At 53.9% G+C, this 57,671-nt stretch carries 56 protein-coding genes and 2 tRNA genes (2 of these 58 cut by a window edge); 16 read left to right on the top strand and 42 right to left on the bottom strand.

The annotated features are described in order from the left end of the window. The 12 genes from folK to NTU47_07380 form a co-directional block, all read right to left on the bottom strand. A protein-coding gene (gene folK, locus NTU47_07435; GenBank protein MCX6133628.1) for a 2-amino-4-hydroxy-6-hydroxymethyldihydropteridine diphosphokinase crosses the window boundary here: on the bottom strand, nt 1-221 show its beginning. 295 nt of this gene lie to the left of the window's left edge; 221 of the gene's 516 nt are visible here — the first part of the coding sequence; it begins with the start codon at nt 219-221; its stop codon lies off the left edge, out of view. After that, nucleotides 221-607 (bottom strand): dihydroneopterin aldolase, encoded by a 387-nt coding sequence (gene folB / locus NTU47_07430; protein ID MCX6133627.1) that lies wholly within the window; start codon nt 605-607, stop codon nt 221-223. Before folB ends, folK begins: the two co-directional genes overlap by 1 nt. Before the next feature lie 90 nt (nt 608-697). Beyond that, the gene (locus tag NTU47_07425; GenBank protein ID MCX6133626.1) at nt 698-2,398 is read right to left on the bottom strand and encodes a glutamine--tRNA ligase/YqeY domain fusion protein; all 1,701 of its coding nucleotides are present in this window, start codon (nt 2,396-2,398) and stop codon (nt 698-700) included. Nucleotides 2,399-2,502: 104 nt separating this feature from the next. Then, nucleotides 2,503-3,954 carry a glutamate--tRNA ligase gene (gltX, locus tag NTU47_07420; GenBank protein MCX6133625.1) on the bottom strand — a complete coding sequence of 484 codons (1,452 nt, stop codon included), beginning with the start codon at nt 3,952-3,954 and terminating at the stop codon, nt 2,503-2,505. Between the two features lie 192 nt (nt 3,955-4,146). After that, a complete protein-coding gene (locus NTU47_07415) occupies nt 4,147-5,697 on the bottom strand; it encodes an alpha-N-arabinofuranosidase (GenBank protein ID MCX6133624.1) in 1,551 nt (516 codons plus the stop codon). 65 nt (nt 5,698-5,762) lie between these two features. After that, nucleotides 5,763-6,818: a radical SAM protein gene (locus NTU47_07410; GenBank protein MCX6133623.1), complete on the bottom strand. Its 1,056-nt coding sequence runs from the start codon at nt 6,816-6,818 to the stop codon at nt 5,763-5,765. Between the two features lie 166 nt (nt 6,819-6,984). Next, entirely contained in the window at nt 6,985-8,046 is a 1,062-nt protein-coding gene (locus NTU47_07405) for a hypothetical protein (protein MCX6133622.1), read from the bottom strand. Between the two features lie 174 nt (nt 8,047-8,220). Next, nucleotides 8,221-8,303, bottom strand: a tRNA-Ser gene (locus NTU47_07400). 532 nt (nt 8,304-8,835) lie between these two features. Then, nucleotides 8,836-10,734, bottom strand: coding sequence for a hypothetical protein (locus NTU47_07395; protein MCX6133621.1), 1,899 nt, complete (start codon nt 10,732-10,734; stop codon nt 8,836-8,838). 765 nt (nt 10,735-11,499) lie between these two features. Next, nucleotides 11,500-11,588: transfer RNA gene (locus NTU47_07390), tRNA-Ser, on the bottom strand. Between the two features lie 184 nt (nt 11,589-11,772). Next, nucleotides 11,773-12,123: a hypothetical protein gene (locus NTU47_07385; GenBank protein MCX6133620.1), complete on the bottom strand. Its 351-nt coding sequence runs from the start codon at nt 12,121-12,123 to the stop codon at nt 11,773-11,775. Between the two features lie 107 nt (nt 12,124-12,230). Then, nucleotides 12,231-13,100 carry an EamA family transporter gene (locus NTU47_07380; GenBank protein ID MCX6133619.1) on the bottom strand — a complete coding sequence of 290 codons (870 nt, stop codon included), beginning with the start codon at nt 13,098-13,100 and terminating at the stop codon, nt 12,231-12,233. Between the two features lie 214 nt (nt 13,101-13,314). On the opposite strand from NTU47_07380, the gene polA reads away from it, so the two are divergent. Beyond that, nucleotides 13,315-16,110, top strand: coding sequence for a DNA polymerase I (gene polA / locus NTU47_07375; GenBank protein MCX6133618.1), 2,796 nt, complete (start codon nt 13,315-13,317; stop codon nt 16,108-16,110). Nucleotides 16,111-16,194: 84 nt separating this feature from the next. Here polA and NTU47_07370 read toward each other — a convergent pair whose 3' ends face one another. From NTU47_07370 to lpdA, 12 genes are all read right to left on the bottom strand, one after another. Next, entirely contained in the window at nt 16,195-18,291 is a 2,097-nt protein-coding gene (locus NTU47_07370; protein MCX6133617.1) for a M28 family peptidase, read from the bottom strand. Between the two features lie 173 nt (nt 18,292-18,464). Further along, nucleotides 18,465-19,022 carry a ribosome recycling factor gene (gene frr / locus NTU47_07365; GenBank protein ID MCX6133616.1) on the bottom strand — a complete coding sequence of 186 codons (558 nt, stop codon included), beginning with the start codon at nt 19,020-19,022 and terminating at the stop codon, nt 18,465-18,467. 56 nt (nt 19,023-19,078) lie between these two features. Next, nucleotides 19,079-19,801: a UMP kinase gene (gene pyrH, locus NTU47_07360; GenBank protein ID MCX6133615.1), complete on the bottom strand. Its 723-nt coding sequence runs from the start codon at nt 19,799-19,801 to the stop codon at nt 19,079-19,081. Between the two features lie 53 nt (nt 19,802-19,854). Further along, nucleotides 19,855-20,460, bottom strand: a complete 606-nt coding sequence (gene tsf / locus NTU47_07355) for a translation elongation factor Ts (GenBank protein ID MCX6133614.1) — start codon at nt 20,458-20,460, stop codon at nt 19,855-19,857. An 18-nt stretch (nt 20,461-20,478) separates the two neighbouring features. Continuing rightward, nucleotides 20,479-21,252: a 30S ribosomal protein S2 gene (gene rpsB, locus NTU47_07350; GenBank protein MCX6133613.1), complete on the bottom strand. Its 774-nt coding sequence runs from the start codon at nt 21,250-21,252 to the stop codon at nt 20,479-20,481. A 121-nt stretch (nt 21,253-21,373) separates the two neighbouring features. After that, nucleotides 21,374-21,760, bottom strand: coding sequence for a 30S ribosomal protein S9 (rpsI, locus tag NTU47_07345; GenBank protein MCX6133612.1), 387 nt, complete (start codon nt 21,758-21,760; stop codon nt 21,374-21,376). Nucleotides 21,761-21,786: 26 nt separating this feature from the next. Further along, on the bottom strand, nt 21,787-22,221 hold the full coding sequence (gene rplM / locus NTU47_07340) for a 50S ribosomal protein L13 (protein ID MCX6133611.1): 435 nt from the start codon (nt 22,219-22,221) through the stop codon (nt 21,787-21,789). 168 nt (nt 22,222-22,389) lie between these two features. Next, the gene (lipA, locus tag NTU47_07335; GenBank protein ID MCX6133610.1) at nt 22,390-23,277 is read right to left on the bottom strand and encodes a lipoyl synthase; all 888 of its coding nucleotides are present in this window, start codon (nt 23,275-23,277) and stop codon (nt 22,390-22,392) included. Beyond that, entirely contained in the window at nt 23,278-24,570 is a 1,293-nt protein-coding gene (locus NTU47_07330) for a dihydrolipoamide acetyltransferase family protein (GenBank protein ID MCX6133609.1), read from the bottom strand. 12 nt (nt 24,571-24,582) lie between these two features. Then, the gene (locus NTU47_07325; protein MCX6133608.1) at nt 24,583-26,586 is read right to left on the bottom strand and encodes a dehydrogenase E1 component subunit alpha/beta; all 2,004 of its coding nucleotides are present in this window, start codon (nt 26,584-26,586) and stop codon (nt 24,583-24,585) included. Between the two features lie 90 nt (nt 26,587-26,676). Continuing rightward, complete coding sequence (gene lipB, locus NTU47_07320; protein ID MCX6133607.1) at nt 26,677-27,381, bottom strand: lipoyl(octanoyl) transferase LipB; 705 nt, start codon at nt 27,379-27,381, stop codon at nt 26,677-26,679. 23 nt (nt 27,382-27,404) lie between these two features. After that, on the bottom strand, nt 27,405-28,799 hold the full coding sequence (lpdA, locus tag NTU47_07315; protein MCX6133606.1) for a dihydrolipoyl dehydrogenase: 1,395 nt from the start codon (nt 28,797-28,799) through the stop codon (nt 27,405-27,407). Nucleotides 28,800-29,056: 257 nt separating this feature from the next. Here lpdA and smpB point away from each other — a divergent pair, with 257 nt between their 5' ends. The 3 genes from smpB (at nt 29,057) to NTU47_07300 (ending at nt 31,443) form a co-directional block, all read left to right on the top strand. Continuing rightward, on the top strand, nt 29,057-29,518 hold the full coding sequence (gene smpB / locus NTU47_07310) for an SsrA-binding protein SmpB (protein MCX6133605.1): 462 nt from the start codon (nt 29,057-29,059) through the stop codon (nt 29,516-29,518). 43 nt (nt 29,519-29,561) lie between these two features. After that, nucleotides 29,562-30,755, top strand: coding sequence for a tyrosine--tRNA ligase (tyrS, locus tag NTU47_07305; GenBank protein MCX6133604.1), 1,194 nt, complete (start codon nt 29,562-29,564; stop codon nt 30,753-30,755). Nucleotides 30,756-30,897: 142 nt separating this feature from the next. Then, a complete protein-coding gene (locus NTU47_07300) occupies nt 30,898-31,443 on the top strand; it encodes an arginine decarboxylase, pyruvoyl-dependent (GenBank protein ID MCX6133603.1) in 546 nt (181 codons plus the stop codon). A 108-nt stretch (nt 31,444-31,551) separates the two neighbouring features. Here the strand turns inward: NTU47_07300 and rsmI are convergent, their stop codons facing one another. The 17 genes from rsmI to tsaD form a co-directional block, all read right to left on the bottom strand. Then, nucleotides 31,552-32,244, bottom strand: a complete 693-nt coding sequence (gene rsmI / locus NTU47_07295) for a 16S rRNA (cytidine(1402)-2'-O)-methyltransferase (GenBank protein MCX6133602.1) — start codon at nt 32,242-32,244, stop codon at nt 31,552-31,554. Nucleotides 32,245-32,250: 6 nt separating this feature from the next. After that, on the bottom strand, nt 32,251-33,561 hold the full coding sequence (locus NTU47_07290; protein ID MCX6133601.1) for an AI-2E family transporter: 1,311 nt from the start codon (nt 33,559-33,561) through the stop codon (nt 32,251-32,253). Continuing rightward, nucleotides 33,558-34,037 (bottom strand): dUTP diphosphatase, encoded by a 480-nt coding sequence (dut, locus tag NTU47_07285; protein ID MCX6133600.1) that lies wholly within the window; start codon nt 34,035-34,037, stop codon nt 33,558-33,560. The genes NTU47_07290 and dut overlap by 4 nt, the downstream gene beginning before the upstream one ends. A 143-nt stretch (nt 34,038-34,180) precedes the next feature. Further along, nucleotides 34,181-35,689, bottom strand: a complete 1,509-nt coding sequence (locus NTU47_07280; protein ID MCX6133599.1) for a hypothetical protein — start codon at nt 35,687-35,689, stop codon at nt 34,181-34,183. 1 nt (nt 35,690) lies between these two features. Next, complete coding sequence (locus NTU47_07275; protein MCX6133598.1) at nt 35,691-36,293, bottom strand: sigma-70 family RNA polymerase sigma factor; 603 nt, start codon at nt 36,291-36,293, stop codon at nt 35,691-35,693. Nucleotides 36,294-36,521: 228 nt separating this feature from the next. Continuing rightward, a complete protein-coding gene (gene nuoF / locus NTU47_07270; GenBank protein ID MCX6133597.1) occupies nt 36,522-37,793 on the bottom strand; it encodes an NADH-quinone oxidoreductase subunit NuoF in 1,272 nt (423 codons plus the stop codon). Nucleotides 37,794-37,799: 6 nt separating this feature from the next. Beyond that, nucleotides 37,800-38,270 carry an NADH-quinone oxidoreductase subunit NuoE gene (nuoE, locus tag NTU47_07265; GenBank protein MCX6133596.1) on the bottom strand — a complete coding sequence of 157 codons (471 nt, stop codon included), beginning with the start codon at nt 38,268-38,270 and terminating at the stop codon, nt 37,800-37,802. 112 nt (nt 38,271-38,382) lie between these two features. Continuing rightward, nucleotides 38,383-39,642: an NADH dehydrogenase (quinone) subunit D gene (nuoD, locus tag NTU47_07260; GenBank protein MCX6133595.1), complete on the bottom strand. Its 1,260-nt coding sequence runs from the start codon at nt 39,640-39,642 to the stop codon at nt 38,383-38,385. After that, a complete protein-coding gene (locus tag NTU47_07255) occupies nt 39,639-40,124 on the bottom strand; it encodes an NADH-quinone oxidoreductase subunit C (protein MCX6133594.1) in 486 nt (161 codons plus the stop codon). Before NTU47_07255 ends, nuoD begins: the two co-directional genes overlap by 4 nt. A gap of 3 nt (nt 40,125-40,127) precedes the next feature. Continuing rightward, a complete protein-coding gene (locus tag NTU47_07250; protein ID MCX6133593.1) occupies nt 40,128-40,667 on the bottom strand; it encodes an NADH-quinone oxidoreductase subunit B in 540 nt (179 codons plus the stop codon). Then, nucleotides 40,658-41,014 (bottom strand): NADH-quinone oxidoreductase subunit A, encoded by a 357-nt coding sequence (ndhC, locus tag NTU47_07245; protein ID MCX6133592.1) that lies wholly within the window; start codon nt 41,012-41,014, stop codon nt 40,658-40,660. The genes NTU47_07250 and ndhC overlap by 10 nt, the downstream gene beginning before the upstream one ends. A gap of 121 nt (nt 41,015-41,135) precedes the next feature. After that, a complete protein-coding gene (locus NTU47_07240; GenBank protein MCX6133591.1) occupies nt 41,136-42,836 on the bottom strand; it encodes an Ig-like domain-containing protein in 1,701 nt (566 codons plus the stop codon). A gap of 190 nt (nt 42,837-43,026) precedes the next feature. Further along, entirely contained in the window at nt 43,027-43,665 is a 639-nt protein-coding gene (locus NTU47_07235) for a transposase (protein MCX6133590.1), read from the bottom strand. Between the two features lie 157 nt (nt 43,666-43,822). Next, nucleotides 43,823-44,830: an endolytic transglycosylase MltG gene (gene mltG, locus NTU47_07230; GenBank protein ID MCX6133589.1), complete on the bottom strand. Its 1,008-nt coding sequence runs from the start codon at nt 44,828-44,830 to the stop codon at nt 43,823-43,825. A gap of 49 nt (nt 44,831-44,879) precedes the next feature. Then, nucleotides 44,880-45,173, bottom strand: coding sequence for a chorismate mutase (locus tag NTU47_07225; GenBank protein ID MCX6133588.1), 294 nt, complete (start codon nt 45,171-45,173; stop codon nt 44,880-44,882). Nucleotides 45,174-45,185: 12 nt separating this feature from the next. Then, nucleotides 45,186-45,980 carry a tryptophan synthase subunit alpha gene (trpA, locus tag NTU47_07220; protein MCX6133587.1) on the bottom strand — a complete coding sequence of 265 codons (795 nt, stop codon included), beginning with the start codon at nt 45,978-45,980 and terminating at the stop codon, nt 45,186-45,188. A 65-nt stretch (nt 45,981-46,045) separates the two neighbouring features. After that, nucleotides 46,046-47,074: a tRNA (adenosine(37)-N6)-threonylcarbamoyltransferase complex transferase subunit TsaD gene (gene tsaD / locus NTU47_07215; protein ID MCX6133586.1), complete on the bottom strand. Its 1,029-nt coding sequence runs from the start codon at nt 47,072-47,074 to the stop codon at nt 46,046-46,048. A gap of 299 nt (nt 47,075-47,373) precedes the next feature. On the opposite strand from tsaD, the gene rpmB reads away from it, so the two are divergent. The 11 genes from rpmB to NTU47_07160 all read left to right on the top strand — a co-directional run bounded on the left by rpmB (nt 47,374) and on the right by NTU47_07160 (nt 55,002). Beyond that, a complete protein-coding gene (gene rpmB / locus NTU47_07210) occupies nt 47,374-47,565 on the top strand; it encodes a 50S ribosomal protein L28 (protein MCX6133585.1) in 192 nt (63 codons plus the stop codon). A 98-nt stretch (nt 47,566-47,663) separates the two neighbouring features. Further along, the gene (pgsA, locus tag NTU47_07205) at nt 47,664-48,290 is read left to right on the top strand and encodes a CDP-diacylglycerol--glycerol-3-phosphate 3-phosphatidyltransferase (GenBank protein MCX6133584.1); all 627 of its coding nucleotides are present in this window, start codon (nt 47,664-47,666) and stop codon (nt 48,288-48,290) included. Continuing rightward, nucleotides 48,256-48,777, top strand: coding sequence for a phosphatidylglycerophosphatase A (locus tag NTU47_07200; GenBank protein ID MCX6133583.1), 522 nt, complete (start codon nt 48,256-48,258; stop codon nt 48,775-48,777). The genes pgsA and NTU47_07200 overlap by 35 nt, the downstream gene beginning before the upstream one ends. 37 nt (nt 48,778-48,814) lie before the next feature. Beyond that, on the top strand, nt 48,815-49,078 hold the full coding sequence (locus tag NTU47_07195) for a molybdopterin-binding protein (protein MCX6133582.1): 264 nt from the start codon (nt 48,815-48,817) through the stop codon (nt 49,076-49,078). Further along, a complete protein-coding gene (locus tag NTU47_07190) occupies nt 49,059-49,868 on the top strand; it encodes a nicotinamide-nucleotide amidohydrolase family protein (GenBank protein MCX6133581.1) in 810 nt (269 codons plus the stop codon). The genes NTU47_07195 and NTU47_07190 overlap by 20 nt, the downstream gene beginning before the upstream one ends. 7 nt (nt 49,869-49,875) lie before the next feature. Further along, a complete protein-coding gene (gene thpR, locus NTU47_07185) occupies nt 49,876-50,439 on the top strand; it encodes an RNA 2',3'-cyclic phosphodiesterase (protein ID MCX6133580.1) in 564 nt (187 codons plus the stop codon). 12 nt (nt 50,440-50,451) lie between these two features. Continuing rightward, nucleotides 50,452-51,528, top strand: coding sequence for a recombinase RecA (gene recA / locus NTU47_07180; GenBank protein ID MCX6133579.1), 1,077 nt, complete (start codon nt 50,452-50,454; stop codon nt 51,526-51,528). A gap of 14 nt (nt 51,529-51,542) precedes the next feature. Next, on the top strand, nt 51,543-52,178 hold the full coding sequence (locus NTU47_07175; GenBank protein ID MCX6133578.1) for a RecX family transcriptional regulator: 636 nt from the start codon (nt 51,543-51,545) through the stop codon (nt 52,176-52,178). An 8-nt stretch (nt 52,179-52,186) separates the two neighbouring features. Further along, complete coding sequence (locus tag NTU47_07170; GenBank protein MCX6133577.1) at nt 52,187-53,230, top strand: AI-2E family transporter; 1,044 nt, start codon at nt 52,187-52,189, stop codon at nt 53,228-53,230. A 50-nt stretch (nt 53,231-53,280) separates the two neighbouring features. Beyond that, nucleotides 53,281-54,324, top strand: coding sequence for an AI-2E family transporter (locus NTU47_07165; GenBank protein ID MCX6133576.1), 1,044 nt, complete (start codon nt 53,281-53,283; stop codon nt 54,322-54,324). Between the two features lie 9 nt (nt 54,325-54,333). Further along, nucleotides 54,334-55,002, top strand: coding sequence for a ribonuclease H-like domain-containing protein (locus tag NTU47_07160; protein ID MCX6133575.1), 669 nt, complete (start codon nt 54,334-54,336; stop codon nt 55,000-55,002). Between the two features lie 115 nt (nt 55,003-55,117). On the opposite strand, the gene NTU47_07155 is transcribed toward NTU47_07160, so the two are convergent. Further along, the gene (locus tag NTU47_07155) at nt 55,118-55,723 is read right to left on the bottom strand and encodes a biotin transporter BioY (protein MCX6133574.1); all 606 of its coding nucleotides are present in this window, start codon (nt 55,721-55,723) and stop codon (nt 55,118-55,120) included. A gap of 129 nt (nt 55,724-55,852) precedes the next feature. Here NTU47_07155 and NTU47_07150 point away from each other — a divergent pair, with 129 nt between their 5' ends. Then, a protein-coding gene (locus NTU47_07150) for a M14 family metallopeptidase (protein MCX6133573.1) crosses the window boundary here: on the top strand, nt 55,853-57,671 show its 5' portion. It continues 794 nt past the right edge of the window; only the first 1,819 of its 2,613 coding nucleotides appear in the window; the start codon lies at nt 55,853-55,855; the stop codon falls past the right edge of the window.

Below are 57,671 nucleotides of genomic sequence, written 5' to 3'. Positions count from 1 at the left end.
CAATTCACCAGGAGGCTGTCCGGAGAAAGCATGCTTTCAATCTCGACCGCGGCATTCAAGAACTGCGGCTGGTCCTTCTTCCCTACCGGTTCCGTTTCGTAGATCGATGAAACGCTGACAATCCTGAACCCTGGCACCTGACCCAGAGCCTCAACCGCTTTCCGGAGAAACCCGATGCGGTCTCCGAGGTTCGAGCCCAGCGAAATGAGCACGCGGCCCATCACTTCCTCGTCCGGGCGATCTCCACTTCCACGTGGTCTATCACACCTTTCACAGGAGCGCTTGGCTTGCGAACGCGCACCACGACCTTTTCCAGTTTCTTGAACTCATCCAGCAGGCCGTCAGCAATCGTCTCCGCCAGCGCTTCGATCAACCTGTATTTCTTGCCAAGGACAAGCTGCTTGATGGAGTCATAGACCCGCTCGTAGTTGACCGTACGCTGCAGATCGTCTGTCCGCGCTCCCCGTGCGAGATCGACATGCAGATCGACGTCCACCTCGAACTTGCCCCCAAGCGTCTGCTCGTCGGAAAGGACACCGTGGTACGCATAGAAGACGGCGTTATGGAGCCGTATGACGTCTTCGGATGATTTCTTGCGTCGGGGCATGAACCGGATGGTATCGAATTATGAATGATCAAGCACAGCGAGTGCCGCAAAATATAGACAACCAAATCTCAAAAAACAATCACCGGCTGTCTACATCTTCGCGATTTTTGCCCACGTGTCGCGCAGCGTGACAGTCCGGTTAAAGACCAGGTTTCCCCTCTTCGAATCATCATCCGCGCAAAAGTATCCCAACCGCTCGAATTGGAAGCGGTCCAGCGGATTGGCCGCAGCGAGGCTCGGCTCCACTTTGCACGCCTTCAGCACTTCAAGAGCATGCGGATTGATGTGATCTCTCCAATCATCTCCTCCGGGATTCTCAACATTGAACAGCCTGTCGTACAGCCGGACTTCTGCATCAAGTGCGTGTGGTGCTGAGACCCAATGGATCGTCCCTTTTACCTTCCGTGCGCTTTGTGGCGAACCGCTCTTCGTCTCCGGATCGTAGGTACAGCGTAGCTCCGTGATCCGGCCCGTCTCGTCCTTCACAACACTCTCGCACTTGATGATGTACGCGTACCGCAGACGCACTTCCGTCCCGGGCGAGAGGCGGAAGAATTTCTTGGGAGGATTCTCCATGAAATCATCCTGCTCGATATACAGGACCTTCGAAAATGGAACTTTGCGGGATCCCGCCGAAGGATCCTCCGGATTATTGACCGCATCCAGCTCTTCAACAAGCCCGTCGGGATAGTTTTCCAGGACGAGCTTCACGGGATGGAGAACGGACATTACCCGCAATGAGCGTCTGTTCAGGTCATCCCTGACACAGTCTTCAAGGAACGCCACGTCCACGGTGCTCTCGCTCTTTGCAACGCCGATCTTGTCTGCGAACATGCGAATTGACTCAGGCGTGTAGCCGCGCCGGCGAAGGCCGGAAATCGTTGGCATGCGGGGATCATCCCATCCGTTGACGCGTTGCTCCTCTACAAGCTGGAGGAGTTTTCGCTTGCTCATGACCGTATAGGTCAGGTTCAACCTTGCAAACTCGATTTGCTGCGGATGATAGATTCCGAGCTGCTCGACGAACCAATCATACAGCGGCCGGTGATCTTCGAATTCGAGCGTGCAAATAGAATGCGTAATTCTCTCGATGGAATCGCTCTGACCGTGCGCCCAGTCATACATCGGATAGATGCACCAGGTATCACCCGTGCGATGGTGCGTGGAACGAAGGATCCGATACATGACCGGATCACGCATATTCAGGTTTGGCGACGCCATGTCGACCTTCGCGCGCAAAGTCCGCGAGCCATCCGGGAATTCCCCTTTTCGCATTCGTTCGAACAGCTCGAGATTCTCCTCGATCGTACGATTCCGGTACGGGCTATCCTTGCCCGGCGCTGTCAGCGTGCCGCGGTGTTCGCGCATCTGATCAGCATTCAGGTCGCAGACGTATGCCTTGCCTTTCCTGATCAATTGGACGGCATACTCATGCAGCTGGCCGAAGTAGTCTGAAGCGTAGAACAGCCGATTCTCCCAATCGAAGCCGAGCCAGCGCACATCGTGCTCGATCGAATCCACGTACTCCTGCTCCTCTTTCGACGGGTTTGTGTCGTCAAAGCGGAGATTGCAGAATCCCTTGTAGTCGCGGGCAAGTCCAAAGTTGAGGCAAATGGACTTCGCGTGTCCGATGTGCAGATAGCCGTTTGGCTCTGGCGGGAACCGCGTATGGACACGTCCTTCGAACTTGTTCGTTCTCAGGTCATCATCGATGATCTCGCGTACGAAGTTTCTCCGGACGGGAAGTTCCGGCGTTGTCTTGTTCTCCTCTGGATTCTTGGTTGTTTCCATTGACGTTGCTCCGATGAAGGGGTTGAATCCCTCGAATTGTCACGATACGTTCAGGTCCTCATAGTCGTCGACATTGCATGTCGACGGAGAATCGGGTCAGCCACCTATTTCAGGTGTTGGATTGCTGTTTGAATTCTACGGATGACTTCATCCTTTCCCAGGATGAACAGAATGTCATACAACCCGGGACCTGCTCCCAGGCCAGACACAGCCAGGCGCAGCGGGTGAATCAGTTCGCTATGCTTCACGATCAATACATCAGCTGTCTGATGCAGCGCAGTTTCGTAATCTTCTTTTGCCGGCGAACTCAAGCCGGCGAAGTTGCTGCCCAGCGCCTGCAACTGAACGGCCGATTCCGGTTTCCATCTCTTCTTCACAACATCCGGATCGTATTGATCGGGAGCCTGATAGAAATAGGGGCATTTCTCGACAAAGTCCTTCACGAACGATGCCCTCTCCCGCATTGCGGCGATCACACTCATAAGGTACGAGTCGCTGAATTGCGTGCCGGCAAACGAGGAGCTCGCGAGGAACTCCTTCACGAGGCCGAGCACCTCCTCATCCGGCTTCTTCCGTAGATGCTGGAAGTTCAGCCAATCGAGTTTTTCGACATTGAACACAGCACCCGATTTTCCAACGCGTTCCAGCGAAAACTCCTTAACCAAATCATCCATCATGAAGAGCTCGCGCTCATCCCCCGGGTTCCAGCCCAAGAAGGCGATGAAGTTGATGATCGCCTCCTTCAGATACCCTTTCGCCTTGTAGTCCTCAACAGCGACGTCTCCCTGCCGCTTGCTGAGCTTGCTCTTGTCCGGATTCAAGAGCAGCGGCAGATGCGCAAACTGGGGGAGTTCCCAGCCGAAAAACTGATAGAGCAGGATGTGCTTCGGTGTGCTCGGGAGCCACTCCTCTCCCCTGATCACGTGGCTGATTTCCATGAGATGATCGTCTACCACAACGGCCAGGTGGTACGTCGGGAACCCGTCCGATTTCAGGAGTACCTGGTCATCCAGAACTTCATACGCTATGGAAACATCGCCTCGGATCAGGTCGTTGAAGGTCAGCGCTCCGCTCAACGGAATCTTCATCCTGATCACATTTCTCTCGCCGGCGCGCAGCCGGCTTTCGACTTCGTCCTTACCCAGATCACGGCATCGCCGGTCGTAGGTGGCTCGTTCCTTCGCGGCAGTTTGGCGTTGACGGACCTCTTCCAACCGTTCGGACGAGCAGAAGCAATGATACGCTTCCCCCTTTTCAACAAGCTCCTTCGCATGACGATTATAGATGTCGAGCCGCTGCGACTGGACATACGGACCACATGGACCCGGACGATCCGGCCCTTCGTCATAGTGGACACCCGCCCATCCCAACGTCGAGATGAGGTTCTCCATTGCTCCCTCCACCCTGCGGGCCTGGTCAGTATCCTCGATGCGAAGAACGAGTTTACCCCCGTTGCGCCGGGCGAAAAGATAGTTGTAGAGGGCAGTCCGCAATCCTCCCACGTGGAGATATCCGGTTGGACTTGGCGCGAACCTGACTCTGATCTGGCTGCTCATACGATGTCGGTCTACTTGGACCATACAAAAAAGGCGTCCGTAGCTGCTCAGGACGCCAGTCACTCGGCATATCACTACGATTCTTCTTCAAAGATAGTGAATGACCGATCAAATTGCAAAAAGGATAGTCTCGTGACACCTTCTGAGTTCAGCCCTCACGTCCGCAGCGAAAAAGCGTGGAGACATCCCGTTTCATTTCATTTCGAGCATGACGATCGATTTGGCCGGCATCTCGACTGTCAGCATGTTGCCATCAAGCTTGAAGGCAGTGAATGGCCGGGTTACCACCGTGTTCGGAACTTCTGATGTATTGCAGGAATTGACAGCATCCGCCGTTATTATTTTGCCTGATGCATCATTCACACTGGCTCCCCTGATCTCGCACGTCACTTTCAGTGAGGAATTCGGATTGACGTTTACCAGAGAGACGTGAACGCGACCCCGGCCATCCTTCGACGCGGATGCGCTGACGACGGGTATGCTCTTTCCATTGAGTTCGTACGTCGGCGAATGAAAGTCCAGCGGAATCAGCACGGCATCATGGTGCACCGTGTAGAGCTCATAGACATAGAACGTCGGTGTCAACACAATTTTCGGTCCGTCTGTCAATATCAGCGACTGCAAGACGTTCACGGTCTGCGCAATGTTCGCCATTCTGACGCGGTCACAATGGTTGTTGAATATGTTCAGGTTGATTGCCGCAGTCAATGCATCACGAACCGTGTTTTGCTGGTAGAGGAAACCGGGATTCGTTCCGGGTTCCACGTTGTACCATGTTCCCCACTCATCGACCATCAGTCCCACCCTCTTTCCCGGGTCGTAGATATCCATGATCCTCGAGTGCCGCGTGACCAAATCTTCCATACGAATGGCCTTTTCCATCGTTGCGAAGTACTCAGCTTCTGTGAACGAAGTCGCCGATCCTTTGTCGCTCCACGACTTTGGCACAGTATAGTGATGCAGAGAGACTCCACCGACCATCCCTATTGGAACGTTCTTCATGAGAGTCTCCATCCACGGGAAATCCCCCGAGCTCGGCCCTCCCGCGATCTTCAGAAGCCGGTTCGATCCATAATCACGACAATAGGTCGCATAGCGCCGGTACTGATCCGCATAGAATGCAGCCGTCATGTTTCCGCCACAGCCCCAGTTCTCATTTCCCACTCCCCAAAACTTCACCTTCCACGGTTTATCTCTCCCGTTCTGCGCCCGGAGCTTGGCCATCGGGCTTTCTCCGTCAAACGTCAGGTATTCAACCCACTTCGACATCTCTTCAACCGATCCACTTCCCAGGTTTCCACAAATGTACGGTTCCGTTCCAAGCAGCTCACACAAATCCATGAACTCATGCGTTCCGAAGCTGTTATCCTCGACCACACCTCCCCAGTGTGTATTGACCATTCTGGGGCGCTTGTCTCTCGGGCCAATCCCGTCCACCCAATGGTATTCATCGGCGAAACAGCCCCCCGGCCAGCGCAGATTCGGGATATGCATTCGCTTCAACGCGGCGACGACGTCGTTTCGAATCCCCCGCGTGTTTGGAATCGTTGAGTTCTCACCAACCCAGATTCCCCCGTAGATGCCATGCCCGAGGTGTTCGGAGAACTGACCGTAGATGTGACGGCTGATTGTGTCTCTACTTTGATCAATGTTCAGAGTGATCTTTGTTTCGCGTGGTTGGCTAACGAGCAGGGTGGTGGAAAGAAAAGCAATAGCGGCTACGGACAAGACGCGATTCATCATGACGGTCCTCCCTGGGCAGTCGATGGCACTTGGTTGGGGCAGGTCGCACGGTGCGACGCTGGTGCTTAGCTAAGATTCCAGATCTGCTTCCAGTTGGCGCGAACTTCTTTCATGGTGGTCGGATAGAGGACCTTGCCTCTTGTGAAACAGGTATTGACACAGCCCGCACACGCATGTTTCTCGGCCATCTGGTGGTCCCATTCCTTTGAGGCAAAAAGCTCTTCGGGAGTTTGTTCCAACAGATTTCCGAACACGTCTCCCATGCAGGTCTTCACCGATCCATCGGGGTGGATGAACACCTTCGTGGCAAAAGTCGGCATTTCGATATAGGGACACCACTTCTCAGCCCTGCCATCGAGAAACTCCGCGATCAGGTCCAACAGCCAAGGGGGAGTGAGCACGACGGGAGACTCCTTCACCAGCTCGAGCGCCTCGCGAAGCTCCTTCGTGTCGTGGAACTTCATTGAGTCGTTCTCCATCTGGCTTTGCGACTGCCAACGGTATACATCCACCTCTGTGAGCCATCCTACCTTTTCGAGGAACTCAAGGAGGTCTTTTGTCTGGTGGATATTGAGTTGAGAGAGCACCACGCCGACACCCGTGTGGATCCGCTTGCCCTTTCGCTTCATTTCAGATTCCACATACTCGATGCTCTTCTTTACGCGCTCGGCGACATCGCGAGCGCCCCTCACCGTATCTCCAACTTCTCCCAATCCGTCAAATGAGACTGAGAGCGAGATACCTGCATCAATCGCCGCCCCGACCGCCCGTTCGATCAGTCGGTCCGGCCCGTAGAGTGTCGAGAGGAGGTGCACGCGAGCAAATTTCTTGCTCGCAGCGTATTGAATGAATTCGGGCAACTCGGGATGGAGTATCGGCTCGCCTCCCGAAATTACGAACCCTTGAGTTCCATGGTCATCCAGCCGGTCGACGATGGTCTTGAAATGTTCGAACTTCATGAACGGCTTCGTCGGTGAGGCGTTCAACGGGATGGAACATTGCAGGCACCGCTGCGTGCAATGGTGAGTGATGAGGATATCGGGGAAGAAAAGCATCCGCTCGAGTTTGACTGCTTTGATCGCGTTCTTTACAGCCTTCTTCAGCACGTGAGGCGTCTTCATATGTGGTGAAATGGGGATAGGGGTTCTCGCCGAGCTACGAGTTCCCGGTTACCTCCCTGCAAGAAGATCGCATTAATAGGTGAAATCGTCAACAGAAGAGTTCAAAAATCGGCGGGGAAATACCGCTTCGGCTACTGGAATCGGGTGGGAGTCGGCATCCCGATCCTCAGCGCTCGAATCCGAGAGAAACTGGAAGTGACATGAATGTTACGCCGAAAACGAGCCCTTCATTCCCTCCGGCTCCCAAATAGCACCCCGGCCGAATGCCATAGAAATCGATGAGCCCTGGGTAGACGTTCAACTGGATGTTGGTGGAGGAACCACCTCGGATGATGAGGCTTGAGAGGAGCGATCCATCGTTGTCAACAAAGAGTCCAACTGCGGTGCTGAGTCTTGGTGCGGCGCTGAGATACTCACCTCTAGTATTGATTGTCATTTCTGTTACGGCCTGGCCGAGCCCAAGCGAGACGCTCGTCGCCTTGTCAACTCGATAGCTGATTCCCGCCACCGAGTTCACGCCCCAGCACACGAACGGAGCGTATCGTGCGGCAAAGGGAAGCTTGTAGCGCAGAAGAAATTCCTGGCCGGTGTTTTCAAGGTGATGATTGCGGGGCACATACAACGGCTGGAGCGACCAGTCGTTCAGCTGCACAGTTTCCGAGAAGAAACGTTTCACTCCGTCGAAACTGAACAGGACATAACCGAGGACATTGAAGAAGTCATAATCTGCGATGCAGTCAACATTCGTGTAGCTTCCTCCGCCATTTTCGTTTTGCATCATCTCATTTACATATTGATACACGAGGGACGTTCCGATTCCCCAAAGAACGGGCTGCGCATATCCGTGTGCATCGTACCATTCAGAGATCTTTGCATACTGCATCCCATAGCCGATGGTATGGTCAGCGATGTTTGGAATAAACTGGAGCGAATTGTTATCAAAGCTCAGGTTGAAAAGCTCCTGGCGCCTGAACTCCTCCCACCCGAAGGCACGAATGCTCGCGAACGGGTTCGAGACATTCTCCCACACGTTTTGGAAGTTGGCTTTCCAATGGTACGAAGTAAGATCACGCGCCTCGTGTGCGCTGATGCGGAGCGCATCGAACGAACCGTTCAGCAGCAGCGTGAAGGGACTGAAAATTGCGTCGGATCCTCGCGTTTGTGCGGGCTTGTAGAAGTAATAGCGTTGTGTCTGACCTGAGGAAATGGATGGAACAACTGAGAGCATGCAAAACAGCGCCAGCACAAGACATCCACGGCTCGGGAGTATTATGAAATGCGATACCGAGTTGGGGCCGTAATGGAACAGCTCCGATACGCGAATGCTTGGGTGAAGTCGCCGGTTTTCGAGGCGTTGAGGAGAGTGCAAAGCAATCAGCGGCTACTCAGAAATGTCAATGAGCGGAGAGCGAGGGATTCGAACCCCCAAGGGCTTACGCCCGCCAGTTTTCAAGACTGGTGCAATAGCCGTTCTGCCAGCTCTCCAATGGTGCTACGAAACATTTGTTGTCCTGAGCGAAGGTCGACGATTTCTGTCGACCGAAGTCGAATCCTTCGACTCCTCTCGGGAATTCCTCACGAGTCGCTCAGGATTCGATCCTGAGCAAGCTTAATAGCGCACCCTTCGCGCGAGTCGAAGGATCGAAGGGCCGTTCTGCCAGCTCTCCAGAGTATTAGAGCAACCTCGTTTTGTCCTCAGCGACGCCGAGCGAGTCCTATGCTTTGGGACGAGTCGAGGCGGAGTCGAAGGACCGTTCTGCCAGCTCTCCAGAGTATTAGAGCAACCTCGTTTTGTCCTGAGCGACGCCGAGCGAGTCCTATGCTTTGGGACAAGTCGAGGCGGAGTCGAAGGACCGTTCTGTATACCCGCCGAAGGTCGTGCAAACGACCGCAGGCGGGCCTGCTCTCCAATTACCCTGACAACTTTTAAATATACGAAAGGAGATCCGTGATGGCAAGAGGAACTGCCGAAGACCGGCACCTGCTTCAACGGACTCAGTCGCCAAAGCGCCCTGCGTCAACGGGAGATGATGAACGCCGAAGCATACGGACCTATTGTTGTATCAATCTGAACGCCCACCTCACGCACATTTGTGAAATCGACGTGCCTCTCTTCCCCAGTGGCTGGATCCATTATGATCGGTTTGCCGCTTGTTCGCATCAGAAATGTCCCTGAGTATTCCTTCGATGAACTATTCACAAAGAAGAACGCGAACTTGCCATTGTTCACGATTGTCGTGCAGAGGATGTTCGTCGAGGACGGCGTCAGATGACAAAGAGGAGGAATGCGGGAACGGATCAGGTAGTGAACGGGAGTCGTGTCCGGGCTTATACCTCCAACCGGCCCTTTGGCCATGATCGCAGCCATCATTTGCCTAATGTCAGCGTCCTTCTCAACCCCCTCGGCCGCAAATTGCGGGTGGAGCGGATGGGCAAATACCGATCCCCCTCGCTGAACAAAGCGATGAATTATCTCGAGCGATCGTACCCGGATCGTGTCCATCGGCGGAATTACTACTACCTCGTAAGAGTGCTCTCCAATCACAAGCGTCTTGCCTTCCACCCTTGCCGTGGCGAGGCTCCTCTCATCAACGATGTCATATTCGACCTGATGCTGGATCAATTCCCGACAGAAATTCGCGAATGATTCATCGATGAATCGAACACGGTCACTCGGATGCGGCTCATACATCGACCGTGTCGGAGGGGTGAAGTTGGCCCATACTGAAACAACTGGGTGCAGGACGGCGGTACGTCGATGGAATGAACTTTCGCCGAGGACTGTGTTGACCCGGCTCACGTAGTCGGTGTACTGGCGATACTCCTGAACGGAGAATCGCCGCGACTTAAGCGCGGGATCCGGCGGCTGTTTCGAATTCAGTGACACGCTGTAGAAGCTCGTAAAGTCTGTGATCCCCAGACTCATCAGGACACCCGCGGCGCACTTCATCTGTGCCAGAGAAGCATGTCGCCCCCCCATCATTCCAAAGAAGTCGCTTATCTCGCACATCACCCGTCGCTTCCCCTGAAGACGAGCGGCAGAACTCGCAACCTTCGGCACCAGAAAGAACGGTTCTCTGTCCTGCATGATCCTCTCCGGACTTGAAAGGATCATATCTATTCCGGGCATGTCAAATTTGCGATAGCATGTGAACGGATCGCCATTGAACAGCGTCTGCCAGACAAGCGTTTCCTCGCCCAGGAGGTGCCCACTCGACATGACCTTATGCGCCTGACACCAGTCCTGAAGCTGTCCAAAGTAGTTCTCAGCGCAGAGGTCAGAGATCACTTCATAAAAGTCGCATCGCACCTTCCTGTCATTCTCTCCCGTGTCTTCGAAAAGACTCGCCCAGTGCTGCGTGATATCGTACCCCTTTTTCGACTGGAAAACCCTCGGCAGGCTTTCGTGCCACGGAAGTGTTTTTGGATAGTCCAGTCCGGCGGGAACGTAGGTGGAAATCAGCGAAGGCTCATCGGTGAAGAACGCCTCGACGTAGTCTCCGATCGGATGGAGAGCACGTTCATAGCTGTCATGAGTGACGTTGACGAACGTCGCCGCTGCTTCTCGATCCAGGATATTGATGTAGTGACGCCGCTCGAAGAAGTTTGCTGTCGCGTGAGTATTCTCGAAGAGTTTGGAGACCTCATACCGCGGTCGCCCGTCGTCGCTGAACGTCTGGATCAAGCCTTCCGCTTCACCCTTTGGATGTTTTTCAAGCACCAACCCTCCGGCCGCTCCACTCGGATATCCTTTTTCGTCATAGATCCAAACCCTCAGTCCCATTTCATGAGCGATCTTCACTCCCCTGCAGAGGACGTCCCATGACTTCTCGTCCGACAGATACTTTTCGAGCTTCACATTTGTGACGAAGCCGCTCACCCCCATGTCAATCAGGTTCTGAAAGCCGGCGCGCATACTCGCTTCCTCAGTGCCACACCATTCTTCTATTGGCGAAACTATTTGAAGAGGACGGGAGAAATCCGGGGCTCGTTTGGGAATTGGTATCAAGGTCGCCTCCAGCAGGACGAGAAGACCGATTCAGTTAGTAACAGTGCGATGGTTTGATTTGACCCTCGACGCATCTATTGCCATTGCAGACGGGTTCTTTCGTACGGCTCTTGACAAATATACAAACCAGGATGGCGTGAAACCAGAGCGAGCCGTCAGAGGTTGGATTGGGTGAAGGAAGCCCCGCTACCTAGAAGTCATTTCAAAAATGCATTCTTAGCCAACGATGTCATTCCCGCACGTTTCAGGCGGCCTGCCCGCCATCAAAGTTCCGTTGTGGCAGGCGGGGAAGCCAGTCTGCGCAGTCTAGACTCCCGACAAATGCATTCGGGAGTGACAGGCGTTTTTGAGATACGTATTAGTCAGAATCGCTACAAGGTCTTTACCGGTCCTCGCAGTGAAGGCCTCAACAGTCTAGTCCCAGACTCGACGAGACCCCAAGAGGCCCGGAGCGTCGAACTTGGCCCTTTCGACAGATAGTTGGATCTTTTCGTGAAGCTCCTAGGCAAAGACAAAACGACTATGGTGCGACTTTTGACGAGGGCATTCAGAGACGTGTGTGCGAGATGAGGTTTGTTTTGGACTCACGTTATCAAGCGACGCGAGCTATGTTTGCGCTCAAAATGAAAATCCCGCCCTAAGGCGGGATCTGATAATGTTTGTTACCCGGAGCGGAGAGGGAGGGATTCGAACCCTCGATAAGAGTTACCCCCTATGCAGGTTTAGCAAACCTGTGCCTTCAGCCACTCGGCCACCTCTCCAGGTGTCGTGCAGCGAAAAATGTCGAACCAAACTGCATTGATAAGATATTGAAAAACCGTGTAGGAAGCAATCTGAAAACAAAAAGCCCGCCGACAAAAAACCGGCGGGCTCAATCCTGCACTTAGAACAAGACCTTATCCTCAGATCGTCGCCTCCTTAGAGAGTTCTCGTCTGACTTGCTGGTCAGATTATACTTCGTACCACGAGCACAGTGACCACGAGGCCGACAAACAGCTCCGCCATTTGAATGTATTGTTTCACCGTCTGGCGGACCATGTGCTTGCCGCAAATCTCGCAGAATGTGACATTGGCAGCGGTCAGATTGTAGCAATGCGGACAGGATCTTCGCCTCACGTTGCCAGAATCCACCACGACCACCTGTTGTGCAAGTGCGATCGTCAGAAACCCGATTGCAGGCGTCAAAACGATCGAATACCAAAACCCCAGCCAGAATCCGTGCCCCTTCTTCCTGTTCCAAAGCGCCAGGACAAGAGCTGAAACTGCATAAACAAAGAACAGCGTAAGTGTATTCATGCTCTCCCCCCCCTTGTGGCTAGTCATTTGTTACGAGAACGATAACCCATTGCGTGTACTGCCCCCAGACATGCCACGGGCGTCTCGTCATCATAGTACGTCGATTGCTATGCCACTTGTGTGATATAGATCGCACAGATCGTGAGTATGCTCCCGATCACAAAGGCAGGAGTGATGGTATAGTTGAGGAAAATAAGCGAAAGGATGGTGGCGAATACTGGTTGAGCATTCGTAAACACGGCAACTTTGCTTGCTTCAATCCGGCTCAGAGCGTGGTACCACAAGAGATAGCCGATGATGGACGTTCCGATGGCGAGATAGAGCACTCCGCCCCAATGGAGTTCATTGAGTTCACCGAACGGAAACCGCAACGTGCTTACCAGTCCGATGGGAGCGAACATCACCGCCCCACAGATCATCATCGCTGAGGTCGTACGCAGTGCTCCGTATTTTACGATCATATTCTTGCCCATGACGGTAAAAAGAGTCCAGGCCAACACAGCGATGAGGATCATAAGATTGCCGAACGCATACCCCGACGAAAAGTCTATCCCTCTTTCAAAAATCACGATGGAAATACCGACGAATGCGAGCAGGATTCCAAGGGTCTTCCGCGGGCTCGTTTTCTCCCGATGTGTATAGAGGGAAAACAGAAGGACAAACACCGGTGTTGCCGCGTAGAGTAGGGCGCCGTTTGCCGCCGTCGAGAACTTCATCCCGTACAAATAGAGAAACTGGTTCAAGGCGACGCCGACAAAACCAAGGAAAGCCATCTGCTTCCAATCACCCCGTTCTATACGAAGCGGGCCCGACCGGATACGCACAATGATCCACAGCCCCGCTGCGGCAATCATAGTCCTCATGAAAGTAAGCGTTGCGGCATCGATCTCCCCCACCACCGCCTTGGCTACGATATGCGTTCCTCCCGCGATGATTTGCTGAAAGACCAGCAGGATATAGACGTTCACTCGTTTCATTGTTCTCGACCGTCAATGTACGGCTCGATACAGTCAAAACCAACGCGAAACGGATACGCATAGCCTCTGTTCGCCATCCTCATACATCCTTCTTGCCTCCGGCAGAAATCAACGTTACATTCTTCATGGAAATGCCCTGCTCATAAGCTGCACGTCAGGGTTTGGAACTGCGATTGCAGATTGACTTACGATTTCATCTTCTCCAAGAGTCCTTATGAAACCGACTCACCGCGTATTCCTTGTAGACGGCAACGCAATTGCATACCGGTCATATTATGCGTTCATCCAGCGTCCACTGACCAACGCCAAGGGACAGAATACGAGCGCCGTGTACGGCTTTGTCACGTTCTTGAACCGTATCCTTTCACAGGAATCTCCCGATTACATCGCCGTGGTCTTCGACACGGGCGCGCCGACCTTCCGTCACAAAGAATACAAGGAGTACAAGGCGACCCGGCAGAAGATGCCCGAAGACCTTTTCTCGCAGCTGGCGATGATCAAGGATGTCGTCAACGCATACAGGATCCCCGTTCTGGAAATGGATGGCTTCGAGGCGGACGACATCATCGGTACCCTTGCGAGGCGGGCAGAAAGCGATGGAGCGCTCTCCTTTCTCGTGACTCCCGACAAAGACTTCATGCAGCTGATCTCCAAAACTACAAAAATGTATAAACCGGGACGTCAGGGGAACGATGTTGAAATCGTGGATATCGAAGCGGTGAAACAGAAATTCGGCGTTGCGCCGGACAAGGTCATCGAGGTCCTCGGCCTCATCGGCGATACATCGGACAATATCCCAGGTGTCCCCGGCGTCGGCGAAAAGACAGCCATTCCTCTTATTCAGAAGTATGGGTCGATCGAGAATCTTTACAGGAACCTTGAAAAGATCGAACAGAATGGGCTCCGCCAGAAACTCGAGACGAACAAGGAACTCGCGTTCCTGTCGAGAAAGCTCGTCACCATAGACACAGACGTGCCGCTGAGAATCGATTTCCATTCCCTTAAGGCAGCCGACCCGGATTTTCAGGTGCTCAAGGCCTTGTTTGCTGAATTGGATTTCCGTTCACTGCTCCAGTCGGTCCCCAAGTCATCAGCTCCGAAGCCACTGCCCCCACAAGATCTCGATTTCCCTCCACCCGCGGAATCGCTGGCGGACATCAATTCAGACGAACATACGTACACGCTGATCACGGACCTTAAGGCGTTGAAACAGCTCTGCGCCCGCCTCAAGAAAGCGAAACAGTTTGTCTTCGACACAGAGACAACGTCTACGGACTCGCTCAACGCCGAGCTTGTTGGAATTTCGTTCGCCGCTCAGCCGCGGGAGGCATTCTACGTAGCCGTGCGCTCGGCCACCGCCGCATCGCAATCGGATCTATTCGGAAAGTCACAGCCGGCGCTGGAAGAACAAGGACTGTCGCTCGAGCAGACGATCGAGTGTCTCAAACCGCTCATGGAAGATCCGCGGGTGAGGAAGATCGGGCACAATATCAAGTACGATGTGCTCGTTCTCTCGCAATTCGGCATCTGGACGCAGGGCGTTGAGTTCGATACGATGATTGCCAGCTATATCTTGAGGGCGGACGGGCGTCATAACCTGGACGCGCTCGCCAAGGAACATCTTCAGTATAAGAAAGTCTCATTCGGTGATTTGACCGGATCGGGCAAAGATCAGAAGCCTATCCGGGAGGTTGACCTTCGCGCGGTGTGCAATTACTCCTGTGAAGATGCAGATATGACGCTCCGTCTCTACGAGCTCCTGCGTGCGAAATTGACCGAACAGGGAATGATGAAGCTCTGCTCTGAGATGGAATTTCGGCTGATACCGGTACTCTCAGCCATGGAGTCTGCAGGAATTTCGATTGATGTCGAGTATCTGAGGAAGATGTCGGCAGAACTTGACGTGCTTCTTAAATCGCTGATAAAGGAAATTCACAAGCACGCTGGAATCGAATTCAACATCAATTCCACCCAGCAGCTGGGCGAAATCCTCTTCAACAAACTCAAACTCCCGACGCAGAAGAAGACCAAGACAGGCTTTTCGACAGACGTCGGAGTGCTCGAATCGTTGAGGCATGAGCACCCCATCATCGTGCAGCTCCTCGAATACCGCCAGCTTTCCAAGCTGAAATCGACCTATGTCGACGCGCTCCCCGCCCTTATCAATCCTCGCACGGGAAGAGTCCACACGTCCTTCAACCAGACCATCGCCGCAACAGGCCGGCTTTCCAGCAGCGATCCGAATCTCCAGAACATTCCAATCCGTTCGGAGATCGGGCGCTCGATCAGAAAAGCGTTCGTGCCCGGGAACAAGAACGATCTCATCCTCTCTGCAGACTACTCTCAAATCGAGCTGAGGGTGATGGCCCACATCTCAGGAGACGAAGGGCTGAGCACGGCATTCAGAAACAAAGAAGACATTCACTCTTCCACGGCGGCGAAAGTGTTCGGCGTGGAACAGAAAGATGTTTCAAAGGATATGCGAAGGAAAGCGAAGGAAGTCAATTTTGGCATCATGTACGGCATCGGGCCATTCGGACTCGCGAACCGCCTGGAGATTTCTCAATCTGAAGCGAAGGAGATCATTGCCCGCTACTTCGAACGGTTCCCGAAGGTCAAGCAATACATCAATGATACTATCGCCTCCGCACGCACCAGCGGATATGTTGAGACGTTGATGGGACGACGAAGGTTTATGCCCGACATCAACAGCAGCAACCAGAACATCAGGCAGAATGCCGAACGGCAGGCAATCAACATGCCCATCCAGGGGACCGCGGCAGACATGATCAAGCTGGCGATGATCCACATCAGCGAAGCGTTCAATGCGAACGAGCTGGCATCACGGATGCTGATTCAGGTACACGATGAACTGGTGTTTGAGGTGAAGAAGAAGGAAGAAAAAGAAGTTCGGTCTCTTGTAACTAAGCACATGCTGGATTCGTTGAAGCTTAGCGTTCCCCTCGAAATCGAGATCGGCGTTGGGCAAAACTGGCTCGAGGCACATTAGCCCCCCTGCACCTTCCCCTCCCGCAACCTTCCGAAGGTTGCCTCGCGAAACCAGGTTACCTTCGGAAGGTTAGCTTGCCCGCCCCTAGTCCACCGTAACCAGCCCCGCCGTTTTCAAGGTCTCAAGATAGTTCAGGACTTCCTGGAGATCTGCTCTCCGGTCAGACTGAGTATCGAGCATGTTTTTGATATCGAGAACCGAGTTCCTTCCGTTGATCAGAAGCTGCATTTCAGAACGGTCGAACCTCGCCCCCTCCCCGCGCTGACCCCGCCCTCCCTGTGGGCGCGGGAGGAACTCACGATACCCTCCGTATCCGTTTGCTTTCACTTTCTCGGTCGGCTTCGGAAACACTTTCGAGGCCTTCTTCTCCGTTGCGGAGAGTTCAATCTTCACCGATTCTATTTTCAGTGCCTCAGCTGTGGCTCTCATGTGCCTTTCGAGGAGGTCCATTTGAGTCCTGACGAGCTGATCAACGGACTTCTTGGACGAAGCGATATACTCACCGACCTTCTTCTTGTCGACCGCCAGTTGCAGGACTGTCTCAAGTGTATTCTTCTCGTTTGTCGCCGCTGCATCGACATATGCACGGGATGACTTGTATGCCGCCGGCAGCGATTCCATTGTCGCCTTGTTGAGTTCTTCGAGCCCGCGCACTGTCTGGTGTGCCAGACGTGACGCAGCGTTGGTGGTGATTTCGCCTGCGATCTTGATCGCAAGCATGTCGTCCGCCGTGGCGATTGTGTAGGCACTCGCAGCCCCGATCACAGCGACACGCTTCAGTTGCGTAGGATCGGCTTTGTCCACATGATCGCCGGAGGTATGATACCACTGATCCGGCCACGCGATCATCATGATTCCCGGCACCTGCACGCCCCAATCGTTGAATACCTCGTGGTCCGATGCCCCGTAGTGCGTTTCGATGCTGTACGTGAACGGCTCGTCTGCACCCGTCGGGGCAACGATGCGATGTGTCACCGGGAACGCGTTCGAACGGTTCTGCAGATGCTCCTGGTTTCCCTCTCCAACGAAGCGGAAGTAGTTCTCCATCACGTCATTGACATAATGCGGATTACCGTACGTGGTTCGCATCAGGCACATATACGACTTGTTCTTGCTGAGCCATTCACCCACCATGTCCATGTTGATGTCGCACAGCGTTTTCTTCATCAGCTCTTTGTTTGCTTTCACCCATGGTCCCGTTCCCGAGAATTCCGGACCCCACAGGAATCGGATCGTACGTTTTGGCGGCGGGATACGCCCTTCCTTGATCAGCGTGTTGAGAGTGCGGGCAATCTCCAGAATCGCTGCGCATCCGGAGATATCATCGTTTCCACCCTGCTTCACATATCCCTCGTGAATGTGGGCGGAGAATATGACTTCGCCGGCGTTCGGATCAGTGCCAGGGATATAGCACGTGAGATCCTGAATTTCATACTTGCGCGTTTCCGCCACGACGTTTGCCCGGACGGAGATCTTCTCGCCGGCGAGCAGCCGCTTCTTGAGAAACTCGCCATCCCGAGGCGTCAGCTGGAATGCGAATTTCGCCGGCCGCTTGTTCTCCTGATCCCCGCGGATACCTCCAAACGGTATTTGAGTCGCATCGAAATAGGGACGCTGAGAAAACATCGAAATGACGCCGGCTGCACCGGAATCCATACACGCAATCTGATGGACAGACGACGCGGGCCCTTCCGTGACGACGATCTTGTTCTTCACATCCCTGCCTGCAAAATCCTCACGCCGGCCAAGGCCGACCCACACGAGTTCCGCTGTGACATCTGTCGTCACACTTCCCTGTGCGAGCATCGCAGCCATATCCACATAGGAGGCAAGCTTCTGGCGCATCGGAGAAACTTCCCACAACTCTCCCTTCACCGCATCCCATGTCTCCCCACCGGGAAACCGTACAAGTTCCACGCCCGGAAGATTGTACTCCTTCATCTTCTCCAGGAAGTACTTCGTTTCATAAAAGGTCGTTTCATATTCCGACGCTGACCTGTCTTTGTCATACCCTCCCGTTTCCATGATGAAGTGCCACGCGTTTTCTCCGGATGTCTCACCGATGATCTCGTTCATGACCCGCTCGGGCAGAAAAGTCCATTGAAGCCACGGCGTCATCTGTGCATTTGCTCCGATGGTCATGAGCAACAAGAGAGTAAGTACCGCCAGGGATTTATTCATCGGGACACTCCTTCAGGATTGGGAATCGGTGCTGTAGCTGGTTCTGATAATCACGGTCAGCGAGTGCTGTGAGAACCGTTGAATGGAGAATAGCACTTTCCGTCTGAAAAAGCAAAAGTCCCGGCACCGGGCCGGGACTTTGCTGATGCACGACGATGGTCAACAGTCGAAGATCAGACTTCCATAATCTCCTTCTCCTTTATGGCGAGGAGGTTGTCGATATCCTTGATGTGCTTGTCTGTAAGTTTCTGAGATTCCTGTTCGCCCCGCTTCCGCTCATCTTCCGAGAAGTGCTCCGCCTTTTCCGATTTCTTCAGATGCTCGATTGCGTCCCTCCGCACATTCCGAACGGCGATTTTCCCGTCTTCACCGAACTTCTTCACGAGCTTGACGAGTTCTCGCCGTCGCTCTTCATTCAAGGCGGGAATCGGCACCCGGAGTATGTTCCCGTCGTTGACAGGATTCAGGCCGAGATTCGCTGCCAGAATTGCCTTGTCGATAACACCGAGCATGTTCTTTTCCCAGGCCTGGACCGAGATCGTGTGGACGTCAGGGGTGCTGACGTTGGCAACCTGGTTGAGAGGCACCATGCTGCCGTAGTAGTCTACTTTGATACCGTCAAGAAGCGCCGTGGTCGCTTTGCCAGTCCGCACTTTCACAAGTTCTTCGCGCACAACTTCCACTGCCTTCTTCATCCGGTCTTCTGCATTCTTCAGGATATCCTTTACCATAGGGGGCTCGCTATTCGTTTATGATGAGGATTGCCGGAGTGGATTAGTGACCCGTTTCAGTTTTCCACAAACACCTTCGAACCTACGTTTTCACCCAAGATAATTCTGCGCAGGTTCCCGGGCGTGTTCATGTTGAAGATGATGATCGGAAGCTTATTCTCCTTGCACAACGTGATTGCCGTCAGATCCATGACGCGGAGGTCCTTTTTCAGAACGTCAAGGTAACTGATCTCAGGGATCCGTATCGCAGCCGCGTTTTTCTCCGGATCGCTGTCATAGACGCCATCGACTCTCGTCCCCTTCAAGATCACATCGGCTTCGATTTCGATGGCCCGAAGGGCCGCGGCGGTGTCTGTTGTAAAGTACGGATTTCCCGTTCCTGCTGCAAAGATAACAATTCTTCCCTTCTCGAGGTGCCGGATTGCGCGACGGCGGATGAACGGTTCAGCGATTCTTTCCATATTGATCGCTGTTTGGCACCGGGTATAGAGACCGTGTTTTTCGAGGGCATTCTGCAGAGCGAGGGCGTTGATGACCGTCGCGAGCATCCCCATGTGATCGCCGGTAACCTTGTCGATTCCGTCGGCCGAATTATCGATACCCCGGTAAATATTGCCGCCACCAATGACGATGCCAATTTCGACGCCGAGTTCCTTGATTCCTCGAATTTCCTCCGCAAAATCACTCACGACATTGGAGTCAATGCCATAGTCGCGGCTCCCCATCAGGGATTCGCCGCTGAGTTTCAGGAGAACGCGTTTGTATCGTGCTTTTTCCATGCTCCCTCGAGGACGAAAAAAATCCCGAATCGCTTCGGGATTTATGAGACAGTCTATTTAGAAGATTCACCAAGGTGAAAGCGTGTAAATCGACGGACGCCGATCTTCTCGCCTACCTTGCCCGTTGCATCGGACAGGAGGTCCTTGATCGTCTTGCCAGAATCCTTAATGAAGCTTTGCTCCAGAAGGCACACCTCCTGGTAGAATTTCTCCACCCTGCCCTCGGCAATCTTCTCTGCGATCTCGGGCCGCTTACCCTCATTGACCGCCTGGGCCTTGTAGATCTCTATTTCCTTCTGTAGCGTCGCCTCGTCGACATCTTCCCTGCTGACAAAGACCGGACTCATCGCCGCGATCTGCATGGCGATGTCGTGAGCCAATTGCCTGAACTCGGGCGTCTTTGCAACGAAATCGGTTTCGCAGTTCAATTCGATCATTGCGCCGATGCGTCCGCCTGCGTGTATGTACGCTTCGATGACTCCCTGGTTTGCTTCTCTCTCTGCACGCTTTGCAGCAACGGCCGCGCCCTTCTTCCGGAGATAGTCGGTCGCTTGTTCGATGTCACCATTTGACGCTTCGAGCGCACGCTTGCAATCCATCATGCCCGCGCCGGTTTTGTCACGTAGGGACTTCACTATTTCAGATGATATTACAGCCATATTCAAGAAACTCCTTCTTTAATGAGCTTTCTCAGAAGCTTCGGATTTCTCAGATGCCTCCTTGTTTTCTGCACCACGCGCCATTGCTTCGTCAGCCTGGCGGGAGGCAACTCTCTGGCTGCCTTCGATGACGGCCTCTGCAATCGCCCGCGCGATACACTGAACAGATTTCAATGCGTCATCGTTGGCGGGGATCGGGTAATCCACAAGGTCAGGGTCGACGTTTGTATCAACGATTGCGACAATTGGTATCCCGAGACGTCGGGCTTCCTTCACCGCGATCGCTTCCTTCTTCACATCCACGACAAACACCAGACCAGGCAGCCGCGACATCTCAACGACACCTGAGAGAATGTTCTGGAGCTTTTCACGTTCGCGATCGAGGAACAGTCTTTCCTTTTTGGTGATCTTCTCGAACGTGCCGTCACTTTCCATTTTCTCGATATTCGTGAGGCGCTTGACGCTCTTGCGAATGGTCTGAAAGTTTGTCAGCATGCCGCCCAGCCACCGTTGGGTGACATAGAATGATCCGCAGCGCTTCGCCTCCTCCTGCACAACGTCCTTTGCCTGCTGCTTCGTGGCAACAAACAGGGGTTTCCGGTTTTGCGAAACGATATTGGACACGGCATTGCATGCCGCTTCCAGCATTTCCTGCGTCTTTTTCAGATCGATGACATGAATCCCATTGCGCTCCATGAAGATGTAGGGCTTCATCTTGGGATTCCAACGGCGGGTGATGTGCACGAAGTGGGCACCAGCTTGCAGCAGTGCGTCGAGTTCTACACGGGGCATAAGTGATCCTTTTGAGTTAGTTCTGCTATTCCCGTCATCTCCTTACGGAATCCCGGCAGTCTATGAGACTGTCGAGACACTCCCGCTTGGATCGGAGAATATGATTGATGAAAAACTTCGATTAACGCTTTGAGAACTGGAACCGCTTACGGGCCTTCTTCTGTCCGTATTTTTTCCGTTCCACCATGCGGGGATCTCGTGTCAGCAATCCTGCATTCCGCAGGTTCTGCCGGTGATCCTCATCGAGCGACACGAGCGATCGGGCGATGCCGAGCTTGATTGCTCCGGCCTGACCGGTTGATCCGCCCCCTGCCACTCTGACTTTCGCGTCGTAGCGTCCCTGCGTGGATGTCGCGATGAAAGGCTTCAGAACATCTTCGCGCAGAACAGCGATCGGGAAGTACTTCTCGAGATCTTTGTTGTTGACAGTAACTTTGCCGGATCCGTCCGTGAGCTTCACGCGAGCAACGGCAGTTTTCCGACGACCGACAGTGATGATAGATGGCATTGATGTCCTTCTAAGAAAATAGATAGTTACAGTGGTAAATTCTCAGGCATTTGGGCGCTGTGCGGATGCTCAGGTCCAACGTACACTTTCAGCTTCTTGATCATCCTGCGTCCCAGGCGGTTATGCGGCAGCATGCCTTTCACGGCATGCTCGAGAATCATATGCGGTTTCGTCTTCATAACATCTACAATCGACTCGAACCGCGCTCCGCCAGGATATTGTGTATTGTGATAGTACTGCTTCAGCTCCTGGCGCTTGCCCGTTACAACCACCTTCTCAGCGTTGATGACAACAACGAAATCACCAAGATCGGCATTTGTCGTGAATGTCGGCTTGTGCTTCCCGCGAATTATGTGCGCGATCTTGGAAGCGATGCGACCCAATGTCTTTCCGCTTGCATCGACAATGAACCACTTCTGCTCGACATCTTCTTGTGTAAAGAACTTGGTCCTTGATGACAATTCCACACTAACCTCCGGATCAAAAGAATAGAACTCAGCTTCGTTTTCAAGTTTACAAATATAGCGCTCTTTGGCCGGAAAGTCAAACGTTTTCTGGCACTCCCACTCGGGCGAACGATGGAAGGCGAGGTTCTGAAGGAAATCTCGAGTGGACTGTGAACGAAGGGCTTATACCTGCTGTTCTGCGTGGTAGGAACTGCGGACAAGTGGTCCCGACTCAACGTGCCTGAATCCGATCTCAAGGCCGAATTCCTTGAGCATTTTGAACTCGTCCGGGTGTGCATAGCGCTCCACCGGCAAATGTTCATGCGTCGGCTGAAGGTACTGCCCGAGCGTGAGGATATCGCAGTTCGTCTTTCGGACATCTCGCATGACCTCAACGACCTCTTCCGTCCTCTCCCCGATCCCCAGCATGAGCCCGGTTTTTGTCACCATTCCACGTTTCTTTGAGCGGTCAAGCACCTCTAGTGACTGCTGGTAGTTCGCCTGGGGACGCACCGTACGATAAAGGCGGGGAACCGTCTCGAGGTTATGGTTCAGAATGTCCGGACGCGCATCGAGGACGATTTTGAGGGCCTCTTCACTGCCTTTGAAGTCCGGGATCAACACTTCGACCGTTGTTCCAGTCGCTTCTGCATGGATCAACCGAATCGTCTCGGCAAAAATCGGAGCGCCTCCATCCGCCCTCTCATCCCTGTTCACCGAGGTTATCACGGCATGCCGCACACCCATCAACTTCACGGCGTCGGCGACCCTGCGTGGTTCGTCCCAATCCAGGCCGTAGTCCGGTCGGCCGGTCTTTACCGCGCAAAACCCGCACGATCGGGTACATATATCACCCAGGATCATAAACGTTGCAGTCCCGGAATGCCAGCATTCGCCCATGTTCGGACAGCGCGCTTCCTCACAGACCGTGTGAAGCCGGTGTCCATCGATGATGTTCTTCAGCTTCGCGTATCCCTCTCCGCCCGGAATCTTCGCCTTCAACCACTCAGGACGGCGCGGACGGTCGGGTTCTCTCTTGCCTGCGGGAATTTCCTCGAAAATCTGCGCCACTTAAGAAGTCCTCGTAAAATCGTACTGTTCGAGATTCGAAACCACCTTGGCGAGGAATTGTCCGCCAAGAGCGCCGTCGATGATGCGATGGTCGAAGGCGAGAGTCAGGTACGCCATCGACCGGATGGCTATCGTGTCATTCCCCTGAGCATCCGTCAGCACCATCGGCCGTTTCTTGATCGCCCCGATACCCAGGATCGCCACCTGGGGCTGGTTGATAATCGGCGTACCGATGATATTGCCGAAGACGCCGTAGTTCGTCACGGTGAATGTCCCTCCCTGGATTTCATCAGGCATCAACCGCTTGGTCCGCGTCCGGACCGCGAGATCGTTGATGGCCCGCGCGAGCCCCAGGAAATTTTTCCCTTCAGCGTTTTTGATGACAGGGACAATCAGTCCCGTTGGAGACGCGACGGCGATTCCGAAGTTGATCGACTTCTTCAGGATGATCTTGTCCCCTTCCAAGGAACTGTTGACAAGCGGAAACGCTTTCAATGCCTGGATCGCGGCGTCAACAATGAAGGGCATGAAGGTGAGTTTAAACCCTTCTTGAGTCTCGAACTGCGCAGCATTCTTCGATCTAAAATCGACGATGCGCGAACAATCACATTCCGAAATGGCTTCCACATGCGGAGAAGTCTGCACGCTTCGGACCATGTGCTCTGCCATCTTCATCTGCACATTGTCCATCTGCACAACTTCGAATTGCGGAGGCGGATATTTTGCCTGAAGCTCCTTGATATCAACGCGTGCAAGCGGGGCCTGGACAAATGGGCCGGATCTTCCAGTCCGGTTCCTGAGATAGTCTCCCAGGTCGTGCTTGGTGACGCGGCCAGATAGTCCGGTCCCCTGCACCCGATCCAGCTCCGCAATGCTCACTCCTTCTTTCCGCGCGATTGAACGGACCAGCGGTGAATAGAACCGTTCCCCCTCGCGCTTCTGCTCCTTCCTTTCCCATCCCGCAATCACGGGTGCGGTAGCGGGCAGCGGGGTTGCGTCCACGGTCGCTGGTTTCGAAGAAACCGCCGTCGTTTGCTCGATCTTTAGGGCACCCGCGTCGGTCTCGATCACGGCGATGATCTTCCCGACCTCGACTGTCTCTCCCTCTGGCACAAGGATTCTCGAGAGGAATCCGGCGGACGGAGAAGGGATTTCCGCGTCGACTTTGTCCGTGCTGATCTCCAGCATGGACTCGTCCTGCTCGATCTTGTCGCCGGGCTTTTTCATCCAGCGAAGGATCTTCCCTTCCTGAATACTCTCCCCCATCTTCGGCATGACAACTTCCACAAGCATCAGCGGGCTCCTTTAATATGCGGCCAATTCTTCGAGCGCTGCCAGGATCTTCCCTTCGCTCGGAAGCATAGCGTTCTCGAGGGGAGGGCTGTACGGTACCGGAGTATCGAGAGCGCCGATCCGTTTCACCGGCGCATCGAGATATTCGAAACAGTGTTGCGCGATCAGCGCTGCGATCTCGGCGCCGAATCCGGCAGTGATCGTATCTTCATGCGCGACGAGCACCTTTCCCGTCTTTTTCACGGACGTGTAGATCGCATCGATGTCGAGAGGATTGATCGTACGCAAATCGATCACCTCGACGCTCACTCCGCGTTCTTCCATCTTGCGGGCGGCTTCAAGAGATTTGTGAACCAGCGCTCCGTACGTAATAACACTGATATCGCTTCCCGGTCTCTTCACCGACGCTATGCCGAAGGGTAACACGAAGTTTTCGTCTGGTTCAAGCGAGGAAGCATATCCCTGCCGGTACAATCCCTTGTGCTCCATGAAAATCACGGGATCATCTCCACGGATGGCCGCTTTCAGCAATCCTTTGGCATCGGCTGCGTTGGAGGGAAATGCGAGACGAATTCCCGGGACGTGTGCCAAAATGCTCTCAAGGCACTGGCTGTGGTAGTGCCCTCCATGAATGTATCCGCCGACCGGCACGCGAATGACGAACGGACATGTCCAACCGTTGTTTGACCGGTACCGGAACATGGAGATCTCATCGCGGATCTGCATGAAGGCCGGCCAGATGTAGTCTCCGAACTGAATCTCCGGCACCGGTGTCCACCCTTTCATGGCGAGGCCTGTCGCGATCCCAACGATGCTCGCTTCAGCAAGCGGCGAATTGAACGCGCGGGACGCACCAAACTGCGTTGAGATTCCTTTTGTCGCCGTAAAAACTCCCCCCTTGCCGTCTGCGACATCCTCTCCGAAGATGATCATTTTCGGATTGCGGGCCATCTCCTCTTTCAACGCATGATTGATCGCATCAACCAATACGACTTTCAGCCCTGTGTGTATCGGCTCCACGAAATCTTTTGGCGGATTTGCATGCGCATCACCGTACACAAAATGCTCAACCGTCGAGGGATCGGGTAATGGCCGTGATTCAGCCCAGCGCGCCGCCGCTTCGACCGCTTCTTTCGCTTCAGCCTGAATGCCAAGAGCTTCGTCGCCGGTGATGATCCCTTCTTCCATCAGAAATTGCGTCATGATCGGAATCGGATCTTTGGCTTTGTCGCTCTCGACGTCTTCTCTGGTTCTGTACTTGAGCTGGTCGTCCGAGGAAGAATGAGGCAGGAGACGCACGACATTGGCCCTGATAAGAGCGGGTCCTCCCCCCGATCGGGCCCTCGCCACAGCTTTCTCCATAGCGTTGAACACTTGACCAAAATTCGAGCCATCAACATCGAATCGTTCAAGCCCCTTGAACCCTCCCACAACTTCATACACTGATCCACCTGCGGTCTGGTGTTTGACCGGCACAGAGATAGCGTACCTGTTGTCCTGCACAAAGAAGATCACAGGGTATGCATCCCGTGCTGCCCAGTTTACCGCCTCAAAGAATTCTCCTTCGCTCGTGGCCCCCTCGCCGGACGAGACATACACGACTTCATCCGTCTGTTCTTTCTTGCATGCCATCGCAACTCCGACAGCCTGAAGATATTGTGTTCCTGTTGGACTTGACTGCGTCGGGATCCGGATATCGGGGCGACCGTAGTGCCCCTGCGGCTGACGCCCCCCCGTGGTCGGATCTTCGGCCCTGTGAAGAGAGGAAAGAAAAATGTCTTCGAGGGTCATGCCCATGTGCAGAGCAAACGCCATGTCACGGTAGTACGGGAAGCCCCAATCGTATTTGGGGCGGAGAGCTGCGGCTGCAGCGACCTGAGCCGCTTCGTGACCTGAACCGCCGATGTGAAAGAAGCACTTTCCCTGCTTGAGCATGATGAGGATCTTCTCATCTGCGCGGCGGGCAATCAGCATGGTGCGATATGCCCGCAGGAGTTCTTCCTTCGAGAGCTTCATTGCACTCGACCCTGCAACACGAACACGTGTCTGGGTAGACGGCATGTATTCAATGTCTCCTCTCGCGGGGATGAGGCCGCTCCGTAGCGGCTATTCCTGCGATGACTGAACATGGAGTGATTCAATCCGTTGCCGGAGCACTTCGGCACTTACTTCTACGGGCGTACAACCAAAAACGGAACAAAAAGATTCCGTCAGCCTTGCTTCGACATCTTCCACGCGAAGTTCTTTCCCCAAGAGCCGCTGCATGGATGTCACCCCTTTGTGAAAGATCCCGCACGGGATGATGCGTTCAAACTTCTGAAGATCGGTATTCACGTTGAGTGCGAATCCATGCATGGTCACCCAACGGCTTACCTTGACACCCATCGCGGCAATCTTCTCTCCTTTAACCCAAACTCCGGTCATACCTTCTTCCCGCTCTCCCCTGATGCCGTATCCGTCGAGGAGTCTGATGAGGACATCCTCGAGACATCTCAGGTACTTGTGAATATCGGGAGAGTAATGGTTGAGATCGAGAATCGGATAGCCAACGACTTGACCGGGGCCGTGGTAGGTGATATCGCCCCCGCGATCAATCCGGAAAACTTCTGTGCCGTCCTTGCTGAGTTCTTCCGCGGAAGCAAGAAGGTGGTTGGAGTCCCCCCCCTTGCCTATGGTATAGACGTGTTCATGTTCCGTGAATAACAGAACATCATCGATGAGGCCTTGAAGACGCAGATCAAAAAGCCGGCGCTGAAAGTCCCATGTATCGGCATAGCGAGTCCGGCCAAGATTACTGACAACGATCTGCATTCTTCCTCAGATTGTGGGTCTCTTTAGAGATGGATTGCCTGGCCAAAAGCGTCACCGGCGGCTTCCATGATCGCCTCCGACAATGTCGGATGGGCATGCATCGTCCGTTGTATTTCCTCGTTTGTGCTTTCAAGCGCTCTCGCAAGCACAAGTTCAGCAATCAACTCGGTTGCCTCTGCCCCCATGATGTGGGCACCGAGCAACTCTCCGTATTTTTCGTCAAAGATCAGTTTGACAGTTCCTTCGGTGGCCCCTATCGCCATCGCTTTGCCCAGCGGCCGATACGGGAATCGACCAACCTTGATCTTATGTCCGGCGGCAAGGGCCGACTCTTCGGTCATACCGACGCTTGCGACCTGCGGCTGGCAATATGTGCAGCTTGGGATATTCGAACGATCGAATCCATGCAGTGACTTGCCGGCGAAGTGTTCAACCGCGACGATGCCCTGATGAGAAGCTGCGTGGGCGAGCCACGGGGGACCCGACACGTCCCCGATCGCATAGATCCCGTCGACGCTTGTTTTTCCGAATTTGTCCACCACGATGGCAGCCCTGTCGACTTTCACGCCGAGGGCTTCAAGTCCCAGATTCTCCACGTTTCCCTGCACACCGACCGCCATCAGAGCGATCTCCCCTTTCACGTCGGATGTCCCTTCCTTTGTACTGACCTTCAGGCTCACGTCATCGCCGACGACAACCGATTCGACTTTCGCATTCGTAAGAATCTCGATCCCTTGCCTTTTCAGGCTGGACTCGAGGAGTTTCGTAATCTCCCTGTCTTCTTTCGGCAAAATCGAGGGCAGCATCTCGATGATGGTGACCTTCGTCCCGAACGTATTGTAGAAATAGGCGAACTCAACGCCGATAGCTCCTCCGCCGATCACGAGCAAGGACTTCGGGAGCGCCGGAAGCGTCATCGCTTCGGTGCTTGTGATGATTTTCTTTCTGTCGATCGTCGCGCCGGGCAGGGACCTCGGTCGCCCGCCAGTGGCCACGATCGTGAATTTCGTCTTGATCACATCGACAACCTTGCCGTCCTTCGTCACTTCAATCGAGTTTTTCGCAGTAAGCTTCGCCGTGCCGCTCACGACTTCGATCTTGTTCTTCTTCATCAGGTATTCCACACCTTTGGAGATGCGGTCAGCGACGTCCCTGCTGCGCTTGACAATCTTGCCGAAATCGAAGGTGAGATCCTTGTACGAAAACCCAAACTCCTCTGCCTTCTTGAAGGACTGATACATTTCGGCGCTTTTGAGAAGGGCCTTCGAGGGAATGCATCCCCAGTTGAGACAAATACCTCCGAGTTTGTCGCGCTCCACGATACAAACCTTCATCCCAAGCTGTGCAGCCCTGATTGCGGCCACATAACCACCCGGCCCGGCACCAATGACAGTGACGTCAAACTGTTTTTCTGGCATGGAAATCCTTTCGAGGTTAAGCGGGAACCGTGAGCGGAGGTTGCTCTCCCGGGAATCACAATGAGATCTGGAACTAAACCTGCGGCGAACGATTTCAATATAGCCATAACTCGAAAAAAAGGCAACCGACCCCCACCGCGCTCCCCGGGAACCCGAACGAGGCGAGATCCGGCGAACCTGCAAACACCCTCAAAGGGACAGATTGGAATTGATTCTTTTTCACAATTACCGTACTATGATGCAAAATCTAGTGCGGGATGACTGAGAAAGAACAGCGAGTTCTCGTTTCAAATCGGAAAGCGCGGCACGACTATTTCATCCTCGACACGTTGGAAGCCGGACTTGTGCTCAAAGGGACGGAGGTCAAGTCTCTGCGGGCGGGAAATGCCAATCTGCAGGACAGTCACGCTCTCATCAAGAACGGAGAAATGTGGCTCCTCGGGATGCATATCAGCCCGTATGCGCAGGCAAGTTTTGAAAAACACGACCCGCGGCGCACCCGCAAGCTTTTGGTGAGCAAGCGCGAAATCAGACGGTTGCTCGGACGAGTGCAGGAAAAGGGTTTGACGATCATCCCGCTGTCCGTGTATTTCAAAGGCCCGTACGCAAAAGTCGAGCTGGCGATTGCGCAGGGGAAAAAGAGCTACGACAAACGTGAAACGCTGAAACAACGCGACGCCAAGCGCGACATCGCACAGCGGCTTCGAAGACCAAACTAACTGGAGAATCACGAAGGAATTGTTTCCTCCCATCCAAGAACAGATGGACCTCATCAGGCGAGGCGCTTCAGAGATCATCCCCGAGGACGATCTTGTCAGGAAGCTTGAGAGATCCATCAAGACAAACAGACCCCTCCGCGTGAAACTCGGCTGCGATCCCAGCCGACCCGATCTCCACCTCGGTCATTCGGTAGTCCTTCGCAAATTGCGTCAGTTCCAGGATCTCGGCCACCAGGCGATCCTGATCATTGGTGATTTCACCGGCATGATCGGCGATCCGTCGGGTCGCAACAAGACGCGTCCGTCCTTGACGATCGAAGAAACCCGGCTCAATGGTCAATCGTACTTCGAGCAGGCAACCAAAGTCCTGGCCTCACAGCGTGTACGGATGGAATACAATTCCGAGTGGCTTGGGAAAATGAGTTTTTCGGATGTGGTGACTCTTGCAGGAAAGTACACCGTGGCCCGGATGCTGGAGCGCGATGACTTCACGCAGCGATACAAATCGGGCGAACCCATCGGCGTGCACGAATTCCTCTACCCTCTTGCCCAAGCGATGGATTCTGTTGCAATCGAATCGGATGTTGAACTTGGCGGGACCGATCAGAAATTCAATTTGCTGGTGGGACGCGACATCCAGCGGGAATACGGACTGGACCCGCAGGTCATCCTGACGACTCCCCTGCTTGTCGGAACGGATGGCGTGGAAAAGATGAGCAAGTCGTACGACAACTATATCGGGATCAGCGAATCGCCGCGCGAGATGTACGGGAAGACTTTGCGCATCCCTGATACGCTCATCTACTCCTACTACGAACTTGCAACGGATGTCCCAAACACGGAGTTGGCAGAGATTAAGAGCCAACTCGAAGATCCCGGATTGAATCCCAGGGATTTGAAACGAAAGCTCGCCCGGACTATTGTCACGTTGTACCACGCCGCCGACGAGGCCCGTAACGCCGAGGCTGAATTCGACAGGATTTTCATCGACAAGGATGTCCCGGATGTCATCGAGGAGTTCGCGTTGAGCGATGGGAGCACCGAGACAACCGTGGTCGGCATGCTGGCTCTTTCCAAACTCGCTTCGTCAAAGAGCGAGGCGCGGCGGCTGATCGAGCAAGGCGGCGTCTCCATCAATGGAGAACGGATCACGGACCTCAACGCCGGCATACCGCCAATCAAAGAGTTCATCGTCAAAGTGGGTAAGAGAAAGTTTCTGAAAATCGTGCAGAAGTAAACCAAAATCATCTCACGGAAAGGCGTCAGGCCGCGGGAAGAAGGGGTATGGATCGCCTCGCATTCGCAGCGACTTTGCGTGAGTATTCTCGGTTCAAGCGTTGTTTGCATCTACTATAATTCTTTAAGAGGGAGATGAGGAAGTGTTCGTACCAACTAAGATGTTCTTCACCAAAGGGGTCGGCCGGCATAAAGACTATCTGCAATCATTCGAGCTTGCCCTGAGAGATGCCGGCATCGAGAAATGCAACCTCGTCACCGTCTCGAGCATTTATCCGCCGAATTGCAAGCGCATTCCAAAGGAAGAGGGGCTGAAGTTCCTCGAGCCGGGCGCCATCACGTTTTGCGTCATGGCGCGCAACGCCACCAACGAACCGAATCGCCTCGTCGCGTCCGCAATCGGCGTCGCGCAGCCCGCTGACCAGAACCTTTACGGATATCTTTCCGAGCATCATCCGTTCGGCGAGACGGATGAACGTGCCGGCGAATATGCCGAGGATCTGGCAGCCACCATGCTCGCCTCGACACTCGGATTGGAGTTCGATCCGAACACGGCCTGGGACGAGCGGGAAAAAATGTTCAAGATGTCGGGAAAAATCGTTCGAACCTTCAACGTCACGCAATCTGCTGAAGGCGACAAGAAGGGAATCTGGACGACGGTTATAGCAGTGGCGGTTCTCCTGCCGTAACGATTCTTCAAGCATCTCAAGAAGAAGGGGCTGTCTCAGCGATGAGGCGGCCCCTGTTTGTTTCCCAACTCACTTCATCGTTCGAGATTCGATTGTTCGAATATTGAATTACGAAGTTTGTTTCCCCGCCAAACCCTCGATCAGCAGCACGAATTCCCCCTTCCTCTCCTCTTTCGCGAATTGCTTGTAGAGCTCCGGCGCAGTGCCGTGGAACACCTTTTCGGTGGGAAGTGTCAGGTCAAAAGCGACACAGATTCGACGTGAAGGACCGATGACATCGGCAATGTCCCGCACGAGCTGAACCAGTCTGTACGGGGCATCCATGAGCACGATGGTGCGGGATTCGCGCTTCAGCTGCTGCAACTCCACGATGCGTCGATTGCGTTTGGGAGACAGGAATCCTTCGAAGAGAAACTCTCGGATGGAAAAACCGGATACAATCAGGGCAGGCATGAGCGACGAAGCGCCGGGTATCGGTACGACAGAAATTCCCAACCGAATCGCCCTGTCGACAAGGACCTGGCCCGGATCTGAAAACACGGGCGTCCCGGCGTCAGAGACCAGCGCGACAGAGATTCCGCTTTGGATGCGATCGAGGATAACCTGCGACGCAGCCGCTTCGTTGTGCTCGTTGAGGCTTTCGACGGGCTTCTCGATTCCGTAATGCCTGAGGAGCCGCGATCCCTCCTTTCGCTCTTCGTACACAACGAGATCAACTTCTTTCAACACACGAAGAGCTCGCAGCGTGATATCTTCCCAATTGCCAATCGGCGTTGCGACGAGGTACAGTGTTCCTGCCATGGGGAATCACTTACCCGGTGGAGTATGGTAGACGCCAGGAGGCATGCCCTTTCGCATCGCTTCCCATTCTTTGACGAAGGTGATCATCAAGGCCGTCGTCGGCACTGCAATGAGTAATCCGAGGAAACCCAGGAAGTAGAAGAATACGAGGATCGAGAAAATCACGAGCAGGGGATGCAGTCCGATTTTACTTCCGACGATGCGCGGGGAGAGGTACATCGTCTCGAAAATGCGCAATGACTCGATCGAGAGGATTGCAAACAGGACTTTCGGCAACACCGGGGGATCGCTGAACATCGACACGAGAGCGGCGAGCGCCATAGTAATGATGAGCCCGAAGTACGGAATAAGGTCCAGAATCGCGGCGACAACACCGATCATCAGCGCATACTTGATGCCGACGATCGAGAAAATCGTTGCGATGATAACGCCCTGCAGCAAAGCCACCGTCACCGCTCCGCGGAGATACAGACCAATGACATCATCTGCTGTCTTCAGGTAGGATTCCACGCGGTCTCTGTACCGTTGAGCAAAGAGCATCGTGAAGCGATGACGGATCTTCGGCAAGTCAGACAGCAAGTAGAATGTGAGAAACGGGACGAGGACGACATAGAAAATCTGCGTGACGAGGTTGCCGATGCTGCTCGCCAGCATTAACATGCCGCGCACGAGGTTCTTGAGGATATCCTCCAGTTTTGGCGTGAACTGGCTCGTGATCGTGTTCCGCACTTCATCTCCCGAGACGCCGTATTTCTCAAGAGCTCTTACCATACTGCTATTCCAAACAAATGTGTTGAAATCGACAATTAGTTTTGAGAGTGAATCGAGAATGCCCTCAACCTGCGTCAACACCACCGGAAGCACGAGGAAGAAGAAGAGCACGATCAAGCCGAGAAGAATCAGGATGAGAATCATCGAGGTGACCCAGCGAGGGACACCCCATTTTTCGAAGCGCTCAACGATCGGGTTCATCACATAGGCAAGCACAAGTGAGACCGCGAACGGAGCAAGCAGCGATGATATCGAGGAGACGAACCAGATACTGAAGAGAATTACACTCAACCACATTATTTTCTTGGCAAGGCTGTATCCACGCAGGGGATACAGAAGGAACAGGATTGCGCCAAGAAGAAGGAATGGTGACAGGACAGATTGAATGGAATAAATCAGAACCAACAGGAGCAGAATAGCTCCGATAAGGAGAACAATTTCGATACGACCGAGAGACTGAAACAACGAATCCCAGTGCGTGTCGAGCGCATCGACCTGTGGTTCAACACCTGGACGCAACCTCTGTGGACGCCTCTTGGCACTCATGATCTCTCCCCCTTGGACGACGAAACACCAGTGTGGCCAAATCCCCCGCCGCCGCGAGCAGTCTCATCCAGCGACTGCACTTCGTCCCACTCGACCCTGGCGTATTTCTGAACAATCATCTGCGCGATACGATCACCACGCCGGACGGTGAACGGTTGTTTTCCGAAATTCGTGAGCACGATCTTCACTTCGCCGCGGTAGTCCGAGTCAATCGTCCCGGGCGAGTTCAGGATCCCAATCTGGTGTTTGATGGCGAGACCGCTGCGAGGACGTACCTGTGCCTCGTACCCCTCGGGAAGCTGAACGCTGATCCCGGTTGGGACAAGAATGGTCTCGGCAGGATTGATACAAACATCGGCCTCGACATTTGCAACAAGGTCCATCCCCGCTGAACCTGATGTTGCATATGCCGGGAGCGGAAGGTCATGTTCCCCCTGACCAACGCGGCTAATGCGAACTTTGATGTGTTCTGACAAGTAGGTCTATCACTCTCCGGAAGGTTTCTGTGAAATAAATATATGCAAGAGTGAAAAGATAAGCAAACCACCTGAAATGACGAGCCCCGGTGCGGCATTGCGCATCGGGGCCCCGTCCTCAAAAAAGGCTCTCTTGTACTCGCTTAGCGTCTTGGCTCTGGAAGTTGCTTTTCCTTCTGCAATCGTTCGCGCTGACGCTCGCGTTTGTCCATCTCGTTCATAAGGGAATCCAGCTTCGACATCTTGCGCTCCTTTCCCTGGACAGCACGACCGCGCGATCTTGGATCTCCCTTGAATACCTCAAAGCCTCCTCCGTTGACCGACTTCCCAATCCGTACCGCGATACTATCCATGTCGAGGTTGAAGAAGAAGGAACTGTCGTCCCCTCCGAGTTGCATATTGAATCCTGCACCTGGCTGTTGACCATGTCTCCCAACCTGCTCTGACATACGAGGCCTCACCCACGGATCCCTGGGCATTGCGGGCATACCCTCCCATCCCGTGCTGACCTGAATGCTGAATGAATCCGAATCCCCGGATATCCGCACATGAGGTGCCGGCGGACGTTGTTGCATACTCACCGCCATCTCGCGCTCCGCCATCCGTCGTATCAAACTGTTTACGTGCACCCCTACAGTCCTCTGTCTTTCCACCATCGCTCCGGTGTGACGGCGCAAACTGTCAAGATCAATCTCGAGTCGCGAGACGAGAACCGTATCGGGCGAAAAGACCACGAACTGCGCCATCCCTTCAGGAGTCCTCATCGTATGATAGATGCGCTCGGCGGATTCCGGTCCACGCCGTCCGCCAGCCAGCATATACGTCGACTTCCTGGAATGCAGGAATTGTTCGAACTTCACACGCTGATCGGGTTCCAGGGCCGCAGCAATACCGGAAAGCATGACCCGGTTCAATCGCGAGAGTTCTGGATTGACGGCCATCGCTTTGTCCTCGGCCACCAGGATCGAACCTTCGAGCTTCACCCGGCCGAGGTCGAGCAAAGAATCAATAATCTGGAGCTGTACATGGCTCGGTTGCACCTCATCGACAAAATCCTGCACCGTCACCGTAGGTGTCTTCCGCTCCCTCTTCTTATCAACATCGATCGTGTAGCCGCGGGCAGAGTCTTCATTTACGCGCATTTCCGTTTCCGCCTTCGCATCGAGAGGAAGCGTACCAAACATGGCAAATTGCAGCGCCTGGTTCTTGTCGATATGCGTGAAGAGGGGCATCAATGAGCCCTTGAGGACATTATCCTCGACTGCCTTCTGCACCCGCTCCGATTGCCTGCTGACGTATTCAATCAGCCTGGAGCGCTGCTGGAACATCAGAACACCAAGAACGAGCACAACAATCGCACCGCTGATGGCAACAGCCGGCACATACTTCCGCGGAAATGGGAGGAGATTGTCCTCTTCCCTCTTCCTTCGTTCGAGCTCTGTGGAAAACCGGCTCCAGAAGCCGTAGGACGGCGGAAGCTGTCGCTTCGATGTCAGCAGGCTCTTCAATGCCCTGAGTTCTTCAAATTCCTTCCGGGCTTCGGAATCCTGCGACAGGATGGTTTCCACATCGTGTATCTGTCGCTCATCGAGCTCTCCGTCAAGATAACCGGAAAGCAGCTGAGACAGTTCGGTCTTTGTCTGAGGTTTCATCTTAGATTCTCTCCTTCAGCAAAGGCTCAAGAACTTTTCTCAGCATCGCGCGGGCGCGCGACAGTCTTGACTTCACTGTACCAATTTCGCATTCCATAATCTCCGCAATTTCTTCATAGGATAGTCCGTCGATGTCTTTCAGAATGACGGCGATACGATACTTCTCCGGCAACGTCTTCAATCCGGCGGCGAGCAACTCCTGCGGCTCATTGTCATGCTGCTCAACAACAATCTTCGATCCCAATTCCTTGTCCGACGACTCCAGCATGGTTTGAAGCGAGAACCAACGCCGAACCTTTCTTTTCCTAAGCTCATCCCTGCTCTTATTGACGGCGATGCGATACAGCCACGTGTAAAAGGATGACTGGAACCGGAACTGTGACAGAGCTTCGTACGCTTTGATGAACACTTCCTGGGACAGATCATCGACCACTTGCTGGTCGTGGAAAATGGAATAGACCAGATTCCTGATTCGTTCCTGGTAACGCTCGACCAAAATGCGATAGGCACCCTGCTCTCCCTGATGCACAAGGGTGATCAGCACTTCGTCGCTTTTTGCTTTCAGTGGTGCTTCAGCCGGCTGCGCCAGCGTTTGATAGGCCATCGGCTGCTTTATGTGTCCGGATTCAGTCATATAGACGTATCGAAATCCCTTCGTGTTCCTTCTTACGTTGTCCCTCTAGGGTCCTTCGTATACAGTCATACCGGGCCGTTTGTTGCATTTTATCAGGGATTCAGTTCCCCGGAGTCGGATAAAAAAAGAAAGCCCATGAACGCCCCTTTGTCAGGTCTGGCGAACACGGGCTTCATTATTCAGGCTGACGTTGGCTGGTCAGGCCGCGGCTTCCTGCCCGATTCGTGCCGGAGCAGAATTGACTCGTTTTTCGAATTCATCGCGGAACCGCCGGATCATTGATTGAACCGGCCACGCCGCAGCATCACCGAGAGCACAGATCGTGTTCCCTTCGATGTTGTTGGCAATGTCCATCAACAGATCGATGTCGTCCATCCGGCCTTCCCCCTTCCCGAACCGTTTCAGGATTTTCCAGAGCCATCCAGTTCCTTCACGGCACGGGGTGCATTGCCCGCACGATTCGTGATAGTAAAACATCGCGATGCGTTCAATGACCCTGATAAGGTCCGTGTCTTCATCCATGACTATCATGCCCGCTGTTCCGACAGACGATCCGGCTGCTTTCAGGGACTCTGCGTCCATGCATGCGCCTTCAAGTTGGTCACCGCGCATGATCATCGTCGAAGAACCTCCGGGGATGAGAGCCTTGATCTTCTTGTCTTCCGGCACACCGCCCGCGTGCTTGTAGATGATCTCGAGCAAAGGTACTCCGGTGGGCAGTTCATAGACACCGGGCTTGTTGACATGTCCGCTGATGCCAACGAGTATCGGTCCGGGATGTTTCGGCGCGCCGATCTTCGAATACCATTCCCATCCATTGTTGAGAATCAATGGGATGTTGCTCATGGTTTCGACATTGTTGATCGTCGTCGGGCAGCCCCACAAACCAAACTGGGCAGGGAAAGGAGGTTTAATGCGCGGGTAGCCACGCAAACCTTCGATAGAATTCATCAGCGACGATTCTTCACCGCAAATGTAGGCGCCGGCGCCTTTATGGATAACGATGTTGGTTGAGAACGAAGATCCCGCGATGCTGGTCCCCACATACCCCTTCGCATACGCGTCGGCCACCGCTTTCTCGACCATGCGGATCCACTTGCCATACTCGCCTCTGATATAGACGTACGAGGTGGTGACACCCATGGCGTATGCGCCGATCAGAATCCCTTCGATCAGGAGATGAGGATTGGATTCAAAGATCTGCCTGTCTTTAAATGTTCCGGGTTCCGACTCGTCACCGTTCACACAAAGATACTTTGGCTTTGTCGTTTGCTTAGGCATGAAGGTCCACTTCAATCCTGTGGGGAAACACGCTCCTCCCCTGCCGCGCAAGCCGGACTTTTTCACTTCATCCGTCACTTCCTCAGGCTTCATCCCCAGGGCTTTCCGAAGCGCCTTGTAACCGCCGTGCGCCTCGTAGACGTCTATCATGTGCAGTCCGTGTATGTCAGGTAGAATATACTTTTCCATGGCAGTCTACTCTCGCTCCAGCTCTGCGATAATCCGATCGAGTTTCTCTTCCGTGAGGTTCTCGTAGTATTCCTCGCCAACAGCGAGCATCGGCGCAGTTCCACACGAACCCATGCACTCAACTTCTGAGAGCGTCCATTTCTTGTCCTTCGAGGTCTCCCCCAAACCGATACCGAGACGTTTTTCGAGATGTGCGACAATCTTGTCCGATCCGCGAAGCATGCAGGAGACATTCGTGCATACCTCGACGTGCCGTCTCCCCATCGGCTTCGAATTGAACATTGTATAGAAGGTCACGAGGCCGAGCACGTGACCAAACGTCACGTTTAAAATCCCGGCAACATACCGCATCGATTCTTCGGAGATGTAGCCGTGCTCCTCCTGCACCATCCAGAGCACCGGCAACACCAATGCCTGCGTCGTGGGGTAGGACTTCTTCAAGTCCTCTATCTTGTCGAGATTTTGTTGAGATAGCATTCTGGTAATTGTCGATTTGCGATGGTTCGGTTTCGCTCACCACGAGATTACGATTGTCGATTATTGTCGCTCGTCGTCTTCAAATCGACAATCGACATTCGGCAATCGAAAATCATTTATCTGCTTCTCCCATGACCGGGTCGAGACTGCCAATGACTGCGACAACATCGGAGATCATGCAACCCATAATCATCGTTGGGAGGGATTGGAGGTTTACGAATGACGGAGAGCGGATTTTTAGCCGCCACGGGTAACCTTTGCCGTCACTATATATGTAGAAGCCCAGTTCACCCTTGGGCGCCTCGACAGCGCTGTACGTCTCGCCGACAGGTGGATCGACTCCGAAATTCACCAGCATGAAATCGTGAATAAGCTCTTCCATCCGCGTGTAGATGCGCTCTTTGCGGGGAAGCACCTTCTTCGGTTTGAATGCATGCACATCGCCGGACGGCATCTTCTCCAGCACTTGCTTGATGATGCTGACGCTCTCCCTCATCTCGGCCATTCGGACGTAGTACCGTGCGAGTGCATCGCCTCCCTCATACAGCGGCACACCGAAATCGAGATCTTTGTAGACGAGATACGGATTCGCTTTCCGAAGGTCATGATCGACACCGCACGCGCGAAGGCCGGGGCCCGTGAGACCCAGGTCGACCGCCTGATCCCGTGTGATAACCCCAACGCCATCCGTGCGCTCGAGGAAAATTCGGTTCGTGTTGAGGAGTTTCTCGCATTCGACGAGGTGGCCGGGCAATGCTTCCACGAATGCTCTTACCATCGCAAGCGTCGATGCTTCCACGTCCTGTGCAAGTCCGCCGATGCGCGTATAACTTGTCGTGAATCGTGCACCCGCGATATTTTCGAAGATATCATACTGCTTCTCCCGCTCACGAAACGCCCACATCCAGACGGTCAGCGCTCCAACATCCATCGCAAGCGAACCGAGAAACATCAAGTGCGACGAGATACGCGCGAGTTCCGAAATCATTACCCTGATATACTGAGCACGGGGAGGCGCTTCAATCCCGAGGAGTTTCTCAACGGCAAGAGCATACGCCGTGTTGTTGTTCAACGGGGAGAGGTAATCGAGACGGTCTGTGTGAGGAATAAACTCGTGGAACGTGGAATTCTCAGCCAGCTTCTCATAGCCGCGATGGAGATAACCGATTTCGGGCACGCATCCCACGACGGTTTCACCGTCGAGTCGAATGAGAAGCCGCAGCACACCATGCGTCGCCGGATGCTGGGGGCCCATGTTGAGGATCATATCATTCTCAAGCGGATCTTCAAACGACACGCTGGTGTTCTGGTCCTCAAGGGCCTGAAGAATCTTCGTCTTTTTCGGGACTTCTTCCATTCGGGTTTCCGTCACTTGTTCTTCGGCAGAGGAATGGATCCGGGGATTCCCATGAGAGGAAAGTCCTTCCGAAGCGGGAAATGTTCAAAATCCTCGGGCATGTAGACCCTTCGCAGATCAGGGTGCCCTTCAAACACTACGCCGAACATGTCAAATGTTTCGCGTTCGTGCCAGTTCGCTGTGCCCCACACACCAGTGACGGTCGGGACCTTGAGGTCTGCTTCTTCGGTGAAGGTCTTCAGACGAAGTCGGAACTTGTTCGTCAGCGAGTAAATGTTGTAGATCACCCCGAATCGATTCTCGGGAGTGTTCATGTCAATGCCGCAAAGATCCATTAGGAAATCGAATTTCAACTCTGCATCCTCTTTGAGGAAGCGGCAGATGTCGACGATCTGGTTCTTCGGCACGACGATCGTGAGTTCATCCCGGAATTCACTGGGAAGGACACTTTCTTTCCCAAACCGCGCCTGCAATTTATCGATGATAACAGCGTTCATTCCTCAGCCTGAGATTATCGGGAGAGCCTGCGGTTGGTTGAGCTTCGCTTCGCCTACATACGCAGGGAAGCTCCCCTTACTCTCTCCACGTTGCACTTTTTCCTGCAGTTTGATCAACGCGTTGAGCAGATTATCCGGACGGGGCGGGCAGCCTGCGACATAGACATCGACAGGGAGAAACTGGTCAATGCCCTGCACAACTGAATAGGTACGATACATTCCTCCGGATGATGTGCATGCGCCCATCGCAATCACCCATTTGGGATCCGGCATTTGGTCGTAGATTTTTCGCACGACCTTGGCCATCTTGAACGTCGTCGTTCCTGCGACGATCATCACGTCGGATTGACGCGGGGAAAATCGAAACACTTCCGACCCAAACCGTGCAACGTCAAAGCGCGGGCCGGCAAACGCCATCATTTCGATAGCGCAGCATGAAATGCCCATGGGCATCGGCCAGAGAGAATTCTTGCGGCACCAATTGATTGCGAGGTCTATTTTCGTGGTAAGGAAACTATCACCCAGCGCATGCTCTAATCCCATTCAAGAGCTCCTTTCCTCCAAACGTAAAAATACCCAATCAGCAGAATTGCGATAAAGACCACCATCTCAATAAACCCACCCACCCCCAACTGCTTGAAGGAGACAGCCCAAGGATAGAGAAAGACCACTTCGATGTCGAAAAGGATGAACAGAACCGCAACCATGTAGTACTTGACGGAGAACCGTTCGCGTGCGCTCCTGACCGGGTCCATACCGCTTTCATACGTCGAGAGCTTCTCCGGCGAAGGCCGGCGCGGCCCAAACCACTCGTTCAATTTCACCATGACTACGCCGAAGATGATGCCCCCGGCGACCATGACGAATATCGGAACATAGCTTTCTAGCATAAAAACACTCGAACTGGGAATAACGTTGCAGCATGCTGTTCCTGAAGCATACCGCGATGCAAAATTCCAATGAGGTTAAACAAAATTGGTCAAAAAGTCAAACAAATCAATGGGTTACGGATCAATGCAACTTCAATTCGACATTTTCGAGAGGCCACCGCGCACGGAGTCTCAGCGTGTCAGGATATTCAGTAAACCGCTCTGATCGCCGGAAAGGAAAGACCTGACCCGGAGAAAATTTTCCATCATCATCGCGATCTCTGAATGCCTGAAGGAGATATTTGCCCTCGAGCAGGTCGCTCAGCATGAACGGTCCGGGCTGAGAAAGCCGGACGACATATTCCTTTGGCTCCTTCCTCGAGACGTTTCGGGCTACGAGGAAGACATCGCCTTTGGGATCTGACACGCTCACATCGTGGATGAAACCTTCGATGCTGCTGAACAACTCGTCATCAATAGTTTGAAACCGGAATACCCGCAGCGAATCTTTTCCGGCTCGCCCTGCCAGGTTCATCACGCTCCGCATCCCGATTCGAAGTGTAAACCATGTCCTGCTGGCCAGTCTTCCTTGAGGCATAACTTCCACCGAGGCATCGGAGAGCCAGCGCAGCCTGAGAGGAACCGCGCTGCGACTACTATCAATGAGAGAGATCGAGTTCCCCGCTCTTTCCCGCTTCACGGCGTCCGAGAAGCTGAGCAGGAACTTCGGCTGGAGATCAATTTCCTTTGCACTGTCGGCCAGAGAGATCGATGCGATCCTGGGAGCCAGTGTATCTCTTACCTCAGAACCCGAAAACGTCAGGCGATTCGCCGAGGGGCTGACTCTCAAGCCGTTGACGCCGCGTAGAGACGAGATCTCTACACGATACCCCTCCCCGGCTCGTTGCGTGTCCGTAACGACGACGACTGAGGTCATTTTCGGAATCACCGGACATACCGACAACACGCCAAGTGGCTTCTGACTCACGGTGTCTGAAACCCGAAACCAGTTTGCGCTGAGGCCGCTGGTGTCCATCGGCGAAGACAATTCAATCATCACGTGTCGATTGTTCGTGGAGGCCGCCTTCGTCATCCGGACAGCAGTCGTGTCTTCCTTGCCGAGCCTCATCCAGACCCCTGCTTTGAGCGTGTCCGTCGGAGTCAGAACAATTTCGTCAGGCTGAGCCCCGAATTCGTCAGTCTCCGGATCGTACAAGAGATTCTTGTAGTCATCCCGTACGGCAATAATTCGATACGATCCGAAGGTAAGATGCCTCAGAAGAAATCCGCCATCCTTCCCTGATTGCGTAACGTAGTCCGGCTTCGTCGTTCTTGGGTCCAGTGTGTCAGGATTGAGGCCATCGAGCCTATATGCAAAAATCATTGCTCCAAGCGCAGGGTCGGTTTCCCTGCGCGGGAACACTCTTCCCTCTACCGCACCATGGTCGATGTCCTCACCCGTCGTAAAGGCAAGGGTATACGATTGCGCCATCTTGTTGCGATTGTGGAGATCCACCACATCGGTTCCGATCGTGACGACGTACGTCGTGCTGCGCCGCAAGGTTCCTGCAAAGCGTATTTCGACTTCTCGTCCGGACCAATCGAACTCGAGTTGGCCGAGCGAAGGCGAAACAAAGACTGCACCTTCGACACTTCGATGGTCGACATACTCGTTGAATTCCAGCGTGATGCTTCGGCCGCTGAAGCGGGTGGCATAATTCGCAGGGATCGTTGAGGCCACAGTCGGCGGATCGGTATCGATCGGCCCCCCTTCCGGGGCACGTTGGCCGGCGCAAGAGAGGAGAATGAATGGAAGGAGTACTATGAGGAGGATATTGCGCATCAGATCATTTTCTTGTCGTGACCCGGAGTTTTATTGATGGGTGAATATAATAAAACGGTAGTGGAGAAGAAAGGAACGAGAAAGCGAGGAGGGGGACGCTCGTCGGCCTCGTTGGATACATTCCACCAGGTCAGACCGTGGGCGCTCGATGGTCCGCCTACGCCGACCTGCGACGAAGCAACGCTTCGTCCTACGGTTCAACCAGCCCCTTTTTCACGTAGGTCCACCGCCAATCCCGCCAATTGCGACACAGTCCGGCCTTCACAGGATTCTCCAAGATGTACCAGATCGTCCTCTCTAGCTCTGCGCCATCTCGGATGACATGGTCGTAGCTTTCGTGATGCCAGAAAGCACCGGAACGATTGAGGCAGGCGTTGCAGGTGACAGCGGTGTAAGATTTCAGAGATTGGAGGATTCTGTAAAGCGAAGCATCGCTTCGCTTTACATGCATTAACACATGCACATGGTTTGGCATCACACAGGCGGCGAGCATGTCGTAGATATTACCGTCCCGGTAGAGCAATGCACTCATCACGACAGAAGCGACTCGATCGTCCCCAAGCCAAGTGGGCCCATTGCCTGCTCGATCCAGCAATCCATCATATTTATCGAAATAGGTCGCTCCCAATTCTCGGGTAAGTTTCCTTTGCTCTTCAGACTTGCCGACCTGACGCACTTTTCGCTTTATCGCTTCATGCTCATGCTTCAATCTCACAACGACCTCAACAGGCAGCGACCCAGCAAGGCGAAACGTCACGTGAAACGTCTCTCCTGGCGGCTGGTAGTGCGGAAGACGTCTTCGGTAGAAGATCTTTGGATCTGGTTGCATGTCCCTCTGGTAAGTCGTCCTGAGGGAATGTAATCGGCGGGAGATTGCAGGACAACAAGTTTCAATTTGCACTCTGGCTGGCAGCACGAACTTCAGCCCACCGCGGGGCGGCCGTTGGGAGAAACAACGCTTTGTCTGACAATTCGGCCAGCCTGACTTACGAGCCAGCTGCTTTTGCGGCTTCACGTTTCATTCGCCGGTATGAGTTCACCGCTTTCTGGTGTTCGGCGTAGTTACGGGAGAAGACGTGCCCGCCGGTTCCGTCTGCAACAAAATAGAGGAATGAGTGCTTTTCGGGATACAGAGCTGCGAGAATAGATTTCCGGCCTGGATTGTTGATTGGCCCGGGGGGGAGTCCATAATAAAGATATGTGTTGTACGGAGAATCGATTCGAAGATCTGAGTAGGTCAGCCTTCGCTTCCATTCAGGGAGAGCGTACTGCACCGTCGGGTCTGCCTCCAGGCGCATTCTCTTTTTCAGTCTATTGAGGTAGACACCGGCAATAACCGGTCGTTCCCGATCAAGTATTGCTTCCCCTTCGACAATCGAGGCAAGCGCAAGGACCTCCTTCATCGAAAATCCCAGATCATCCTGACGACGTTTCAGACTGTCTGCGTAGAACTTCCTGAACTCCCCCACCATCCGCTCGATGATCTCCTCTTCGCTTACCTGCCAGAGAAATTTATACGTGTCCGGCAGGAGGTATCCCTCGATCGATGGAGCATCGATCCCAAGTTCCTTTCGGAACGAACTGTTGTCGCAGAGCGAAATGAACCGCTGCGAGTCGACACCGAGGATCTTGCCGCATTGGAGAGCAATCCGTTCCATCCTCCATCCTTCCGGAATCGGAATGTTGATGAGAATGCGGGACTTCCCTTCGGCGAGATCGTTGAGAATCGCAATATTTGAGAGCCCGCGCGGGAACAGGTATTTTCCCACCTTCATCGTTTTCGTGAGGCCGAGTACCCTGCCGGCCAGGCTCAGAGTCCACCGGACTCGCAGAACGCCGGAAGACTCGAGCGAATCGAGCACCGTTCTGAACGAGGCGCCGCGGGGTATGATGACGGTGCGTTCCGAAGCAAGCACCGAGGTATTCGACGCAAAGAAGATTGCATACATCGTCCCGGAGGCGAGAGCCAAAAGCACAATGGCAACGGCCTGCACCCACCGTTTCCGGAAAGATCCCGATATGGACGATCCTGCAGACAGAGAATCACCTTTTTGATTTCTTTTTCTGCTCGTGCATATAGACCCGCTCCACGCTGCGGGCTTCGTCAATAATACGTTCAAAGAGCCGCCGGACGGCAGGCGAGGAAAGAGGTCCTTTGTTGCAGGCCGTCACATTCTTCATCACTTCCACCTCACGCTCCGGAGAGTACGCGTCCAACCCAAGCCTGATCTTGATCTTTCCGATTTCTGTCGCGCACATCGTGCGCTCGTTCAGCAGGTTCACCAGCTGCAGATCTATATCATCGATTTTCTTACGCCAGACATCAAGCTCATTCATAATGAATCCCGGTTAGTTTGGACGAATTGAACGAAGGAAATCGACAGCAGCGCGAAGGGCTTGTTCTTCGGACGCTGCCTTCCCCAACACATTAATGAGAGAGGATCCGACTACCGCTCCATCCGCATATTCCCAGACGCGCTGCACGTGCTCACGCTGTGAGATCCCAAAACCGACAACAAACGGCTTCCGGGAATTCCTCCGTACCCTCTGCAGAAACTCGTCCAAACCTCCCCCCTCACCGAACTGTGCTCGCGAACCTGTCACACCCGTGACAGAGACACAATAGGAAAAGTCCGTCGAGCAACCATCAATCTCCTTGATCCTCGCGTCGGAACTGGTTGGAGCAATCAGAAATACGTTGCTGATTCCGCACTTCCGACTTAATGTCGTCATCTCGGAAGCTTCCTCGGGAGGAAGATCGGGGATGATGAGCCCATCGACACCGGCCGACTTGCACCTCGCCAGAAACTTTTCAACTCCGAATCGGATAATCGGGTTGATGTATCCCATCAACAGAATTGGAAGTTCACTGTCGGCTCGGAATTCGCGCACCGCTTCGAGAATTCGTTCAGCCGTAGCACCGTTCTTCAATGCAATCTCGGAAGAATGCTGAATAGTCTCACCGTCGGCAAGAGGATCAGAGAACGGAATCCCCACCTCAATGAGGTCCGCTTCCGCTTCCTCAAGTGCCCGGAGCAGGCCAAGCGTCATACCTTTGAAGGGAAACTCAGGCGTGATGTACGGAACGAGCGCTTTTTGGCCGGCGGCTTTGAGGCTGGCGAACTTTTTCTGGATCCGATTCATTTCGGCATATTGTTGGTTGCTCTTTGCCCGACCGACGCTTCGGGATTGTTGCCCACGACAGCGAATCATGCAAGCGACAGGTTTGGCTCCGCTGTCAATTCGAGACTTGATGTCTTCCCTGACTGCATTTTCGTGTACCCGACCATCGCCACCATCGCCCCGTTGTCGGTGCAGTATTCAAATTTCGGCATGAACACAGACAATCCATGGCGAACGGCAGTTTCCACCATCCTCGTGCGGAGTTCAGAATTCGCTGAAACGCCCCCGGAGACTGTGATACTCTTGACTCGTGATGCCTGAGCAGCGCGAATTGCCTTGTTGACGAGCACGTCCACGACAGCCGCCTGAAAACTGGCACACAGGTCAGAGCGCAGTTTCTTCTGAGTGATCGACGCCTCAGCTCCATCAGAAAATGGTATGAAGCCGCTCTTTCTAAGATAATAGAGGACGGAGGTCTTCAGTCCGCTGAAACTGAATTCGAGCGATCCCTCTTCGAGGTACGGACGGGGAAAACTGACAAACGCAGGATCTCCGTCTTTGGCGTACTTGTCAATCAGTGGTCCGCCCGGATAGCCAATTCCAAGCATCTTCGCCACCTTATCGAATGCCTCTCCAGCCGCGTCGTCCTTCGTCTCGCCGAGGACCTGATGTTCAAACGGTCCCTTCACCAGAACGAGTTGGGTGTGTCCGCCCGAAACAGTCAGGTTTACGAATGGGAATTCGGGCTTTGGATCGTCGATGAGGTTGGAGAAAATGTGGGCCTCCATGTGGTCGACGCCGACAAACGGAATCCCCAGGCCAAGGGCCATGGATTTTCCGAAGCTCAGACCAACGAGAATTGCGCCGACCAACCCGGGCCCATAGACGGCGGCGATCCCGTCGAGTTCGTTTTTGGAGACCCCGGCTTTCGCAAGCGCCTCCTCCACAACCGGAATTATGCGGCGCTGGTGCGCCCTTGAAGCCAGTTCAGGGACGACCCCTCCGTATTGCGAGTGGAACAATTGCGTCGCCGTGACATTCGCCAAGAGTCGGCCGTCACGCACGATGGCTGCAGAGGTCTCGTCACACGATGTTTCAATACCGAGAATGGTCAAAGGAGTTAGGAGTTTCGGGTTTGGAGTTTAGAGTTTCGAGTTCCAGGGTTCAAGGCCAACGACATGAAGTCGGATCGAGCCCAAATCACTCCCTGGCCGCCTTCTGTTCACTGTTCACTACTCACTATTCACAATATGAACTCCCATGGTTTTGATTATGATAACCAAAAAAACAGGTTTGTGCAACGTTGGTCCGCCCCCGGCCACATCGTGGTGGGCACGGCAAAATGGTCTTGCCTCTCTCTGATTTTCTCTCTATATTGGTTTACAATTTTGAACTATAGAGATGGAGTTTACTGATGGCAAGAGTTTGCGAAATCTGCGGCAAAAAACCAATGGCCGGAAATCATGTAAGCCACGCCCACAACCGATCGCCCCGACGGTTTCTTCCTAACCTCCAATCGGTGCGAGCAAAAGTCGATGGTTCAGTTCGGCGCATCACGGTGTGTACAAACTGCATTAAATCCGGCAAGGTTCAGAAAGCCGCCTAACGCGGGCGAGGTTCCGACATAGATTGTGGCAAGAAAAATCCCGCAACTTCGGCGGGATTTTTTGTTCCGCTGTTGATTGAAACCATACAACCCAGGTGATGAAGCTAGCTTTTTCTCCCCCAAATCAGCTGACGTTTCTTCGCATCCTCCTTACGCCGGTGTTCGTCGCGTTCTTGTTCTCGGCGGACCCCGTTCTGAGGCAGCTCTCTCCGGTTGTCTTCGTGATTGCAATGCTTACGGACTGGTACGATGGGTGGGTCGCACGCCGATGGGGATACGTGACGCGGTGGGGAACATTTCTTGACCCGCTGGCAGACAAGGTCGTCACCTCCGCAGCTCTCATTGCATTCATGTACCTCAACCTTGTCCCTGCCTGGACTGTCTGGGTGATCGTGATCCGTGATATCCTCATCACATTCCTCCGGTCCTACGCCGAACTCAAAGGGAAGCCCTTTGACACTTCGCGCATGGCGAAGACAAAGACGTTTCTTCAGTTTGCACTGATCTATTATATTCTTCTTGCCTACATCGCACGCGATACCGAGTATTTTCGGTCACGGTATTCAGCATTGCTCGATCAGCTTCTCGGGCAATCAATACTCTACGCCGGCATGGCGGTCATTGCAGCCATCACACTGCTGACTGGTGTCCTCTACGTCATCGACAACTGGACGACTGTCCGAGAATTGTATGGCTCTTCCAACCGATCCACAGAATCCGAGTAACAACCCCGCCGATCAATCAGTCGCCCAGCCCCCGAAGGTGGGTTTTGTCACGAAGGCATTCGCCTCTGGTCTGTTCTCGGGGTTCTCACCGGTAGCATCCGGAACAGTCGGGAGCGCTGTCGGTCTCGCATTCTACTGTATTCCAGGATTCGAACGATGGTACATTCTGCTCCCTGCGAGCCTGCTGGTTCTCGCCCTTGGCATCAAGGCCTCGGATGCAATGGAGAAGGTTTACGGACACGATCCGGGTGAAGTCACGATTGACGAAGTGCTTGGCATGTGGGTCTCTCTCCTTTTTCTTCCGAAGACCATTCTTGTTGCCACCCTCGCCTTCTTCATCTTCCGTATACTGGACATCGTCAAGCCGTTCCCCGCCCGCCGGTTCGACAATCTTCACGGAGGCTCAGGGGTAATGCTCGACGACGTTGTTTCTGCAATCTACACCAATCTCCTCCTGCAGCTGGCGGTCGCTTTACAAATCATCTGAACAATACTCATAGAATGCCGGATACACCAAGCATCACATGAAAGCAGAAATCATCTCCATCGGTGACGAACTCCTGATCGGGCAGGTCATCAATACAAATCAGGCTTTCATCGCCGAGAAACTGAACTCCATCGGCATACCCGTTTCCCGAATGACGACGGTGGGGGACGATGAACAGGCCATTCTCGATTCCTTCGCCGAGGCGTTGGACAACAGCGACGTCGTGCTGGTAACCGGCTCCTGGATTCCTGTTCGAACGAGACAGGCAGTTGCTCGTTGTCATGCCCGGAGTCCCCTTTGAGATGAAGGCGATGATGGAGAACTTCGTTCTGCCCTTCTTCGCGGTACGGGCAACAGGGCTGGTGATCCAGCACCGGACGTTGAAGACCACCGGCATTGGAGAATCGTTTCTCGCAGAGCAAATCGGAGATGTTCACGCGCTCTTTGGCCCCGGCGACGGTACGACGCTCGCTTTCCTGCCGGGTCCGACCGGCACGCGGCTTCGGATCACCGTTCGGGCAGAAAACGCTGCTGCAGCGCAGTTGCAGGTCGATAAGGTTGAAGAGGCTCTCCGCGCGAAAGCCGGAAAGTACATTTACGCCGGCGAGGACGAGGAACTCGAGCACGTCATTGGCAAACTCTTGATGGAACGGCATCTCACCCTGGCAGTCGCGGAGTCCTGCACCGGCGGACTCATCTCCGACAGGATCACAAACGTATCGGGGAGCTCGCGGTACTTCGAGCGGTCGTACATCACCTACAGCAACGATTCAAAGACAGCGGACCTGGGTGTGCCGCACGAACTCATTCAACGCCACGGGGCCGTGAGCCGCGAAGTGGCCGAGGCAATGGCACTGGGAGCACGCACAAAATCGGGCACCGACATCGGTCTTTCGACCACAGGGATCGCGGGTCCGACCGGCGGCTCGGAGGAAAAACCAGTGGGCCTCGCCTGGATCGGATATTCTGACAGCACTGGCACGATTGCTCTTCGCTTCCACCTCGGTGACGAACGGCGAAGGATCAAGGAGCGGACAGCGCAGGCAGCGCTCGAACTCCTGAGAAGGAAACTGCTCAAAATCGAATCGTGAGATCCTGATGCCCCTGAATCGAGCATTCATCGCCCTCCCTCTTCCGGCAGAGATCCGGCGAGAGTTCGCAACTCTTCAGAAGCAGCTTATCGAATCTCAGGCCGACGTCAAGTGGGACACGTCGGACAAGTTTCACATCACGTTGAAGTTCCTTGGCGACGTGGAATCGTCGCAGCCCGGCCTTCTGGCGAAGGAGGTCCAGAATTCCATTGGCACTTTCCGGCATTTCGATCTCTCCTTTGTGACTCTGGGCGCCTTTCCGAATCCCGGCAGGCCTCGCGTCGTGTGGATCGGAAGTGAGCAAAACGAGGACGTGACAGGCCTTCAACGAAGCGTTGAGATGGCGTGTAGTTCGTTCGGGTTCGCAAAAGAAGATCGGCCGTTTCACGCACACGTCACGCTTGGCAGAGTGAAGGGGGATCGCAACATCGACCGCTTGACAGCCAAACTAAAATCCATTACTTTCAAACCGTTGATAGCCCGCTGCACGGAAGTGCACATCATTCGCAGTGAGTTGAAACCAGCCGGCTCAGTGTACACTCTCTTGAATTCAATTCCTCTTGCATCTTAATTAGGAGCTTCCATGTCCGAATCAGTTAACAAAGAAGCACGTTCTCAGGCCCTCAAGATCGCCATCGATCAGATCGAGAAGCAGCACGGCAAGGGAGCAATCATGAAACTCTCGGAGGGCCCGATCGCGAAGGTCGATGCGATATCGACCGGATCGATTTCCCTCGACGCTGCGCTTGGGATCGGCGGGATTCCGCGCGGACGCGTCGTCGAGATCTTCGGACCTGAATCATCCGGAAAAACCACCATCTGTCTCCATCTGCTCGCGGAAGTTCAGAAGACCGGGGGTGTCGGAGCGTTCATTGACACCGAGCATGCCCTCGACCTCGCCTATGCCAAGAAGCTCGGCGTGGATGTCAACAACCTTTTGATCTCACAGCCGGAGTTTGGCGAGCAGGCTCTCGAAATCGTCGAGACCCTCGTCCGGAGCAATGCGCTCGACCTTGTCATCATCGACTCAGTGGCAGCGCTGACGCCACGGGCGGAGATCGAGGGCGAAATGGGCGATCCCACGATGGGCGTGCAGGCACGCCTGATGTCTCAGGCTCTTCGGAAGCTCACGGCAGCCATCAGCAAATCGAAAACGACGGTAATGTTTACGAACCAGCTTCGCCAGAAAATCGGCGTCATGTTCGGGAATCCCGAGACAACGACAGGCGGCAACGCTTTGAAGTTCTACGCGTCGGTCCGTCTCGACGTCCGCCGTATCGAGGCGCTGAAAGATGGTCAGAATATCATCGGCAACAGGACGCGCGTCAAGGTGGTGAAGAACAAGGTCGCTCCTCCTTTCAAAGAAGCACAATTCGATATCCTGTACAATGAAGGGATTTCGAAACTGGGCGACCTCATCGACACCGCCGTCGATCAGAATATCATTGCCAAGAGCGGCTCGTGGTTCTCCTATAAGGAGGATAGAATCGGGCAGGGACGAGATTCTGTAAAGACGTATCTGCAGGGGAACGCCGTGCTTGCGACAGAGATCGACACAGCGGTCCGGCGCAAACTCGGGCTCCTCCCAGCAGAGCCGGTACCAGCCGCACCATCAAAGGCCGAGCCTGCAGCAGCGACCAAGAAAGCACCTAAGAGCTAGAGCGGCGAACAGGCATGCTTATCACGAGGATTCAGAAAGTCCGCCGAGCGCGCAGCAGGTACGAAATCTCGCTTGACGAAAAACCCGCCTTTCACGTCAGCGAGTCTCTTCTCGTGAAGGCAGGTCTGTTCACAGGGAAATCCATCGACCAGGGGGAAATCGACAAGCTCCTTCTGGCCGATGCATGCGAGCGGGCGAACCAGATCGCCGTCAATTTCATTTCTTATCGCCCGCGCAGTTCGAAGGAAGTTACCGATAAGCTGGTCCGTAAGGGTTTCACCGAAGACATCGTCCATGCCGTGGTGGAACATCTTCGCGAGATCTTCCTCATCAACGACCTTGAGTTTGCGAGAATGTTCGTGAGGGACAAACTCCGCGGAAAACCAGTGGGAAGAGCTCTTCTGCGAAGAAAGCTGATGGAAAAAGGGATCTCCTTTCAGGCAACAGAGCGAGTGATTAAGGAGTATGTCACTGACGAGAATGAGCAGGAAGCAGCCCGAACGCTCGCAACCCGAAAACTCAAGATGAGCGGGGCCCGCTTTTCCGACCTTGAACCGGCTGTGCGCCAGAAGCGGCTGGCCGACTATCTTCTGAACCGCGGATTCTCCACCGAAGTGGCGTACAAAACCGCCCGCAGCATTCTCCGATAGCGATCCCAATGAAACCATCGGCCCCCAGCCATCCGTTCATCAAAGTCACGTTCCTCATAGGCGCCATCGCATGTGCGTTCTGGATCGGATCGCTTTTCCCGGATCTTGTTCTGGCTCTCATCCTCTCTGCACTCGCGGCGTTCATCCTCGGACCATTTGTCTCTGCGATCGAGAGCAGGTTTGGCATGAAACGCGTTCCGGCAATCATCATAACGTTTATCACGGTCGGCGGTGCGCTGGTCTTCCTCCTTTCATTACTGCTCCCCCTGCTGCTCGATCGGCTCATCTCGATCCACGGACAGATACAGCAATTCCCCTTTGAGGCAAAGCTCCAGGAGCTGACGAAAGGACTCGAGGGGACTATTCCATTTGTCAACAGCGCTTCACTTGCTCAGTCGATCCATGGGGCAATCCAGAGCGCCGCCGACGAGGCAGGCAACTCCATACAGAAAGCACTTGGGACACTCGTCACGCTCGTGATCGTCCCATTCGTCACGTACTTTCTTCTCGCTGACGGGCGCAGGGCATTCACTGCGCTCATCAGGCGTGTGCCGAACCACTATTTTGAAATGACGTTGAACGTCGTCCTGAAAATCCGGCGACAACTTGTCGGATATTTCAAAGGATGGCTTCTTGATTCCATGATCATCGGACTCCTGACCATCGTCGGCCTGAGTATTCTCGGCATCCAGTATTCGATCATTATCGGCGTTCTCGCAGGTATCGCCAATCTTGTCCCCTATCTGGGGCCTCTTGTCGGCGCAAGCCTGGCGATCCTTGTCTCCCTCACTCAGGTGGGCGATTTCGGGATGGTCGGATCCATCATCATCCTGACGGTGATCATACGAATGATCGATGATTTTGTCGTTCAGCCGCTCTGCTTTGCGAAATCGGTCGACATGCATCCCCTGACAGTGATTCTGCTGCTTCTTATCGGCCACGAAATTATGGGGATCGGCGGCATGCTCCTTGCCATTCCACTTGCCACGATCATCAAGGTATCCGCAGTCGAGACATTCTGGGGTCTCAAGAATTACCGCATTACGGCGTAACGACCAAACAGCTGTTCTCCTACTCACATCCCGATCGGTCACACGACCCGATGCTTACCGTCCATGCCACGCATCCAACGCTCAGAGCAAGTTCGCTTCTAGCCTTCCTTCTTACCGGGTTCGCTGTCGCGTCCCTTTTTCCTTCACTCCTTGTAGCAATGATCTTCTCGCTGCTCCTCGCGTTCATCCTTAGGCCGCTTGTCCGGTTTTTCGAAATCCATCTTGGTATCCGTCGCACAATTTCTGTCGCGATGGTCTTCCTGGCTCTGATTATCTTTCTGCTTATCAGCGCGGCCAACGGCATACCCGACCTCATGAACTACGCGCGCGGGCTGTACACGGGATTTCAGAATTTTCCCCTTGATCGTAAGCTTGATGAGCTTGTGCACGATGTGACGAAGGGGCTCCCTTTCATCAATCCGCAATCGGCATCTGCGAGAATTCGCTCGATGATTGACGAGAGCATCCAGGCAGTAGGGCATGGGGCAGCATCTGCGGCGGGCTCTGCCTTCAGCTTCCTTATTGTGCCTTTTGTGACGTACTTCGCTCTTGCCGAGGGAGATCGCGCTGCGAAACGGCTTCTCGAACGCGTGCCCAATAAGTATTTTGAGATGACCTTAAACGTCGTCGACAAGATCCAGAAAGACCTCGTCGGATACCTGCGCGGATGGCTCCTCGATTCGCTGGTCGTCGGCGTACTGAATGTCATCGGCTTTTACGTTATCGGCGTTCAGTACGCGCTCTTGCTGGGTGTCATTTCAGGCATATCGAATCTCATTCCCTACGTCGGACCGTTTGTCGGCGTGATTCCCGTGTTCCTGATTTCAGTTACACAGACAGGCGATCTCAGTCTCATTCCACCAATCGCCATGATGACACTCGTTGTACAGCTCGTCGACAACATTGTGGTCCAGCCTCTATGTTTCGCCAAGACCGTAGATATGCACCCCCTGACGGTCATCGTCGTCTTAATCGTCGGGAACCAGCTTATGGGCGTCCTCGGCATGCTTCTCGCCATTCCACTCTATACGATCCTCAAAGTGACTGCCGTCGAAACACATTGGGGACTCAGAGAATACCGCATTACCGCATAAGGAACCGCCATGGCCCGCGTAGTGCTTGACATCGAAACCCTGGGCTATCCATTCGAGTCGTTCGACGAGGTTCGCCAGGAATATCTTTTGAAATTCGCCGAAACGGAGGCGCAGCGCACGGAAGCGATCCAGAAGCTGAGCCTGTACCCGGCGACCGCCCAGATTATCGCGATCGGCATGCTCAACCCTGACACCAATCGCGGCAAAGTCATCTTCCAATCCGACCACGCGGGCGACTCGGTCTCAGAAGACGGCCAGATTCAGTTCGTCTCTTGTCCGGAAACAGAAATCCTGGGTCACTTCTGGAACGATATCACGAAGTACGAGCAGTTCATCACCTTCAACGGACGCGGATTCGACTGCCCGTTTCTGATGCTCCGTTCGGCCATCCTGCAGGTACAGCCGAGCCGGAACCTGATGCCCTACCGTTACGATTCCAACGTCCACTGCGATCTCCTTGACCAGCTGACGTTCTACGGGGCCACGCGCAAGTTCAGTCTCGACTTCTACTGTAAGTCGTTCGGGATTGAGAGTCCGAAATCCCATGGCGTGACAGGACTCGATCTTGGGAGGTTATTTGGGCAGAAGAGATTTCAGGATATCGCCAACTACTGTCTGGGCGACGTGAAAGCGACCGCAGAACTCTTCGCAAGGTGGGAACAGCATCTGAAGTTTTAGCGATCGGCGACGTCTGACAAGAACACCCACTGTATCCACACGAAGCCAGCATAGAAACACGAAAGCCGCTTGATACTCAAGCGGCTTTCTGTTAAGCACCCTCTTACATTGAAGCCTAAGACCGGCTCAGTTCCTTCCAAATACCTGCTGCGGCAACGAGCTTCAGCAAGTCCCACCAGGAAAAAATCAAAAAGCCCGCAGTGAATGAAGAGTTCCAGTTGTGGTAGTACACAGCATTCAACTGCGCCGTTCCAAATGCGAAAATCAGAATGAGTCCAAGAGTCATGGCGGTCACCCCCCACGCGTACGTCACCAGATACTGACTGAGGCGACCTTCGACTACCCTGAGCGACTCAGGACGCAGCGAAACAAGATAGCCGATCAAGTACGCGGCAATGGGAAAGCTCAGAAGGTACCCGCCTGAAGGACCGAGGAGCCTGGCCAGACCGGCCGATCCGCTGGAAAAGACAGGCATTCCAATCGCCCCCATTCCGAGATACATCAACATGCTGAGGAAACCGTTTCGCTTGCCCAGCAATCCCCCTGCAAGAAGGACGAAGAATGTTTGCAGCGTAAACGGAATAGGATGGTGCGGGATTTCTATCTGTGCTCCGATCGCTGTGAAGACAGCGAACGAGACGATCCAAAAAACCTGTGCGACGATATGCTCACTCCCCAGGGCGACCAATCGTGAGAGTGATGCCTGCTTGACGTCCAACATAGATGCGCTCCTCAAAAAGGGTGTGTGAGTTAAAATACCCAATTGTGTCCCGAGATGCAATATGACATGACTTTGGATTTCTACGTTTTTGGAGTACATTGGCAAACACCTTTCCCAACCGGAGTCAGCATGAAACGACTTTTGTTTGCTCTTCTTATCACCTGCAGCGCATACGCTCAAAGAGTACCGGAGTTTTTCCCCGGCGGCACGCACAACCGCGCCGTCATCACGCCAGAGTCTGTGCTCGGCTACGAGATTGGTGAACGCTTTACGACGCATGCATCGATCAATGCCGTTTTCGACAAGCTTGTTGCCTCATCCGATCGTATACGTCGTGTCCCCTACGGCGAAACAAACGAGCACAGGTCCCTTCAGGTTTTCATTGTCAGTTCACCCGGCAACCTGGGACGGCTCGAAGAAATCAGACGCGCGAATATTCGGTTGACCGATCCGAGGACATTCCAAACGAAAGGAGAAGCGGAAGCAATCATGTCCACGCTTCCTGTCATCGTGTATCTTTCGTACGGTGTGCACGGCAACGAGGCTTCCTCCCCCGAAGCGGCAATGGCAGTGGCATATCAACTCTGTGCCGGCACAGACAGCCGGACACAGTCAATTCTTGAAAACGCGATTGTGATCATCGACCCGAATGTGAACCCGGACGGACACGAGCGCTATGTTCAGTGGGTGAACTCCGTGCTCGGGACGAAGCCAAATCTCAATCCCTCCTCCCTAGAACACAGCGAATCGTGGCCGGGAGGCAGGACGAACCACTACTTCTTCGACCTGAACCGTGATCTGTCATGGCAGACGCAACAGGAAACCCGTGCACGTGTTCAGCTCTATCGGACCTGGATGCCGCATGTTCACGTCGATTATCACGAAATGGGATACTCAAGTTCGTACTTCTTCTTCCCCGCGGCGGTTCCGGTACACGAGTCGCTCCCATCCGAAGTTCTGAAATGGGGAAAGATCTTCGGCAAGGGGAACGCCGAGGCATTTGACAAACTTGGGTTGTCGTACTACGTCGGAGAGCAGTTTGATATGTTCTATCCGGGCTACGGCGATTCCTGGCCAACGTTCAATGGCGCTGTCGGCATGACATACGAACAAGCCGGCGGTTCCCGCGCGAGCCTTGCAGTTCGAAAACCGAACGGAGAAATTCTAACGCTCAGGCACCGCGCCCGCAATCATTTTGTGACAAGCATAGCAACACTCGAGACAAGCGTGACGAACAAAAAAGAACGGATCGAGGATTTCTACGGTTTCTGGATCACAGCTCCTCAGTCCGTCGGACTCATCAAAGGGTATCTCATCAGCAACACCGAAGACCCCACCCGCTCGAACAAAGTTATCGAGACACTTCTCCGACAGGGAATCGAAGTGCATCAGCTGACCGATGCGGTTGCACTTCAGGTTCAGGAGTATTATACATCTAAATGGACCAGGGAAAAGATTCCAAAAGGGACCTATTTCGTTTCAACCGTTCAGCCGCAGGCTCGACTCGTGAAGACATTGCTGGAACCTGTCACAGCAGTCCGCGATACTTTCTTCTATGATGTATCCGCATGGTCGCTTCCTATAGCGTCAGGACTCAAGGCATGGGCCTCCCAGTCTCCCCTGCCATCGGCGTCCATCCGGATAGATGCCCCTGTTCAAACCGCCGGCCGCATTATCGGCGACAAGCACGCGTACGCATATCTCATCCCATGGCAGCGCAACGGCGCAGTTCAATTAGTTTGGCAGCTACTCGAGCGCGGACATGCGCTTTCGGTCGCCCGTCGTCCCTTCGAAACCGCCGGTCAGCATTTCGTCGCCGGCACCGTTGTAGCTTTCGCAGGCTCGAACGGTGATTCCCTTGCCGATGATATCGAGACGTTGGCCAAAACACTTGGCGTCGATGTCTACAGTGCCGCGACTGGTCTCACTGACAACGGTATCAGCCTGG

This window comes from Ignavibacteriales bacterium (assembly GCA_026390595.1).
Classification (GTDB): Bacteria; Bacteroidota; Ignavibacteria; order UBA10030; family UBA10030; genus UBA9647.
Note: the sequence above shows the minus strand (reverse complement) of the source record. Positions and strands in the feature narration are given on the sequence as shown.

Excerpts from the sequence above, each read along its gene's own strand:
- tsf (MCX6133614.1), bottom strand. The coding sequence starts at position 20,460 with ATGGCTGTAATATCATCTGAAATAGTGAAGTCCCTACGTGACAAAACC.
- NTU47_07200 (MCX6133583.1), top strand. The coding sequence starts at position 48,256 with ATGGCTCTTCCAACCGATCCACAGAATCCGAGTAACAACCCCGCCGAT.
- NTU47_07370 (MCX6133617.1), bottom strand. The coding sequence starts at position 18,291 with ATGAATAAATCCCTGGCGGTACTTACTCTCTTGTTGCTCATGACCATC.
- NTU47_07175 (MCX6133578.1), top strand. The coding sequence starts at position 51,543 with ATGCTTATCACGAGGATTCAGAAAGTCCGCCGAGCGCGCAGCAGGTAC.
- NTU47_07275 (MCX6133598.1), bottom strand. The coding sequence starts at position 36,293 with ATGGCCTATCAAACGCTGGCGCAGCCGGCTGAAGCACCACTGAAAGCA.
- NTU47_07290 (MCX6133601.1), bottom strand. The coding sequence starts at position 33,561 with ATGAGTGCCAAGAGGCGTCCACAGAGGTTGCGTCCAGGTGTTGAACCA.
- NTU47_07225 (MCX6133588.1), bottom strand. The coding sequence starts at position 45,173 with ATGAATGAGCTTGATGTCTGGCGTAAGAAAATCGATGATATAGATCTG.
- NTU47_07240 (MCX6133591.1), bottom strand. The coding sequence starts at position 42,836 with ATGCGCAATATCCTCCTCATAGTACTCCTTCCATTCATTCTCCTCTCT.
- gltX (MCX6133625.1), bottom strand. The coding sequence starts at position 3,954 with ATGAGCAGCCAGATCAGAGTCAGGTTCGCGCCAAGTCCAACCGGATAT.
- pgsA (MCX6133584.1), top strand. The coding sequence starts at position 47,664 with ATGAAGCTAGCTTTTTCTCCCCCAAATCAGCTGACGTTTCTTCGCATC.
- NTU47_07195 (MCX6133582.1), top strand. The coding sequence starts at position 48,815 with ATGAAAGCAGAAATCATCTCCATCGGTGACGAACTCCTGATCGGGCAG.
- NTU47_07190 (MCX6133581.1), top strand. The coding sequence starts at position 49,059 with ATGCCCGGAGTCCCCTTTGAGATGAAGGCGATGATGGAGAACTTCGTT.
- NTU47_07170 (MCX6133577.1), top strand. The coding sequence starts at position 52,187 with ATGAAACCATCGGCCCCCAGCCATCCGTTCATCAAAGTCACGTTCCTC.
- NTU47_07330 (MCX6133609.1), bottom strand. The coding sequence starts at position 24,570 with ATGCTTGTGGAAGTTGTCATGCCGAAGATGGGGGAGAGTATTCAGGAA.
- rsmI (MCX6133602.1), bottom strand. The coding sequence starts at position 32,244 with ATGGCAGGAACACTGTACCTCGTCGCAACGCCGATTGGCAATTGGGAA.
- lpdA (MCX6133606.1), bottom strand. The coding sequence starts at position 28,799 with ATGCCAGAAAAACAGTTTGACGTCACTGTCATTGGTGCCGGGCCGGGT.
- folB (MCX6133627.1), bottom strand. The coding sequence starts at position 607 with ATGCCCCGACGCAAGAAATCATCCGAAGACGTCATACGGCTCCATAAC.
- NTU47_07410 (MCX6133623.1), bottom strand. The coding sequence starts at position 6,818 with ATGAAGACGCCTCACGTGCTGAAGAAGGCTGTAAAGAACGCGATCAAA.
- NTU47_07165 (MCX6133576.1), top strand. The coding sequence starts at position 53,281 with ATGCTTACCGTCCATGCCACGCATCCAACGCTCAGAGCAAGTTCGCTT.
- NTU47_07250 (MCX6133593.1), bottom strand. The coding sequence starts at position 40,667 with ATGGGATTAGAGCATGCGCTGGGTGATAGTTTCCTTACCACGAAAATA.
- NTU47_07280 (MCX6133599.1), bottom strand. The coding sequence starts at position 35,689 with ATGAAACCTCAGACAAAGACCGAACTGTCTCAGCTGCTTTCCGGTTAT.
- NTU47_07385 (MCX6133620.1), bottom strand. The coding sequence starts at position 12,123 with ATGAATACACTTACGCTGTTCTTTGTTTATGCAGTTTCAGCTCTTGTC.
- NTU47_07425 (MCX6133626.1), bottom strand. The coding sequence starts at position 2,398 with ATGGAAACAACCAAGAATCCAGAGGAGAACAAGACAACGCCGGAACTT.
- frr (MCX6133616.1), bottom strand. The coding sequence starts at position 19,022 with ATGGTAAAGGATATCCTGAAGAATGCAGAAGACCGGATGAAGAAGGCA.
- recA (MCX6133579.1), top strand. The coding sequence starts at position 50,452 with ATGTCCGAATCAGTTAACAAAGAAGCACGTTCTCAGGCCCTCAAGATC.
- lipB (MCX6133607.1), bottom strand. The coding sequence starts at position 27,381 with ATGCAGATCGTTGTCAGTAATCTTGGCCGGACTCGCTATGCCGATACA.
- rpmB (MCX6133585.1), top strand. The coding sequence starts at position 47,374 with ATGGCAAGAGTTTGCGAAATCTGCGGCAAAAAACCAATGGCCGGAAAT.
- NTU47_07395 (MCX6133621.1), bottom strand. The coding sequence starts at position 10,734 with ATGCGCGCCGGCTTTCAGAACCTGATTGACATGGGGGTGAGCGGCTTC.
- polA (MCX6133618.1), top strand. The coding sequence starts at position 13,315 with ATGAAACCGACTCACCGCGTATTCCTTGTAGACGGCAACGCAATTGCA.
- pyrH (MCX6133615.1), bottom strand. The coding sequence starts at position 19,801 with ATGGAAAAAGCACGATACAAACGCGTTCTCCTGAAACTCAGCGGCGAA.
- NTU47_07405 (MCX6133622.1), bottom strand. The coding sequence starts at position 8,046 with ATGCTCTCAGTTGTTCCATCCATTTCCTCAGGTCAGACACAACGCTAT.
- rpsB (MCX6133613.1), bottom strand. The coding sequence starts at position 21,252 with ATGCCCCGTGTAGAACTCGACGCACTGCTGCAAGCTGGTGCCCACTTC.
- nuoF (MCX6133597.1), bottom strand. The coding sequence starts at position 37,793 with ATGGAAAAGTATATTCTACCTGACATACACGGACTGCACATGATAGAC.
- tyrS (MCX6133604.1), top strand. The coding sequence starts at position 29,562 with ATGGACCTCATCAGGCGAGGCGCTTCAGAGATCATCCCCGAGGACGAT.
- NTU47_07380 (MCX6133619.1), bottom strand. The coding sequence starts at position 13,100 with ATGAAACGAGTGAACGTCTATATCCTGCTGGTCTTTCAGCAAATCATC.
- ndhC (MCX6133592.1), bottom strand. The coding sequence starts at position 41,014 with ATGCTAGAAAGCTATGTTCCGATATTCGTCATGGTCGCCGGGGGCATC.
- NTU47_07415 (MCX6133624.1), bottom strand. The coding sequence starts at position 5,697 with ATGATGAATCGCGTCTTGTCCGTAGCCGCTATTGCTTTTCTTTCCACC.
- thpR (MCX6133580.1), top strand. The coding sequence starts at position 49,876 with ATGCCCCTGAATCGAGCATTCATCGCCCTCCCTCTTCCGGCAGAGATC.
- nuoE (MCX6133596.1), bottom strand. The coding sequence starts at position 38,270 with ATGCTATCTCAACAAAATCTCGACAAGATAGAGGACTTGAAGAAGTCC.
- NTU47_07160 (MCX6133575.1), top strand. The coding sequence starts at position 54,334 with ATGGCCCGCGTAGTGCTTGACATCGAAACCCTGGGCTATCCATTCGAG.
- NTU47_07155 (MCX6133574.1), bottom strand. The coding sequence starts at position 55,723 with ATGTTGGACGTCAAGCAGGCATCACTCTCACGATTGGTCGCCCTGGGG.
- smpB (MCX6133605.1), top strand. The coding sequence starts at position 29,057 with ATGACTGAGAAAGAACAGCGAGTTCTCGTTTCAAATCGGAAAGCGCGG.
- rpsI (MCX6133612.1), bottom strand. The coding sequence starts at position 21,760 with ATGCCATCTATCATCACTGTCGGTCGTCGGAAAACTGCCGTTGCTCGC.
- NTU47_07325 (MCX6133608.1), bottom strand. The coding sequence starts at position 26,586 with ATGAAGCTCTCGAAGGAAGAACTCCTGCGGGCATATCGCACCATGCTG.
- trpA (MCX6133587.1), bottom strand. The coding sequence starts at position 45,980 with ATGAATCGGATCCAGAAAAAGTTCGCCAGCCTCAAAGCCGCCGGCCAA.
- NTU47_07235 (MCX6133590.1), bottom strand. The coding sequence starts at position 43,665 with ATGCAACCAGATCCAAAGATCTTCTACCGAAGACGTCTTCCGCACTAC.
- NTU47_07255 (MCX6133594.1), bottom strand. The coding sequence starts at position 40,124 with ATGAACGCTGTTATCATCGATAAATTGCAGGCGCGGTTTGGGAAAGAA.